Below are 47857 nucleotides of genomic sequence, written 5' to 3'. Positions count from 1 at the left end.
CTTGGGCCCGGGCGGCCCCGCCCCCCCCCGCCCTGTGTTTGCACCCCGGGTGGGGCCCCCGGCCGGGGGCCGGGGCGGGGGGGGGGGGGGGCGCGGGGGGGGGGGGGGGGGCCCCCCGGGGGGCCCCCCCCGCGGCGACCCAGAGCCGGAGACGCGTACGGTTCATCGTCATCTCCTTCTGGAGGATGTGTCAGCCGGCCTGGCAGACGGGGGTGGCGCTCGGGCCGGCGCCGTTGGCCTGGAAGCCGAACTCGGTGCTCGCGCCGGCCGCGACCTGGCCGTTGTAGTCGACGTTGCGGAAGGCGACGTTGCCGGTGGTCGCACTGTTGGTCGAGCTCCAGGCGCCGGTGACCACGTCGCCAGAGGGCAGCGGGACCGTCACGGTCCAGCCGTTGAGCGCGGTGGCACCCGCGGTGACGCGGACGGTGGCGACGTATCCGCCGGTCCAGGTGTTGAGCGACACGGTGGCCGTGCACCCGGCACCGGAGGGCGGCGGGGTGGTGACCGGCGGGGTGGTGACGGGCGGGGTCGTGACGGGCGGGGTCGTGACAGGCGGGGTGGTGGGGTTGGTGGTTCCACCGGCGTTGAGAGCGTTCAGGACGGACGTGTATGCGGCCTTCTTGTTGCCGGAGTTGTCGAACAGCAGCGGGTTCTCGCCGGTCCGCCAGGAGTCGCTGTCGCGGATGCCCCACACCGTGATGCCGGTGCAGCGGGAGACCGCGAGGCAGGCCCTGGTGACCGTGGCGTAGATGTTCGCCTGGTTGCCGCCCTGGGCGACGTCGAGCTCGGTGATCTGGACGTCGACGCCGAGGGCCGCGAAGCGCTGCAGGTTGGCCTGGTAGTCACCGGGGATGCCGGTGCCGAGGTGGGACTGGAAGCCGACGCAGTCGATCGGGACGCCGCGGGACTTGAAGTCACGCACCATGTTGTAGACGCCGGTGGACTTCGCGTTGACGCCGTCGGTGTTGTAGTCGTTGTAGCAGAGTTTCGCGGCCGGGTCGGCGGCGCGGGCGGCCCGGAACGCGGCCTCGATCCAGTCGTTGCCGGTGCGCTGCAGGTTGGAGTCGCGCCGGCCGCCGCTGGAACCGTCGGCGAAGGCCTCGTTCACCACGTCCCACGCGTAGATCTTGCCGCGGTAGTGCGTCGCGACCTGGGTGACATGGTTGATCGCCGCATTACGCAGGGCGGTGCCGGACATCGACTGCGCCCAGCCGGGTTCCTGGTTGTGCCAGAGCAGGGCGTGCCCGCGCACCTTCGATCCGTTGGAAAGACCTTGATTGAGGATGCGGTCGCCATTGGTGTAGGTGAAGCGTCCCTGGGACGGTTCGGTGGCGTCCCACTTCATCTCGTTCTCCGGGGTGACCGAGTTGAACTCGGTGTTCAGGATCCGGGTGTACGTGGAATCGCCGAGCCGGCCTGCCGCGATGGCGGCGCCGAAATAGCGCCCGGTCTGGGCGGCGGAAGCACCGAGGGTGGTGGCCGCGTTCGCGGTGCCGGTCACAGCGATGGTCGCCGTGACGACGGCGCCGGTGACCGCCGCCATCAGCAGCGTGCCGCGGCCACGTCGGGGAATGGGCATGGTGAGTCCTTTACCGTAGAGCGGATTTGGGAGCGCTTCCATCCATGAACGCAAATGTTGCCAGAACATTTCGGGGCCCTCAAGGGTGGTGGGATGCGACTCCTTGGGCCGGCGCGGTGCAACAGTTCCTGCGCTTTTATCGGCGCGACTCCGCAAGGGGTGCCGCGGTAACACTTTTTTGCGCATCGATGTGAGTTGACTCGCGGCATTCGATCGTCCAGAGTCGACGCCATTGTGGGAGCGCGAGAAGGAGAGATGCGAGCCCTCGTGACAGCCGCACAGGCCGGTGACCGCCGGGCGTTGGAGCAGCTGCTGCGAGCCGGTCTGCCGCTGGTCTACACCGTCGTGCGCCGGGGGATGGGGGCGCATCCGGACGTCGACGACGTGGTGCAGGAGACCATGGTGCGCGTCATCCGGCAACTGTCGTCCCTGCGGTCGCCGGAGCAGTTCCGGTCCTGGCTGGCCGCCATCGCGGTGCGGCAGGTCGGCACCCACCTGCGCCGGGTCGACGCCGGTGCGGCACGACGGGCGCGGCTGGACGACGCCGGTGCCGTCGTGGACGAGCAGGCCCCCTCCGAGGAGGCGACCGCGATCGGCGTCGACTTCTCCCGCCAGCGCCGTCAGGTCGAGCGGGCCGGGTGGTGGCTCGATGCCGACAACCGGGCGCTGCTGCCGCTGTGGTGGCTGACGATGGCCGGGGAGCTCTCCCGAGGTGACCTGGCGGCCGCCATCGGGACCGGTGCGGCCCATGCCGGCGTACGGATGCAGCGGCTGCGCACCCAGCTCGAGGTGAGCCGTCAGGTGGTCGCCGCCCTGGAGCGCCGTCCCCGCTGTGCCGGGCTCGCCGACGTCGTGACGCGGTGGGACGGCACCCCGCAACCGGTCTGGCGCAAGCGGGTGGCACGGCATGTCCGGACCTGTCCGGTGTGCTCCGGTGCGAGTGCCGGCATGGTCGCCGCCGAGCGGTTGCTGCCCGCGGTGACGCTGCTGCCGGTGCCGGCCGGCCTGGTGGCCTCGGCGGTGGGTGGTGGCGTGCCCGGTGCGGTGGCCGTCGGAGCCGGACTGGGTCTCAAGCTGGGGCTCGGTGCGGCGCTGGCCCATCCCGTCGCCGTCACGGTGGTGGCCGGTGTGCTGGCCGCCGGGGCGGTGGTCGCCACCACGCAGTGGCCGGGCCCGCGACCTGCCGTCCCGCCGGCCGCGGCCGGTCCGGTTCCCGTGGTGCCCACGCCGGGGCGCACGTCACCGACCACGGGACCGGTCGCCGCGCCGGGCACCTCGTCCCCGGCCGCCCGGCCGTCGGCCCCCGCCGCACCACCGTCACTGCGCGCCGGGCCGGTGTCGCTGGAGGCCCAGAGCTCCCCGGGCCGGTTCGTGGCCACGGCCGGCGACCTCGGGGTGCTGCTGCCCGCCACCCGGCAGAGCGGAACGGGCACCCGGAGCAGGGCCAGTTTCCGGGTGGTGCCGGGGCTCAACGACGCCGTCTGCTTCTCGTTCCGCGGTTCGGACGGCCGCTACCTGCGGCATTCCTCGTGGCGGCTGCGCCTGAGCCCGGACGACGGGACGGCACTGTTCCGCGGTGACGCCACGTTCTGTACCCGTACCGCGGTGGGTCTCGGCGCGGTGGTCCTGGAATCCTCGAACTATCCCGGATGGTTCCTGCGGCACCGCGGCGACCAGCTGTGGGTCGACCAGTCCGACGGCAGTTCGGCGTTCAGCGCCGACAGTTCCTTCCTCATCCGCGCCGCGCTGACCGGCTAACGGGCCTCGAACCGCGAGAAACGTACGCTGCCGGCGCCCTCGCCGAGCTGTGTCATGCCCAGCGCGACGGCGCCCTCGGTCAGCCCGGGGTCGTCGACGACCGCGGTGAGGACCTTCGTGTCGTCGATCCGGAACGTGGCGATCTCGGCGACGACGTCGATCCGGAGCTGGTGCCGCGCGGCGTGGTCCACTGTCATCGCGGCGCCGCTGAGCGTGGAGACCGCACCCGAGGGGGCGTAGACCGCCGCCGCGACATTGTCCGCGCAGACGATGAACTCGTAGCGGGCGTCCCGGATCCGGCGGAACGAGACGAGCGCGCACGCGTCCTCGCTCATGTCCTCGAGGGTCACCGCGACGGACTGGTCCCCGGCGAAGGTGGTGGCCGGGCCGGGGCAGGTGACGTCGTTGTCCGATCGCAGGCCGAGGAACACGCCCAGCGCCAGGGCCAGGGCCGTAGCGGCAGCGGCGGCGGCGACGCGTTTCCGGCGGCGCGGCGCGGGTGGCGCGGGGGTGGTGGCGGGCCCCTCGCCCAGGAGCATGTCGAGGAGTTCCTGAGCGGTCGGCCGGAGCATGGGCTCCTTGTTCAGCGCCCGGGCGACCAGGTCGCGCAGGTCGCCGGTGAGTCCGTCGAGGTCGGGCTCACCGGTGAGGATGCGCACGGCGGTCGCGGTGGGCGAACCCGCGTCGAACGGGGTACGGCCGGTGGCGGCATAGGCGACCAGCACGCCCCAGGCGAACACGTCCACCGCCGGGGTGACCGGCTTGCCGTCGAGCCGTTCCGGCGCCATGTAGGACAGTGTGCCGACCATCTGATCGGTACGGGTGTGCTCGCTGGTGGACTCGAACGCCCGGGCGATGCCGAAGTCGATGACCTTGGGGGAGCCGAGCGCGAACAGGACGTTGCGCGGTTTGAGGTCGCGGTGGATGACCCCGGCGCCGTGGATCGCGACCAGCGCGGTGGCGACGCCGACCGCGACCCCGTGCAGGGCGCCCCGGGTGAGCGACCCCTGTGCGGTGACGATCGTGGCGAGGTCGGGGCCGTCGACGTACTCCACGACCAGGTACGGCGTCTCATGGCCGGGGTCGGCGTCGAGCACCGCGGCGGTGCAGAACGGCGGCACCTGGCGGGCCCGGTTGACCTCGCTGCGGAACCGGCCGCGGAACTCGGCCTGGACGGCGTACTCCGGCCTGATGATCTTGACCGCGACCGGCTCGCCGGAGCGTCCCCGGGCGAGGTAGACGGCGCCCATGCCGCCCTCGCCGATGACCCCGAGGAGCTCGTACTCACCGAGGACCCGGGGGTCGTGGGGGCGCAGGGGCTTGGTCGGCACGCCGCAATCTAACAGGGACCGTCGATGCGGCGCGCCGTCACCAGAGGCGTACCCGGGAGGTCCCGGAGGTCAGTGCGGCGACCGGTCCGGGTGCCGACGGCTCCCCGGTGGTGCGCCGGGCGCCGGTCAGGTCCACGTCGATGAGGACCGGACTGCCGTCGGCCTCCTCGAAACCGGCGGCGGCGAAACGTACGGCCGGCAGGTCCCGCCCCGAGAGGGCACCGAGACCGGCGTCGTCGAAATCGGCCGGGAGCCGGGTCGCCAGGTAGACCGCGTCGCCCTCCTCGACCACCGACACCGCCGCGTCACCGAGCTCGCGCGGGCCGGTCTCCCCGGCGAACGGGCGGGCCCCCGAGACGTAGACGTTGTCGCGGGCGTAGACCGGCTGCAGCACGTCGTGGAAGCGCTTGTGGTCGCCGGGCGGCTGCTCGGTGAGCCGGGTCCGGTACTCCTCGAAGGACGCCGGGTGGCCGTCGTAGCCGGCCAGGCCGTACCCGGGGGTGGCCTCGCCGTCGCCGCCCGTCCCGTACGCCGCGTCGAGGTCCCCGCCGGCGAAGATGTTGCCGATGTAGCGGTCGTCGCCGCCGCGGATCACCGCGTAGCCGGCCACCTGGGTGCTGTGCGGCCGGTGGTACGGGGTGGCCCGGTCCATCACCGGTTCCAGCCGCAGGGTGCCGGCGAACAGGTTGCCGACGAACGCACCGCCCTGGCTGAACGACTCGAACGAGGCGCGGGAGCCGAACACGTTGTGGTCGACCACGTAGGGGCCGTGACTCACCTCGACGAACAGATCCCGGTTGTTGCGGTAGTACACGTTGCGCGAGACCCGGGTGCCCTGGGTCTGCCAGTCCAGCCAGGTGCCCATCGAGCAGTCGTGGATCCGGTTGTGCCGGATCACCACGTCGATGGCGGCGTGCAGCTTGATGCCGCCGATCTCGTATCCGTAGAACTCGCGCTTGAGCGCGATGTTGTAGATGTGGTTGTCCTCGATGGTGGAGAAGACGCAGCCGAGATGCCCGACGATGCCGTTCTGCCCGCAGTCGTAGATCGTGTTCCGGCGGACGACGTGCGAGCCGATGTGCTCGCGGTCCCAGCCGATCTGCGCCGCCGCGAACACCGACTCGAGCTGATACTGGTAGCCGGGCTTGTCGCCGCGCTCGGAGGCGTAGTTGTGCCCGGTGGACGACTCTTTGCCGAGCGAGATCCCCGAGCATTTCGCGTCGTGGATGACGTTGTCCTCGATGATCCAGCCCTTTGCCCAGTTCGGGCCGATCAGGCCGGGCTGGTCGGCGGTCGGCGGCGTCCACGGGCACGCGGCCTGGGCCAGTTCGAAGCCGCGCACGGTGATGTAGTCCAGATGCGGCACGAGGGGGTGGAACACCGACCGGCGTACGTTGATCTCGGCAAGCTCGGCGTTGGGGTCGGCGCCCTGGAAGTTCGCCCAGATCGTGGTCTCGCCGTCCCCGACCTGGGCGAACCACACCAGCCGGGTCTGCTCGGCGTCCCGGACCTGGTCGGGCAGGGCGGTCCAGTTGTCGAGCACCTCGGTGCGCAGCGGCGGATCGTCCACCGCAGCCCGGTCGGCGACCTCGTAGAAACTGCGCCCGTTGAGATAGACGTCCCCGAGATGCTTGTGCGGGGCGCCCTCGGGATAGACGATCCAGTCCCCGGTGACCTCCTCGGCGAACGGATTGAAATCCCCGAACACCGCGCCGGGTACGGACACCCGCCACACCGTGCCGCCGTCGGGCACCCACCCGGCGACCCGCTCGGACCCCTTGATCACCACATGCTCGCCGTCGGCGGCGGTGTAGGTGATGCGCCGGGTGTCGCTGAGCCCGCCCCGCCGGGGCACCACCCATTCCCGGTACTCCCCGCCGTGCACGACGACGGTGTCGCCCGCGCGGGCCTCGCCGGCCGCCCGGTTGATGGTGCGGAACGGCGCTTCGGCCGAACCGTCGGCGTCGTCGGAACCGGTGGTCGCCACATGCAGGACAGCGGTCATGATCGGCAGAGCCCTCCTGACGTCCGGCCGGAGGGACCCGGCCGCGGACGAAGATCCCGCCAAGGTAGGCGCCTGAAACATTCGGTGTCAACGCCGAAATATTTCCGATACTTTCGGTTGCCGAAAAAATGCACCTCGGAAAAAGTGTTGCCGCAGCGTCGTCCCCTGCGGGGCAAATAGCGACGTACTTGAATGCATGGGAGCGCTCCCGTAACGTCCTTGCCACCGTTTTGAAGCATTTCCGGTGCATTAACCGGATCGATCAAAGGTGGCCCGACAGTGCGAAGAAGAAGAATTTCGGTAATGGTGGCCGCGCTCGCCGGTGCGGCCGCGCTGCTCGTCGGAGCCGCCGTCACGGCGGCCACCGGAGGAGTCGCCGCCGCGGCCGGCCCCACCGTGCTCGCGGCGACCGCGGGCTGCGGCAGGACCCCGGCTCTGCGCAACGGCACCTACACCATCCAGAGCGGAGGGCAGTCGCGAAGCTACATCCTGCGGATCCCGGACAACTACCAGCCCACCCTGAAGTACCGCCTGTTCGTCGGCCTGCACTGGCTCAACGGCTCGGCCCAGAACGTCGCCTCCGGGGGCGGTGCGGCCGGGGCCGCCTGGGCGTTCTACGGACAGCAGCGGGCCTCGGGCAACGGCGCCATCTTCATCGCCCCGCAGGGGCTGGACGCCGGGTGGGCGAACACCAACGGCCGTGACGTGACCCTGGTCGACGACATCCTGCGCGTCGTCGAGAACGACCTCTGCGTCGACACCACCCAGCGTTTCGCCCTGGGCTGGAGCTACGGCGGCTCGATGAGCTACGCGCTCGCCTGCGCCCGGCCGGACGTCTTCCGCGCCGTCGTGGCGTACTCCGGCGCGCAGCTGAGCGGTTGCGCGGGTGGCTCGCGACCGGTCGCCTATTTCGGTATCCACGGTACCCACGACAGCGTCCTGGCGATCAACCTGGGCCGCCAGATCCGGGACACCTTCGTCCGGGCCAACGGGTGCACCGCGCAGAGCCCCCCGGAGCCGGCCACCGGCAGTCTGCGGCACATCACCACCGCCTACGCGGGCTGCCAGGCGGGCTACCCGGTCCAGTGGGCCGCCTTCGACGGCGACCACACGCCCGAACCCGCCGACGGCGGGGCCCCGAACACGGCCACCACGTGGACGACCGCCGAGGTGTGGCGTTTCCTGAGCCAGTTCGGGCCGGCCACCTCCCCGGTGGGGACGACGACTCCCGGCCCGACGACTCCCGGCCCGACTACCCCTGCCCCGACGACCCCCGCACCCAGCGACCCCGGGGCCTGCCGGGTGACCAGCGCCGTCAATGCCTGGAACTCCGGGCTGACGGCCGACCTCACCCTCACCAACACCGGTACGACCGCGGTGAACGGCTGGTCCCTCGGCTTCACCCTCGCGTCCGGGCAGGCCATCACCTCCGGATGGAACGCCACGTACGCTCCCACGTCCGGACAGGTGACCGCCCGCAACGTCGGATACAACGCCGGCATCGCCCCCGGTGCGTCGGTCAGCATCGGTTTCCAGGCCACGCACACCGGCAACAGTGCCGCCCCGACCGCTTTCACCCTCAACGGCGCCGCCTGCACCGCCGGCTGACGCTCCGGCGGTCGGCCGCGGGACGTTGTCGCAGCTCGATGCCCACCCCCGAGGTGTAATTCGATCGCGGTGACACTACGGTGGGGCACCATGACACAGCAGCCCCCGGCCCCGGTCCCGGCCGCACCCGGGCCCCGGCCCAGCCGGAAAAAGACGACCCTGACGTTGGTGGGGGTGGTCGCGGTGGTGGCCGTGCTCTGCGGCGCCGCCCAGCTGATCACGAAGATCACCGGGCGCGACCCCCTCGCCGGCAAGGGACAGCCGGTGGCCGCGGTGGGCACGACGCCGTCGGCGCCCGTGCCCACTTGGGCGCCGCCCAACATGCTGACCGATCCCCAGCCCACTCTCGAGATCCGGCACGAGCTGGAGGAGTGGCTGCTCAAGTCGGCCGGCGTGGCCGCCGATCTGAAGAGCGCATGCAAGGCCCCCGCGGGATTCTCCGGAGCGCAGGCGGTGACGTTCCCCTGCACGGTGAACTACGCGAAACTGGCCGTGACCTACGAGGTGACCACCAAGCCCGCCGGCAGTTTGACGTTCTCCTGGGACGCGACGGCGGCGAAGACCGTGGTCACCCGGGCCGGGATCCTCGCGGCCGTCGCCGGCCGCTTCAAAGCCCCCACGTTCAGCGACCTGCGGTGCGACGAGCTGCCCGAGGTCGCCCTCGTGGCCACCGGCACACCTCTCGAGCAGCACTGCTACGTCCGCATGACGGGCCGGGACAAGACCGCCTGGGTGGACGTCGTACCGACCCGCAGCGAACCGCGCCTCGACACCCGTCTGCAGTAGGTGGACCGCTCCGGCCGATGGGTGGCGTCGGCCGGAGCGGGCGTCCGGTGGCCGTGCGCGGCGTCTAGCGCTGGCGGGTGAGCAGTCCGGGGCGGTAGGGCAGCAGGCCGTACTCGACGCCGTTGCTGTTGGGGTTGCGGCCCTGGTAGAGCAGTTGCAGGTTGCACGGGTCGACGGTGAAGGTCTGGTCGGCGGTGGTGCGGATGAGTTCGCCGTGGCTGATGTCGTTGGTCCAGGTGGCCCCGCTGTTGGCTTTGCCGGCGAAGGGGTTGTTCTCCGAGGCTGCCTGCGGTGTCCAGGTTCCACCGAGGCTGGTGGCGGTGAAGGAGCGGAAGTAGCGGCCGTTGGCGCCGATGGCTTCGACGATCATGAGGTACTGGTTCTGGCCCTGGACCTTGTAGACCTGGGGTGCTTCGAAGAGGTTGTTGGTGGTGTCGCTCATGATGGTCGTGTAGCTGGTGCCGAAACTGCCGGGGAAGTTCCCGATGGGCATGCTGGCGCGGTAGATCTTGCCGTTGTCACCGGCGAAGAACAGGTACATGGTGGTGCTGTCGGCGATGAGAGTCTGATCGATCGGCCCGGTCCCGGAACCCGAGATGCTCCCGGTGAACAACGGTTGCGCCGCCGACCACCCGTTGGCGTTGGTCGGGTCGCTCGAGGTGCGGTAGGAGAACGCGGTCGGGCCCCACTGGTGCGCCAGGACCCAGATGTTCTTGGGGGCGAAATAGAACAGCGTCGGTGCCACGGTGCCGGAGTTCATGGTGTTCTGCGAGGCGGAGGCCATGTCCGACCAGTTCGTGAACGGGCTGAAGTTCATCGAACCCCAGCTGGTGCCGTTGTTGTGCGTGGTGGCGTACACGAGCTGTTTGCCGTTGTACGGCACGGTGGTGAAGTCCTTCAGCGACACCCAGCCTGATTTCGGGGTGGCGAGGGAGCCGGTGGACGTCCACCGGTAGGACGACGGCAGGGTGCACGAACCACTCGGCGGCGGCGTCGTTACCGGAGGTGTCGTGGGCGGTGTCGTGATGGGCGGTGTCGTGCCCGGTGGTGTCGTCGGGGCAGTGCCGCCGGTGCAGGTCACGCCGTTGAGGGCGAAGCTTGCCGGGGCCGGGTTGGTGGCGCCCGAGGAGCCGTTGAAGCCGAACGACGCGGTGCCGTTGGTCGGCACCGCACCGTTGTAGCTCGCGTTGGCCGCGGTCACGGTCGCGCCGCTCTGGGTCACCGTCGCGTTCCACGCCTGCGTCACCGCCTGCCCGGCAGTGAACGACCACGTCAGCGTCCAGCCGGTCAGTGGGTCGCCCAGGTTGGTGATCGCCACGGTGGCGCCGAACCCGCCCTGCCACTGCGACGACACGGTGTAGGCCACTGAGCAGCCGGCGGCGGCGGCACCGGCCGGCACCGCCACGGCGACCGCCGCCGATGCCAGCGCTGCGACGCCGGCCGAGACCAGGGTGACCCTGGTCGCTTTCCGTTTTCTATTCATGCGAGTCATTGTCATACATGTTTCGGGAGCGCTCCCACGAGGTGTTTTTCCGAACGCCGCAGAATGGCAGCTCACCGGCCTGCGGAAATATGTAACACTTTTCCGGCGGCCCATTCTTGCCGATCGCGCGAAAAAGGCGGACCCGCCGGGCGCGGGGGCGCCGGCGGGTCCGGATTGCGGTGGGGGAGTGCTACGAGCAGGTCACGCCGCCGAGCTTCACGGTGCCGGGCGCCGCGGCCGTGCCGTTGGCGGTGAATCCGATGGTGACCGAGGCGCCGGCCGCCAGCGCCGGGTTGCTGCCCGGGGCCGTCGCTGTCACGGTGGTGCCGGACTGGGTGACGGTGGCGTTCCAGCCGCTGCCCAGCGTGACGCCACTGGGCCAGGACCACGTCGCCGTCCACGGGTTCACCGCCGCCCCGCCGGTGTTCCTGATCGTCAGGGAGCCCTGGAAGCCGCCCTGCCATGCGCTGTCCTGCTGATAGGTCGTGGTGCAGGCGCCCGCGGCCGGTGGCGGGGTGGTCGTCCCGTCACCCGGGCCGGCCACCGGGGCGATCAGGTACGGCTGGATGATCGCCTGCTTGGCCGTGTTGACGGTGGTCCAGTCGTCGTTGGCGATGCCGCCGGTGTCGCCGGAGTTCGGGTTCCAGGACCAGTACGTGAACGACATCCCGGTCGTACCGGTGCCGGTGTAGGCCAGCAGGCGTTGCAGCCAGACCTTGTCGACGTCGTTCTGCAGCGTGGAGCCGAACTCCCCGATCATGATCGGCGCGATGTTCTGCTTGTAGAGGTAACCCCAGTAGTGGTCCCAGATCGCCGGCATGTTGGCCGGGTACGCGGGATCGTCGAACCAGGCCTGGTGGTAGACCGACGTGGCGTACTCGTGCGGTGAGTAGACCAGCCGGTTCGCCACGTTCAGCCGTACCGGGAACTGCCCGGCCTTGGAAAGATTGCCGCCCCACCAGCCGCAGTCCTCGTCGTTGCTGGTGTCGCCGTCCCAGACGTTGGAGAGACCGCCGCTGGGGCAGCTGACGCCCTCGACGAAGATCAGCCAGTTCGGTTGCACCGCCAGGATGGCGTTGCCGGCACGTTCGGCGGCCAGCCGCCAGTCGCGGGCGGTGTCGCCGCAGCCCCAGCAGGCACCGGTGGCGGCCGGGTTGGTGCCCTCGGCGTGCGGTTCGTTGTGCAGGTCGGCGCCGATCACCGTGGTGTTGCCGGCGTAGCGGCGGGCCAGCGCCTGCCAGTTGCTGATCCACGTGGTCTCGGGGACGCCCGAGGTGTACCAGAGCGCGGTCTGGCCGGCCGCTGTCGGGCGGTGCCGGTCGAGGATGATCCGCATCCCCTTGCCGCCGGCATAGGCGACGACCTTGTCCAGGATCTGCAGCGGGGAGAGCCCGACCAGATCGGGGTTGATGTAGTCGTTGATGCCGGTGGCGGTCGCGCCGCTCTTGAGCGCGTCGTCGGAGAACGGCACCCGCAGCGTGTTGTAGCCGAGCCGGGCCATGGTGTCGAGCTGGGAGCGCCACGGGTTGCTGGACCACAGGCCGTGGAACGTCTTGTTGTCGGTCTCCATGCCGAACCAGTTGATGCCGGTCAGCCGCACGGTCGCGCCGGTGCTGTCCAGGATCTGGTTGCCGCTGGTGTGCAGGTAGCCGGTGCCGGTGCCACTGGCGGCCGCGGCGGTCGCCGGCGTCGCGAGGAAAAGGCTCATGGCCCCGGCCGTCAGGGCGGCGGTGACCGCCGCTAGGAATTTGGACACGAGTGCGACTCCAAACGTGGGGGTCAGGCCCGGGTGCAGGTGGTCCCGTTGAGGGTGAAGGCCGAGGGGGTGGTGAAGCTGCCGCTGTGGTTGCCCTGGAAGCCGAACGACTGGCTGCCACCGGCCGGGATGGCGCCGTTGTAGGAGACGTTGCGGGCCGTGATCGCCGCGGATGAGCCGCTCAGCGTCGCGTTCCAGGAGCTGGTGATCGTCTGTCCGGAAGGGAGGGTGAAGCCGAGCGTCCAGCCGTTGACCGGTGTGGTCCCGGTGTTCCGGACGGTCACGTCGGCGCTGAAGCCGCCCTGCCACTGGTTGGTCTTGTACGCGACCTGGCACGAGGAGGTGGGCTCCGGAACCGGGGTGCTGCCGCCGCCACCGTTCACCGCCGCGGAGAACGAGTTCACGGCGAGGCCGGCGCCGCCGATCCAGGGCTCGAAGCCGGCCTGGATGCTGGTGAGATACCACGAGTTCGTGATCGCGCCGCGGTTGCGGACGTCGGTGATGAAGTCGAGGACGCTGAAGCTCCAGCTGGTAATGGGGCTCGGGGCCACGTACGAGATCACCGCGTTCGATCCGTTGCTGCCCTGCCAGACCTGCCAGGTGCGGCCGCCGATGGTGGCGGTGCCGACCACCGAGCCGATCGGCTGGATCGAGCCCTGGCGGTTGAACCAGATCATGATCTCCTGCTGGTTGACGCCGTCGGTGCGGGGTTGCGGGTCGAGCCAGATGTCGTACGCGGCGTCGTAGGTCGCGCCGCTGACGTACGTGTAGTCGATGCTGCTGGTGGCGCTGCTGATCGCGCTGACCTGCAGCGGCAGCACGGTGCCGGGCGAGCATTTCGTGTAGTGGCAGCCGTAGTAGACGGCCGGGTACGACACCGGGGCGCCGCTGGTGCTGCCGGTGCCCTGCTGGCTGGCGATGCTGAAGCCGGAGCCGGTGACGTTGATGCACTGTTCGGCGCTGGTGCCCCAACGGTTGTTCATCACCGTGTAGCGGCCGCCGATGGTGGTGGTGCCGTACTGGTCGCAGATCCGGGTGTCCGCCTGGGCCGGGCCGGCCACGGCCACCGCGCCGAGGGTGCTGACCGCCAGCAGGCAGAGGGCGAGGAAACGTCTCATGGAGACTCCAGAGGAGGAGGTGGGAGCGCTCCCAAGCACAGTAACGCCGAGGCATCGAAGAATGAAGATGTTTCGACCACATTTCCCAGTTAGGTTACTTTCCACTTTCGCGAGCAAAAGTCCATGATGGATCTACCAAAGTTGTGAGCCTCGTGACCGAATGACCCCATGCGGAAACTGATGGTCCTGGGCGCGGTCCTGCTCGCCGGTCTGTTCCCCGCGGTCCCCGCCGAGGCGGCGGCCGTCCCGCCCCAGGAGCCCGGTGTCACGCTGCGCACGTACGAACTCCAGGTGGCGCGCGACGCGATCTGCGTGCTCAAGCCCGCGCAGACCCCGAACGTCGACAAGCTCATGCCGGCGATCAACTGGAGCACCGCCGCGGACTTCGGGTTCGAGGACCGCTTCCAGTCGGAGGTCACCGGCAACGTCAGCATCGCCACCGCGGGGTCGTACACGTTCCGGCTCACCAGCGACGACGGGTCCCGTCTGGCCCTCGACGGCGCGACCGTCATCACCAACGACGGGCCGCACGGGGCGACCTCGGTGGAGGGCACCGTCAGCCTCACCACCGGCTACCACGCTCTGCGCATCGACTACTTCGAGCGCGACGGCGGCCAGCAGCTCACCCTGGAATGGCGGCCGCCGGGCGCGAGCGCGTTCGCGGTCGTCCCCACCGCGGTGCTGAGCACGGACGCCGGCGTGGTCCGGGTGACCGCGCCCGGCCGCAAGGAGTGCGAGGCGTCGGGTGACAGTCCGGGCGACGGGCTCCCGCTGGACGCCGTGCACCCCGGGTACACGCTCACCAACCTGCGCCCGTCCGGGTTCCAGCCGCAGGTGAGCGCGATGGACTGGTTCCCCGACGGGCGCCTGGCGATCGCGACCTGGGGCGGCAGCGACACCGTGGCCGGCGAGGTGTACGTCCTCAGTGGCGTAACGGGGTCCACCTCGCCGGGCCAGGTCACGTACCGGAAGATCGCGTCCGGGCTGCGCGAGCCGATGGGCCTGAAGATCGTCGACGGCATCATCTACGTTTCCCAGAAACACGAACTCACCGAGCTCACCGACACCACCGGCGACGGCATTATCGACCAGTACCGCCGCGTCGCGACGTGGCCGTTCGACGGCAACTTCCACGAGTTCGCGTTCGGCCTGCTCTACAAGGACGGCTACTTCTACCTCAACCTGTCGGTCTCGATCGACCTCGGCGGCGCGACGACCGTGCCGCAGGGCTCACCGAACCGCGGCACCAGCCTGAAGATCAATCGGGCGACCGGTGCGGTGGAATACGTCGCCGGCGGCCTGCGCACCCCCGACGGCCTCGGCTGGGGACCCGAGGGCGACATCTTCGTCACCGACAACCAGGGCGGATACCTGCCCGCGTCCAAGCTGGTCCAGATCAAACCGGACCGGTTCTTCAACCACTACACCAACCCGGACGGACCGTACGACACCAAGCCGGTCACGCAGCCCGTGCTGTGGCTGCCCCAGAACGAGATCGCGAACTCGCCCAGTACGCCGTTGTTGCTCAGCTCCGGGCCGTACGCGGGTCAGATGCTCTTCGGTGATGTCACCTACGGCGGCATCCAGCGCGGCTTCCTGGAGAAGGTCAACGGTCAGTACCAGGGTGCGGTGTTCCGCCTGACCCAGGGTCTGGAGTCGGGTGTGCTGCGCCTGAGCCAGGGTCCCGACGGGGCGCTGTACACCGGTGGGCTCGGCGCGGGCGGCAACTGGGGCCAGGAGGGCAAGCTCACCTACGGTCTGCAGAAGCTGACCCCCAACGGCACCAGCGTCTTCGACATCAAGGCGATGCGTACGGTCCCCGGCGGCTTCGAGTTCGAGTACACCCAGCCCGTCTCCGAGGCCACCGCCGCGAACCTCGCCGCCCGATACCGCGCCGAGCAGTGGCGTTACGTCCCGACCCCGGCCTACGGCGGCCCGAAGGTCGACGAGGAATCCCTGCCCGTGACGTCCGCGACGCTCTCCGCCGACCGGCTCAAGGTGACCGTGCGGTTCACCGGCCTGAAGCCGGGACGCGTCGTGCACGTCCGCTCACCACGCCCGTTCACCTCGACCACCGGCGCGTCGCTGTGGAGCACCGAGGCCTGGTACACGCTCAACAGCCTCGCCGACGGCACCATCCTGCGCACCGACCGGGCCGAGGCCGAGAACGCCGGGCTCAGCGGCAGCGCGGGAGTCGCCACCGACCACACCGGCTACACGGGCACCGGTTTCGTCGCGGGCTACGGCTCGGCGGGCGCGGCCACCACGTTCAGCGTGGACGTGCCGTCGGCCGGCTCGTACCCGGTGGCGCTGCGCTTCAGCAACGGCCCCAACCCGTCGGCCGGCGCGAAAACCGTCAGCCTGTACGTCAACGGGACCAAGCTGCGCCAGATCAGCCTCGCCGACACCGGCACCTGGGACACCTGGGCCACCAGGACCGACACCGTGACACTGCGGGCCGGCGGCAACACGATCGCCTACAAGGTGGACACCGGCGACGTGGGGAACGTGAACCTGGACAACATCACCGTCGGTGAGGGCGCGTCCACGACCCCGCGCACCGGCACCATCACCGGCATCGGCGGCAAGTGCCTCGACGTCGACAACGCCAGCGCCGCCGACAAGGCCAAAGTTCAGCTGTACACGTGCAACAGCTCCACAGCGCAGAGCTGGACCCGCGACGGCGACACGCTCCGGGCGCTCGGCAAGTGCCTGGACATCGACAACGCCGGCACCGCGGACGGTACGAAGGTGCAGCTCTACACGTGCAACGGCAGCACCGCCCAGGTGTGGCGGGCCCAGTCCAACGGATCGCTGCTCAACCCGCAGTCCGGCAAGGTCCTCGACGTCGCCGGTGGCGCGACCACGGACGGCGCCCAGGTGCAGATCTGGCAGTGGGCCGACGTCGCCCAGCAACGCTGGACCCACAACGGCACCAGCCGGGTCACCCTGTTCAACGGCGGTAACCTGCAAGCGTTCCAGAACGCCGACGGCAGCGCCCCGACGTGGCCGGTCTCCGGCGGCTCGGCCGAGGTGCTCGGCGGCGACCTGCGCACCAAGCAGACGTACGGCGACTTCCGCCTGCACGCCGAATTCTGGCTGCCGAACCTCCCGGCCGACGTGACCGGCCAGGCCCGCGCCAACAGCGGCATCTATCTGCAGGACAGATACGAGATCCAGATCCTGGACTCGTACGGGAGATCGGTGCCCGCCGACAACGACAGCGCCGCCGTGTACCTCAAACGGGCACCGACCGCCAATGCCGGAACCGCACCGGAAACCTGGCAGACGTACGACATCACGTTCCGGGCGGCCCGTTACGACGGCACCACCAAGACCGAGGACGCCCGCGTCACCGTCGTCTGGAACGGCGTGACGGTCCACAACAACGTGACCATCGACGGCCCCACCGGCAACGGCGCCGCCGAGGGCCCGGCCCCGCTGCCCATCCGCCTGCAGGACCACGGCGACCCGGGAGCCAACGTCCGCTACCGCAACCTCTGGATCGAACCGGCCTGACCGTCGTGTCGCGGGGCACGGAGACGTTGCCCGGCGCTGAAGTCGTGGTCGGGCAGGGGGAGCGGTGGTGGGGTGCCGAGCCGGTAGATGTCGTAGAGCCGGGTGCGGATCGCGTCCAGCGGGTAGGTGTCCTCGTAGACGGCGAGTTTGAACATGACACCTTCGAGCAGGCTGCGCAACAGCACCTCCTCGACGGCGGGGTCGGAGGCACCGCGGACGGCGAAGACATCGCGGAGCCGGTCCTCGAAGGTGGCCATGGCGTCGGCGCGCCGGTGCTCGACCCGGGCGTAGACCTCTCGGGTGCCGGGCTGGACCATGAGACAGAGGACGAGGCGCTGGGTGCCGAGCGTGGCGGCGGCGCCGGCCAGGGTGCGGTCGATCACGGCGGCGAGCAGGGTGTCCGCTGAGCTGTCGGCGCCGAGGTCGTCGAAGAGGTGGAGCAGCCCGTCGAGCCACTGCTCCAGGATGGCTTCGAGCAGGTCCTGCTTGGTGTGGAAGTAGTAGGAGATCAGGCCGCGGGACACCCCGGCCTGGGCGGTGACCTGCGAGATGGTGGCGTTCTCGTAGCCGTGCTCGGCGAAGACCTCGAGGGCGGCGGTGAGGATCCGCTCCCGGGACTGCTCGCGTAGCTGCTGGTTCATCCGCGGCGAACGGGGTGCCACAACCGGTCCTCCACACTGTCGACCTGCACGTATGGTGCCGCATGCCCCGCTGCCGCCGGCGAGCGGGAGCCGACGGGGCATTGACGGAAGGAAATCGCCCTCCTACGCTCTGTCCATGGTGTACTGGATGGACGTCCAGTCAACAGATCGTGGGCCGATGGGAGCGCGCATGCTGACGGTGGATTCGCGACGACACGAGCGGTGGAGAAGGGCCGCGGTGGCCGGCCTGCTGGTGGTGGGCATGGTGACCGGCACGGCCTCGGCGGCGTCCGCGACCCAACCCGACCCGGACGGGGGTGACACGCCGATCACCGAGGCGCCCACCGAGCCCCCGCGCTCGCTGGACGAACTCGCGCAACAGATCGAACCGGTCGCCTGCCCGCAGCCGGGCCCGGGCGGTCCGGCCCTGGGCACCGGCGTGGGCGCGCCGCCACCCGGCAAACGGGTCGTGCGGATCGTCATCACCGGTGACTCGTACATGTCGGGTGAGGGCGCCGGGGACTACTACAACGCGCGCGGCGTGCTCACCCCACCGGCGGTGGGCCCGGTCGGCGGCCTGCCGATCCCGGCACCCGGGTTCTCGCTCGCCGACTACCAGGCCGACTACCGGCACCGCTCCGCCAACGCGGCCGCGCTGCTGGCCATCGAGGAACTCCGCCGGGTCAACCCCGACGTGGTGTTCGACGTGACGTTCAACGCCTCGTCCGGTGCCGAGACCAAGCACTACTGGGCCGGGCAGAATGACAACGGCCGGGTCAACCCGCCGCAGAGCACCGGTATCACCGCGCAGACCGACCTGGTGATCGCCGGTTTCGGCGGTAACGACCTCGGCTTCGGTGGCCTCATCGAGAAAGCGGTCATCGATTCCGGTGAATACCCGCTGCGCCAGGCGCTCGCCGGCAAGGCCGGCCTGCTCGCCTACCGCAGCGCCGAGGCGGAATGGGCCGACGCGGTCACCTCGGCGACGCCGTCGACGCTGGTCGCCCGTTACATCAAGATGGTCCGGGACATGCACCTGCGCAGCGGGACCCAGACCCGGGTCCTGGCGGTCGGCTATCCGCAGGGGGTGGACATCGCGAAGGACGACCCGTACTTCGACCGTGAAGAACGCAAGGTCCTCGCCGAGATGGCCCCGAAACTGACGGCAGCGCTCGCACGTGCCCAGGAGATCCTGGTGAGCAACGGCATCCAGGTGGACCGCCTGGATACCCAGAGATCATTCCGCGGCCACGAGCTCGGCACCGCCGACCCGTTCGTCAACGGTGTCCGGTTCAGTGTGACGGGCGGCAGCGGCACCCTGTTCAACCACTTCCAGGAGACCGCGCACCCGAACCGCCGGGGCAACCAGTTCCTGGCCGCCCTGTACGTGCAGACGTTCGCGGCCGAGCTGCACGTCAAGGCGCCCGGCCAACGTGACGCCATCCGGGTGGGCCAGCCGGCCCGATCATGTCAGCCCGGACTGTTCACCTGGCCCGTCCCGGCCACCGGCACCGGAACCGGCGGTGGCGGCGGGACCGCCGGCGGTGGCAACACCGGTCCGGAGCCCGGTGCGGGCGGCTACACCCCACCGACCGGCGGTGACTTCCCCGAGCCGGGCGTCCCGGAGCCCGGTGACGGCGACACCGGCGGTGACGACGGCAGCGCGGGTTACCCCGACCTGGACCCGGTCACCCCGGTGCAACCCACCGAGCCGAGCATCCCGGACGGGCTGGAAGGCGCGACGCCGGTCATCCCGACCGTGCCGCCCGCGGGCGGCGGTGCCCCGGGCAGGAACAACCACAACAGCTCGACCATCGATCTCGGCACCGTGACCGGCTGACCCTTTTCCTAGGCAGAGCCGGGCTCGGCCATCCGGCGGTGTAGTTCCGCCTTGGCCGCGTCCGGCATCACCTTGCTCGCGGTGGCCTGCACCTTGGTCTTCAACGAACCGCCGACGACCTTCTCCTTGCCGTCGAACAGCGCCGCGATGCCCTGCTCGGCGACGACGGCGGGGTCGTCCTTGGTGCCCGCGCCGACGCGGGTGTCGTCCATTTCGGCGCGGTGGAAGAAGTTGGTGTCGGTCGGGCCGGGCATCAGGGCGGTGACCGTGACGCCGGTGTCCTTGAGCTCGGCCCGCAGCGCCTCGGCGAACGACTGGACGAACGACTTCGAGGCGTTGTAGACCGCCTGGTACGTGCCCGGCATCATCGAGGCGATCGACGACGTGAACAGCACCCGGCCCTCCGCCCGGGCGACCATGCCGGGCAGCACCCGCTTGGCCAGGTGGACCGTCGAGGTCACGTTGACCGCGACGACGTCGAGCTCGTCACCCAGCGGCGTCCCGCCGACGAACTCCCCACCGATACCGCGGCCGGCGTTGAGCGCGATGACGTCGACGGCCCGCCCGGTCGCCTCGATCGCTTTCCAGGCCGTCTCGACCCCGTCGTACCCGGCCAGATCGACGCGCAGAGCGTCCACCCGGTTCCGGCCGTCGTGCCGCAGGTTCACCGCGGCCTGCTCGATCTCCTCGTCCTGCGCGACGAGCAGCAGGTCATAGCCACGCTCGGCCAGCTGCCGGGCCAACTCGTAGCCGATGCCGCTGGAAGCTCCGGTGACCACGGCGAAAGGATTTCCTGTAGGAGGCGTCATGCCAGCCGGATGCCCTGATCAGGATGGCTTAATCCCACGTTCGGAACGCTACGCGCCGGTCATTCTCACAGTGCTCACCACCAGTAGTTGTCCTGCGGCTGGTAGGGCGCTTCCAGCTCGGCGATCTCCTCAGCGGTGAGGCCGAGTTCCAGGGCGGCGACGGCGTCGGTCAGGTGGTGTGGCTTGGTGGCCCCCACGATCGGGCAGGAGACGACCGGTTTGGACAGCACCCAGGCCAGCGCCACCTGGGCCATCGCGACGCCGCGGGCCTCGGCGACCCGCTGGATCGCGGCCACCACCGGCTCGTCGGCATCGCGGTCGAACGCCGTGGCCACGGAGTCCGCCGCCGAGCGGGCCGTCTGCCGGCCCCAGGGGCGGGTGGCCCGGCCCTTGGCCAGTGGCGAGTACGGCGTCAGCCCGACGCCCTGATCGAGGCACATCGGGATCATGTCCCGCTCTTCCTCGCGCTTGAGCACGTTGTACTGGTCCTGCATCGCCGAGAACGGCGTCCACCCGTTGATCGCCGCGGCGTGCTGCAGTTTCGCGAACTGCCATGCCCCCATCGACGACGCGCCGAGATAGCGCACCTTGCCGGCCCGGACCAGGTCGTCGAGGGCTTGCACGGTCTCCTCGACCGGCGTCTCCGGGTCGAACCGGTGGAGGTAGTAGACGTCGATGTAGTCGGTGCCCAGCCGCCGCAGGGAGGCATCCGCCTGCTCCAGGACGGCTTTGCGGGACAGACCGCTGCCACCGGGACCGTCGTGCATCTTCCCGCTGACCTTGGTGGCGAGCACGATGTCCTCCCGCCGGGAGAACCGGGTGATCGCCCGGCCGACGAACTCCTCCGAGGTGCCACCCTGGTAGACGTTCGCGGTGTCCCAGAACGTCACCCCCAGCTCGACCGCCTGCCGGAAGAAGGGCGCGGCGGCCTCCTCGTCCAGGGTCCACCGGTGCATGCCGGCCGTGGCCTCGCCGTAGCTCATGCACCCGAGCCCGATGCGGCTCACCCTCAGCCCGGTCCGGCCCAGCCGGATGACATTGTCCACCGGGTCAACCTAGCGCAGCCGCTTTGCGGAGCAGGACCGATCGTTCGCGTTCGTTGGCGCACAGGCGGGCGGCCAGCTCCAGTTCGGCTCGGGCTTCCGGGTGCCGGCCGAGGCGGGTGAGCAGCTCACCGCGTACCGTGGGCACCAGATGCGAACCGGGAAGCCGGTCCGTCGCGATCAGCTCGTCCACGATGGTCAGGGCTTGTTCCGGGCCGGAGGCCATGGCCACCGCTACGGCCCGGTTGAGCACGACCACCGGTGACGGCGCGACCCGGCCGAGCGCCTCGTAGAGCAGCACGATCCGGTCCCAGTCGGTCGCCGCCACCGACGGCGCGCTCGCGTGGGTGGCGGCGATCGCGGCCTGCAGACCGTAGGGGCCGAGGCCCCGGGCCGATGCTATGGCCAGCGCGGCCAGCCCGCGGCGGATCGCGGCGGTGTCCCAGCGGCGGCGGTCCTGGTCCTCGAGCAGGATCGGGGAACCGTCGGGCGCGGTGCGGGCTGGGAAACGCGCCGCGGTCAGCTCGCACAATGCCAGCAGGCCGTGCACCTCCGGCTCGTCCGGTTGCAGCGCGGCCAGCGTGCGGGCCAGCCGGATCGCCTCGTCCGCGACGTCGGCGCGCACCAGGCGGTCACCCGAGGTGGCGGTCGACCCCTCGGTGAAGATCACGTAGAGGACGCTGAGCACGCCGCCGAGCCGCTGCTTGCGCTCGCCGGCGGCCGGCAGCTCGAACGGTACGCCGGCCGCCGCGATCGTCTTTTTTCCCCGGGTGATGCGGGCCTGCACGGTCGGCACCGGCACCAGGAACGCGCGGGCGATCTCCTCGCTGGACAGGCCGGCGACCACCCGCAGGGTCAGCGCCACCTGGGCCTCGCGGGACAGCACCGGATGACAGCTGATGAACATCAGCGCCAGCACGTCGTCGTCGATGGTGTCCGGGTCGAACTCCGGCTCGGTTGTCGCCTCGCCCGGTGAGCCGGCCGCCAGCAGCGTGTACCGGTCCCGCAGGGTGGCCCGGCGGCGGATCATGTCGATCGCCCGCCGCCGGGCGGTGGCCATCAGCCAGCCGGCCGGGTCGGCCGGGGCATTGCGCTGCCAGGACACCAGCGCCTCGGCCACCGCTTCCTGGGCGGCATCCTCGGCCAACCCGAAATCGCCGGTGAACCGGGTCAGCGCGGCGACGATCCGCGCCGACTCGATCCGCCAGACCGCCTCGACGCCGGTCGTGGCCATCAGCGCTGACCGGTGCTCTCCCGCCAGGCCCGTTCCCGGGCGACCCACTCGTTGTCCTGCGGGAACTCCTCGATCCCGGGCACCCGGCGGACCTCGACCCGGGAGCCGGGGAACGCCGGGATCCGCTTGGCCCACTCGACCGCCTCCGGTTGCGAGGCGACGTCGATCAGGTAGAAGCCCCCGAACAGCTCCTTGGTATCGCCGTACGGCCCGTCGGTGACCACCGGGGTCTCGCCGCCGAGGTCGACCACCACGCCCTGCGCCGGGTCGTCCAGTCCTTCGGCCGCGACCAGCACGCCGGCCTTGATCAGCTCGTCGTTGAACCGGCCGGTCGTGGCCAGCATCTCCTCGAACGGCGTGGCCATCATGGCCGCCGTCGTCTCGTCGGTGCCCCGCATGATCAGCATGTACTTCGGCATCGTGTTATCCTCGTCCGGCGGGGCCGCGTCCCGGCCCTCGCCCCCACTGGTCGAACGAGTCGCCCGCGGATCGACACGGTCCCGGACAGGAAATCAGTTCGTCACGATCGTGGTCGTCGCGACGACCGTGCCGGCGATGAGGGCGGCGGTCAGGCCCGCCTCGATGTCCTTGACCGCCTGGCGCACCGCGCCGCCGGCCCAGTCACCGTCGCCCAGTTCCCTCAGACGGCCCTTGACCTCTTTGCCGGGCAGGTCCGGGAAGACCAGGCCCTCCCAGCCGAGCGTGCCGACCAATCCACACAACGCAGCCGTACGGGCGTCCGGCTCGGATTCCCCGGTGACCGCGTCGCGCATCCGCGTGCGGGCGTCGGTCTCCACCGCGGGCTCGCCGCCCCCGACGGACGGGAACCGGGTCCGCGGGAAGATGAGCAGCGCCTTGTCGGAGCGCCGTTCCAGGATCTCGGCGGCGACCAGCGCGTCCAGCACGGGCCCGCGGGCCTTCCACGCGAGCCGCTGCAACCAGTCGCGTGTGGTGCGCGGCTTGTCGTCCCGGATCCGGTTCGCGACCGCGACCACCAGCGCGTTGCCGCCGGCCGGGCGCCCGGTCACCACCAGCTTGTCGTCGTCCCGGCGTTCGACGACCCCGGCGAGAGCAAGCTCCACCAGGTACGCGCCGGCGATGCCGTAGTCGAGCGACGCGGCCGCCGCCGGGGCGGTCCCGTCCTCCCGGTAGGCGAGCAGCACCAGTTGTTCAGCCAGCGAGATCGTCATGCGCTCCACGGTAACCGTCCGGGTCACGCAGCCGGTCGAGGGCGGCCCGGCTCTCGCCATGCCGGTCAGGTGGTTTCGCCGTGCCGGTCAGGCGTGAAGAAGCGGACGATGTCCTGCGCCGCGGTGGGGGACAGCATCATCGCCTGGACCCGCGCGGACATCTCGGCGATCGGGCCGATCCTGGCGAACATCGCTTCCTCGTACGCCGGGACCGCCGTTTCCGGATCGGCGGCGAGCCGGGCCGCGAGTTCCGCGGCGTCGAGCATGGCCTGGTTGGCGCCCTCGCCGACCGGCGGCATGAGGTGCGCGGCGTCGCCGATGAGGGTGACGCCGGGCCGGCCGGCCCAGCGGGTGCCGGCCGGCATCGCCTCGGCCCGGTGGGTCGTCGCCGTGCCGGCGCCGGCGTCGATGAGGGCGGTGAGGCGGGGTGCCCAGCCGGCGAACAGGTCGGTGAGGCGGTGCGGGTCGACCCGGCGATCGTCGGCGGGCAGCGTGATCCCGACGCGGAGGTTCCCGTCACCGAGGCGTTGCGCCGACAGGATCCGATTGACGCCGACGCACCAGAGGTTCCCGGGGCCGACCAGCTCGGCGAGGTCCGGGTGGCGCCGGTCGACGTCGGCGACGGTCAGCTGCACGAGGGTGGTCACCGGGGACAGCTCGGCATCGGTCAGCAGCGCCCGGACGACCGAGTGGGCGCCGTCCGCGCCGACGAGCAGGTCACAGCCGGCCCGGTGGCCACCGTCGAACGTCAGCTCCCAGCCCCCGGCCGTTGCGGGGGCCGCGGCGACCAGCCGGTGCCCCCAGACCACCGTGTCGGCGGGCAGCGCGTCGAGCAGCAGGTCACGCAGCGCGCTCCGGTCGATCTCGGGACGTCCCTCGAAGGAGCCGGGTGACGGGGTGTGGTGCACGAGGGTCTGCCCGGCCGGGTCGAGGATGCGGTGCTCCTCGCCCTCCGGCCGCGCCCGGGACCGGAACACGTCGGTGAGACCCGCCGCGGCCAGCGCCCGCTGACCGGACTCCGGGTTCAGGTCGAGCATGCCGCCCTGCGACCGTGCGGTGCGGTGCTCCTCGCGCTCGTAGACCACCGACGTCATGCCGTGCCGGTGCAGGATCAGGGCCAGCGTGAGCCCGCCGAGACCCCCGCCGGCGATCGCGATTCTCATTCCCGCTCCCTTACCGTACGATGTACTGGTGGATACACCGTACGGTAGCGACCCGACGCCCGTTTGGGAACGGCCCGAGCCGCAACCACGCGCCGCGCCGGTGGTGCTGACCCGGGCGAAGATCGCCGCCGCCGCGATCGAGCTGGCCGACACCCACGGTCTCGACGGCCTGTCGGTGCGCAAGATCGCGAAAGAGCTCGGGGTGGGCCCGATGCGGCTCTACGACTACGTGCTCAACCGATCCGAGCTGCTCGACCTGATGGTCGACGACGTCTACGCCCACATCGCCGAGGCCGCCCGGCCGGCTGGCTGGCGTGACACGGTGCTGGCCATCGCCCACGCGACCCGGGCCGCCGCGCTGGACCACGAGTGGTTCGCCGATCTGCTGGGCGGGCGGCCACATCTGGGACCCCACGCGCTGGCGGTGGGCGAGGCGAACGCGGCCGCGCTGAGCCAGGCCCCCGGCGTGCGCGGCGTCGACGACCTGCAGCGGGTGCTGAGCGCTCTCAACGCGTTCCTCGTCGGGGCGGTCCGAAGAGAGGTCACCGAGCGCCGCACCGCCCGGTCCACCGGCACCGACGTGGCCGCGTTCCAGACCGGGCTCGGCCCTTACCTCACCCGGATGCTGGCGACCGGCCGATATCCCACCGTCGCCCGGCTCGTCATCGACGGCGCCCACCTCGACGCCGGGGAGACGTTCGGCCAGAACCTGGTCACCGTCCTGGACGGCATCACCAACCCGATCGCGCCGCCGCCAGCTCCGTGAGCAGCTCCAGCGCGACCTCGGCCATGCGCTGGTCCGGATCGTACGCGGGATCGTAGGAGGCCAGCGTCGCCGAGGCGAGCGGGATCCGGTCGGTGAGCACCCCGACGACCCGCAGCGCCTCAGCGGCCGACATTCCGTCGGGGGCGGCGTAACCGTTCGCCGGTGCGATGCCCGGGTCGTGGACATCGAGGTCGACGTGGAGGTGCACCACGTCGACGTGCGTGGCGAGGGCTTCCACGGCCTGCCGCACGACGGTGGCGTCGCGGGCGTGTGCCACGGTCAGCCGGGTGATGGACGACGACCGGAGTGCCTCCTGCTCGCCGTCGTCGAAGCTGCGTGCCCCGACGAGCATGACGCGGTGGTCCGGCACGGGCCGGAAACCGGGAACGCTCGCGGTGAGCGCCGTCCAGCACCGGCCGGTGACCATCGCGAGGCCGTGGCCGTCCAGGAACCCGGAAGCATCGGTGCCGGGGGTGTTGAAATCGCCGTGCGCGTCGAACCACACCACCCCCACCCGGGCTTGCGGCGCGGGCGCGGCGAGCATCCCGACGGTGGTGTTGCAGTTGCCGGACAGCAGGATCGGCAGTTGACCGGCGCCCCGCGCCCCGGCCGCCTCGCCGGCCACCAGTCGCTGCAGCTCGAAGGCGGTCCCGATCTCCGCCCGCCACGACGGCGACGCCTCGACCAGCCGCTCCTCGACGTCGTGCCCGCGCCTGCGCAACCGCGGAGCGGCACCCGCCCCGGCCAGCGCCAGGGGCCCGGCACCCATCCGGGCGGCGCGGTGCCCGGAGTCGTACGGGACCTGGATCAGCCGTACCGGTCGCGCAGCGGTGGTCATGGATGTCATTCTGCGCCCCGCTGCCACGCGCGGCAGGCGGGAACCCGCTCGGCCGATTGCGGGCGGGGCCGGACGGGTATGCCGGTGACATGTCGGGCGATGATGACTCCGGGGCCGGGCGCCCTGTCCTTGCCGTGCTGGTCGGCGCGCTGATCGGGCTGGTGCCCAGCGTGTTCATCTACTCAGGAGCGGGCCGGAGCAATGACCTCGGGGTCGGCTCCCTGTGGCTCGCCGTCCTGGTCTGGCTGGTCACCTCGGTGGGGGCCGGCTGGACGCTGTATCGCAAGGGATGGCGGGCCTGACCCCGCCGGTGACCGGGCACCGGGCCCGGCCACCAGCGGCGATGTGGCTCAGCCGGCCTGCGGCTTCACGGCGTTGAGCCGGTCGACGAAGACGGCGCCGCCGTCCTTGTCGATGCCCGCGATGTCGATCTCGCCGCCGGCGAAGATCGTGAGCGAGCCGAGGTTGAGGCCGGTCTTCCACTCCACGGCGGAGACGTCGGCGAGCGGGATGTCGACGAAGTCCTTGCGGGCCAGTCCCTCGTGCAGGAAGAAGAGGCGGGTGCCGGTCAGCGCGAGCAGCCCGTTGCCGGCTCCGTGCCGGCCGGCCACCAGAGCCAGGACGCGCTCGCCGTCGCGGAGCTCGGACTCCAGGTCTTTCAGCTCCTTGCCCGCCCCGATGGACGAGCCCATGAGTGCCGACGCCGCGGCGATGTCTTCCCTGTCCTGTTCGGACATGACTTCTCCTCCTCCATGACGCAACCGGGGTCGCGGGCCGGCGCGGCAGTCGCGGACTGCCGCGCCGGTGGGCGACGATATGCTGATGCCCCTATTCGGGGCTATCCATTCTTGTTGACCGCTTCCACGGCGACGGTGGACAGCGCCATGCAGCCGGCCTGGCCGATGACCATGGAGGCGCCGGCCGTCACCGGGGCCGCGAGACCCAGTACGAAGTTGCAGCTGACCTCGACGATGAGACCGACGAAGAGATCCTGTGCCAGCGCTTCGAGACCGGCGGTGTCACCGTTGGCGAACGCGGACGCCGCGGTGCCGAGGTCCTTGTACCACATGGCGTCGCCGATCCAGTCCACGATGCTGTTGCCCGTGGGGTCCGCGTGGTTGACCGGGTTGTCCGCGGTGTAGGCGTAGGGCATGTCCTTCCCGCTGGGATCGACCTGGGTGAAGCGTCCCAGGGAAGGGTTGTAGTAACGGGCACCGAACTTCGTGAGCCCGGTGGAGCCGTCGTAGTAGCCGGACGCGTAGCGCCAGGGGTTGGAGATCTGCTGGGTGGCCGACAGCTGTACCCCGTACGCGTCGTAGCTGTAGGAGTTGACCTTGGTGGCAGTGCTGTTCACCAGGCCGACCACGGAACCCAGGCCGTCGACCAGGTAGTAGTACCGCGCCCCGCCGGACCGCAGGCTGATCAGGCCGCCGGTGTTGTCGCGGGTGTAGTGGTCGGTGGCGCCGGGAGCCGGGTCCACCGTGTCCGGGCCCACGGCCGGAGCGGCACCGCTGCCCGCTTTCGCCCAGGCGACCCCGAGGGCCGAGGTGCCGAACGTGGTCGTCCCGGCCGTGCGCCGCTCGGTCTGCGCGACACCGCCGTAGGTCAGCGGGCTCAACGGCGTACCCCCCGGTTTGGTGATCGAGGTGTTCTGGTTGGCCGCGTTGTAGCCGAACGCCCAGCCGGAGGACGAACCGGTCGTGTTGCCGTTGCCGTCGTAGGTGTACGTCGTCGAGCCCGCCGAGGTCAGCTGGTGGGCGTCGTTGTACTCGTACGACGTGGTGGTGCCGTTCTCCGTCTTGGAGGTGCGGTGGTAGTTGCTGTCGTAGGCGTAGTCCCGGTCGAGCGAGCCCGGCCCGTCGGCGCCGGTGAGGCGGCTGAGCTTGTCGTAGGAGTAACTGGTGGTGCCGGACAGGTCGGTCGCCGACTGCTTCAGCGCGGTGTCGGCGTTGCCGTTGGTGTAGTTGTAGGTGAAGCTCGACAGCTTCGCCGACGTGGCGTCGTTGGTGGCCGTGATGGACGTCTGCCGCCCGGCCTTGTCGTACTTCATCTCGACGGTGATCTGCGGCGTGGTCGGCAGGTACATGAAGCGCCGCCGGTTGTTCTCGTCGTAGGTGAACGTCACCGCCTTGGGCGCGCCCGGTTCCTGCACCGACTTGAGCAGGTTCACCTGGTCGTACGCGTAGGTGACGGTGCCGCCGGCGTCGGTGAACCCGGTCAGGTTGCCGTTGCGGTCGTAGCCGTAGCTCGTGGTGCCGCCGCCGGGAGCGGTCTTGCCGGTGGGCCGGCCGAACCCGTCGTAGGTGAGCACGGTGACGCCGGTCGGGTCGGCGACGGTCGTCAGGTTGCCGTCCGCGTCGTAGGTGTACAGCACCGTGGTGTTGTCGTGGTTGGTGATCTTCTTGACCCGGTCCAGCGCGTCGTATTCGTAGCGGGTCCGTTGTCCCTTGCCGTCGGTGCGCTCGGCCATCCGGGACAGCGCGTCGGGCGCCACCACGATGTCACCCAGCGGGGACGGGTTGTCGATCCTGGTGAGGTTGCCCTTGGCGTCGTACGTGTAGTTCGTGCGGACGTCGTCGGCGTCCTCGCGCCAGTTGACCGTGCCGTTGTCGTTGTAGTCGGACTCGTTGATCTCCTGCCCGGGGTACTGCGAGCTCTCGGTCGCGGTCTTGTTGCCGGCCGAGTCGTAGGAGTACGCCAGCGTGTTGCCCTGCGCGTCGGTGGATCCGCTCGGTGCGTTCGGGTGCGACGTGCTGTTGTAGTCCATGGTGGACTTGGCGCCGGTCGCGATGCCGATCGACGTCATGTTGTTGGTGTTCGGGTCGTAGCCGAACGTCGTCGTGTTGGCCAGCGAGTCGGTCAGCGTCTCGACGTTGTCGTTGGCGTTGTACTTCTTGTCCCGCTTGTGCCCGAGGGCGTCGGTGACCTTCGTGACGCGGTCGCGGGTCTCGTACGTGTGGGTGGTGATCCCGTCGGTGGTGTCCGACGACGCTGTTCCGTTCGGGTCGGTGACCTTCGTCGAGCCGGCCGCGTAGGTGAACGTCCACCGCGACTCGGCGGGGCTGGCACCCGGGTTGAGCTGCTCGTAGTAGTCGATCATCCGCGACGTGTCGGGTTCGTAGCCGAGCGTCGTGGCCCGGCCGCCGGGCGTGGTGATCTTCGAGAGCCGGTCCCCGCTGTACTCGAAGCGGGAGACCCCGCCGGCCGCGTCGGTGACGGTCTCCAGGTCCTTCGCCGAGTTGTACGTGTACAGCACGCGCCGCCCCGAAGGATCGGTGATCGAGGTCAGCCGCCCGTCCGCGTACGCGAGCGTGGTGACCCGGTCCTGGGTGTCGGTGATCGTGGTGGCGTTGCCCGACGCGTCGTACCCGAAGGTGATCTTGTTGTCGTTCTTGTCCTTGGTGCGCAGCAGCCGGCCGGTCGAGTCGGCGAAGTAGTAGCTGCCCTCGCTCTTGTCGAACTTCAGCCGGAACTCGCCGGTCGAGGTGTCACGGGTCAGCTTCGCGTCCAGGCTCGGCGGGGTGCGCCAGGCGCCGGAGGCGGAGTTAATGAACTTCGCCGTGAAACCGGTGGCGGCGTGGTAGGTGACGTCCGCGGTGGCGTGGTCGGACTTGGAGTACACCAGCTTGACATCCTGGGCGGTGCCCAGCTCCCAGCCCTTGCCCAGAGTGGACACGTCCGTCGACCGCGAGTTGTAGTACCGGTCCACCTGCAGGTCGGTGCCGGTGCCGCGGATCTGCAGGTCGGTCGCCTTGAGCAGCAGGTTGCCGTTGGCGACGTTGGCCCGCAGCTGCAGCCGGTCGCTCAACGTCTGGTCCTGGAACGAGAACCGGCCCTGCTCACCGGTCGGCGAGCCGTCCGAGGTGGTCATGAAACGCCATCCCGACCAGGGACCGGCCAGGCTGCCGTCGAAACCGCGGGCCCGCCATTTGTACGTGGTGTTCGCGTCGAGCTTCCCCGACGGCACCTCCCAGGTGGACTCGCTGCCCTGGTTGACGGTCGCCCCGGAACCGGACGCCTTCAGGGTCGCCCCGGTGCGGTCGTAGACCTCGTAGTCCACCCGGCCGGTGCCGCCGTCGGGGTCGCTGAACACGGCCCGCATCGTCGGCGTCCGGGTCTCGGTCTCGGCGGCGTCACCGGGCTGCAGCTTCAGCGGGTCCAGCGCGTTCGGGTAGCTGTTGTAGGTGACCACCGCGTACGGCTGCTGACCCTGCTGCTCCGGCTCGGCGGGCTGGCTCGACCGGAACTGCTTGAAGCCGATGCTGTTGATCGACGTCTCGTCGGTGGCCCGCAGGCCCATCGGGGCAACCGACTTGTTCGCGGCCACCGCCCGCTGCACGAACGACGTGCCACTGACCGAGACCCAGCCGTCCTTGCAGGACGAGTTGTTGCCCTTGGTCGCGGTGCTGGTCACTTCCTTGGTACGCCAGGCGGGCTGGTTGGCCCACCGGCTGGCGGAACTGGCCGCGTCGGTCGTCCAGACCTCCCACTGCGCCGCCGTGCACGACTGCGAGTACCAGTTGTAGAAGTTGAACGTCGCGGCCGTGACCTGCTTGCCCACCAGCGGGCCGGTGTTCCAGTGGATGAACGACCGGGTCCGGTTGCCGCTGGTCAACCCGAGCTCCAGGTCGTTGGCGCCGGACCGGTCGATGTTCTCGGTCTCCTTGACGTAGGTGTCGAAGCTGACGCCGAGCGGGTTGATCTGCGGGTCCACGGTCACCGGGTACACCGTCGCCGGGTCGGTGAAGAAGCCACGGTCCGGCCGCAGCGCCAGGTCGGTGACCCCGCCCGAGCGTGCGGTCTGCTTCGTGGCGACCTTGACCTGCCGTTTCGGCCCACCGGTGGCCGGGTCGACCGAGGAGTCCCACATCTCCGGCGTGGGCAGCGTGCCCACGGTCCGGCCGGACGCGTCGGCGAACACCAGCCCGCCACCGCCGTCGGCCTTCGTGGTGAGCCCGGCCGCCCGGACCGGCAGCTGCAACGACGCGACCGAGGCGGCCGCGTCGGCGTTCTTCACGACGAAGAACTGCTCCACCGCGGTCCGGGTCGCCTCGACGACCAGGTCGACGCCGGGGCGCACCTCGGCGTACGTGGCCTTGTTGCCCCGCAGCACCGGAGCGGGCAGTGCCCCGTCCCAGCCGATACTGACCCGCTTGTCGCCCACGGCCGCGCTGAGCAGCTCGTGGTCACCGGCGCCGGTCGCGCCGGACAGCTTCACATCCGCCGGGTGGGCCACCGGAGCGACCGATCCATCCGCCTCCGCACGCATGGTCAGGTCGATCGGCACCCATTCGCCGGCGTCGTCACGCATCCGCACCGGACCCGAGTAGATCTTGGCGGTCCAGGTGCCGTCCGGATTGGCGAACACCTCGGTGGTCTCGGTACGGCCCGCCAGGTTCTCCACGGCTTTGCCGCAGGCCCGGGCACCGGCCATCGCGGTGACTTCGTCGCTCTGCTGGTCGCCGCAGGCCGGGGCGGTGCCCGGTGCGGCCGGCGGGACGGCCGGTGCCGCGACGGCCCGGCCGCCCGTTCCGGGAACGGCGGCGGCGACGAGTACCAGCGCGGTGAGCGCCCCTATTCGCCGGATTGCCGGTTTCGTTGATCGGAAAAGGGCATGATCCATCGACGGACCTCCTCAGTCCTCAGTGGTGATGGAAATCGCACGGTAATGACGTCCATGCAGGACCGTCAATTGGTTACCGGCGAAATGCATGTCCCCACAAATGCGGACTTAGGAATCGCGTCTTTACTCTGAGCTATGTAGATGACCTTATTGAAGTGCAGCTCAAGAGAATTTTGCATCGATGAATATAGATTATATGACCCACGTCACTAATTGCGTGATCGCGAAAGCGGCAGGCCGGCCACCCCGTGCGGGGAGGCCGGCCTGCGACAAGAAGTGGTCGTGTCAGCGGCGATTGTCGAACTTGTTGCGGACACCCCGGCCGGTCGTGAAAGCCTTGCGGGCCAGCCACAGACCGCCGACAACCATGATCACAATGAGCAGGATGAGCAGGATGCGCATGGAGGCCTCCACGATCCGGTCCGCCGAACGGGATGCGGCGGTGTCACCCCACCATGCCCGCCCGCGGTCCGTCCTAAGCCCACCACGGGTGTCAAAGGTGGTTCGTCCAGATTCCGCGTTCGCGGTCCTGGTCTTCCGCATCTCGCCGGGCTGTCACCGGGCCCAGCCGGGCACCTCCGACGGCTCGCGGTCGGTGGGGCCGAGGTAGTCGGCGGACGGGCGGATGATCTTTGCCAGGCGCTTCTGCTCGAGGATGTGCGCGCTCCAGCCCGCCGTCCGCGCACACGTGAACAGCGGCGTGAACAGCTCGGCGGGCACCCCGGCGAAATCGAGGACGATCGCCGCCCAGAACTCCACGTTGGTCTCGAGGATCCGGTCGGGTTTGCGGTCGCGCAGCTCGGCCAGCGCCGCGTTCTCCAGAGCCAGCGCCACCTCGTACCGTGGGGCACCCAGCTCTTTCGCCGCCGCGCGCAGGATGCGGGCCCGGGGGTCCTCCGCGCGGTAGACCGGGTGCCCGAAGCCCATCAGCCGGCGGCCGCTGTCCAGCACCTCCCGCACGTATCCGCGGGGGTCGCCGTCGCGTTCCACCGCCTCGACCATGCCCAGCGCCCGCGACGGCGCGCCGCCGTGCAGCGGGCCCGACATGGAGGCGACCGCGCCGGACAGGGCAGCGGCGACGTCGGTGCCGGTGCTGGCGACGACCCGGGCGGTGAACGTGGACGCGTTCATGCCGTGCTCGGCGGCGCAGACCCAGTAACGGTCGATCGCCTCGACGTGGCGGGGATCCGGCTCGCCCTGCCACCTGATCATGAAGCGTTCGCTCACCGAGCCGCCCTCGTCGACCCGCCGCTGCGGCACCGCGGGCAGGTCACCGCCGCGGGCGGCCTGGGCCACGAACGACAGCATCATGACCGAGGTACGGGCCAGATCCGCGCGTGCCTGTGTCTCGTCGATGTCGATCAGCGGCCGCAGACCCCAGTGCGGGGCCAGCAACGCGGTCGCGGCCTGGACGTCGGCCCGGATGTCGCCGGAACGCACCGGCAGCGCGAACGCTTCGGCGGGCGCGAGCGGCCGGTGGAAGTCACCGTCGACCAGCAGGCCCCACACGTCGGCGAACGTCGCCCGGCCGACCAGCTTCCGCACGTCGATGCCCCGGTAGCGCAGGGAGCCACCGTCGCGGTCCGGTTCGGCGATCTCGGTCTCGAAGGCCACCACGTCGGCGAGGCCAGGTCTACCCGTCAGCATCCTTCGACTGTCGGCCCCGCCCAGCGCTCTGTCAACATTGATCGAATCAACATGAGACCATATCCACATGAGCGAGGACCGGCTGCTGACCACCGACGACGTGGCCCGCCACCTGGGGGTCAAGAAGGCCACCGTGTACGCGTACGTCAGCCGTGGCCTGCTGGTCAGCCGGCGCAACGCCCGTGGCAAGGAGAGCGTGTTCCGTGAGGCCGACGTCAAGGCGTTCAAGGCCCGGCGACGGCACGGGAGCACCGCACCGGAGCAGGCCATCGACACCGGCATCACGCTCATCACGGAGAACGCCCTGCACTACCGCGGTTTCGACGCCACCCTGCTGGCCCGGCGCGCGTCCTTCGAGGCCGTGTCCACGCTGCTGTGGACCGGCACCCTGCAGCACGTCGCCTGCACCCCGGATCCCGGCCTGCTGGCACTGGCCGAGGCGGTGACCGCGCCCCTGCCCACCACCGCCCGCTTGACCGACCGGCTGCGGGTCGTCGTGGCCGCCGCCGGCGCCGCCGACCCCCTGCGCTTCGACACGACCCCGGCCGCCGTCGTCACCACCGGCCGCACGATCATCGCCACCATGGTCGCCGCCCTCCCGCCCCGCTCGCCCGAGGCGGACGGCACCCTCGCTGCCAGGTTGTGGAGCCGGCTCACCGACGCCGCGCCGGCCCCCGACCGGATCGAAGCGCTGAACGCCGCCCTCGTCCTGCTGGCCGACCACGATCTCGCGGCGTCCACCTACGCGGCCCGGGTGGCGGCCTCCACCCGCGCGCATCCCTACGCCGTGGTCGGCGCCGGGCTGGCCGCCCTGGACGGACCCCTGCACGGCGCCGCCAGCGGCGTCGTCGCCGACCTGCTCAGCACCGCGATCCGGTCCGGCGACGCGGTGGGCACGGTTTCCGACCGTCTCCGTACGGGCGGCGGTGTGCCCGGCTTCGGCCACCCGCTCTATCCCGGCGGCGACCCACGGGCCGCGGCGCTGCTCGGGTACGTCGCGTCACTGCGGGACCCGGGTGTCCCGGACGCGATCGACGAGGTGCGGGCCGCGGTGCGGTCCCGGCCGAACATCGACTTCGCCCTGGCCGCCCTCACGCTGCGCACCGGCATGCCCCCGGACGCCGGCGAGGCCATCTTCGCGATCGCCCGCACGGCCGGCTGGATCGCGCACGCCATCGAGGAGTACGCCGACCGCCCCAGCCGCTTCCGCCCCAACGGCCGTTACGCCGGCGTTCGAACCGGGCCGAAGGGGGCACTGTGATAACCCCTGCCGGCAATGACTCCCTCGGACCGTTCCGCCGAGGTTTGCTGGCACCGACCGTGACCACCGTCCTGAACGTGACCCCGGAGGCGTGATCCATGCGTACCGCGAAGCTCGGAGATCTTGAAGTGGGCCGTATCGGCCTGGGTGCGATGGGTATGTCGCACGGTTACACCGGCTCCGGCAGTGACGACGCCGAGTCGATCCGCACCATCCACCGGGCCGTCGACCTGGGCGTCACCCTCATCGACACCGCCGAGGTCTACGGCCCGTACGTCAACGAGGAGCTGGTCGGCAAGGCGCTGCGGGGCCGTCGTGACCAGGTGGTGCTGGCGACCAAGTTCGGCCTGATCTCGCACACCGGGCGCGCGGCCGGTTCGGCCGACAGCAGCCCGCAGAGCATCCGCACCGCCGTCGAGGGGTCGCTCAAGCGCCTCGGCACCGACCACATCGACCTGTACTACCAGCACCGCGTCGACCCGGACACCCCGATCGAGGACACCGTGGGTGCACTGGCGGCGCTGGTCGGGGAGGGCAAGATCCGGCACATCGGCCTGTCCGAGGCCTGGATCGGCACCATCCGCCGGGCCCACGCCGTGCACCCGATCGCCGCGCTGCAGTCGGAGTATTCGCTGTGGACCCGTGATCAGGACGAGGTGCTGCCGGTGCTGCGGGAGCTGGGCATCGGCCTGGTGGCGTACTCCCCGCTGGGTCGTGGTTTCCTCACCGGCGCGCTGCGGACGCCGGCCGATGTGGAGAAGCTGGACGACAGCGACTTCCGCAAGACCCACCCGCGTTTCACCGGCGAGAACTTCCAGCGCAACCTGGCCATCGCCGACGAGGTGCAGAACGTCGCCGACCAGGTGGGCGCCACCGCGGGTCAGGTGGCCCTGGCCTGGCTGCTCGCCAAGGGCAACGACGTCGTCCCGATCCCGGGCACCAAGCGGGTGACCCGGGTGGAGGAGAACACGGCGGCGGACGCGGTCGAGCTCACCCCCGCCCAGCTGGCCACCCTCGACGCGCTGCCGGTGGCCGAGGGCGGCCATCACACCGAGGAACAGATGAAGATGATCGAACGCTGAGCGGTCAGCCGCAGGTTCAGGCGATGGCACGGTTCTGCTCGCCCGAACCGGTCACGGTCGCGAGGTACCTGCTGCCGGTCACGGTCCGGCCGTCGTCACTGCCGTCGCCGCCCACCAGCAGCGGGTTGCCGAACTGGGCCGGCAACCTCTCGTACCGAGCGGTCGCGACGCGGTAGCGGAAGCCGACGACCTGGCCGCCACCGTCGAAGCCGTCCGCGCCGATGACCCAGCCGTTCGTGATGCCGGCCAGCCGGGACGAGAAGTACGTCCCGCCGGTCCCGGTCAGCAGGCGGGTGCTGCCGTCGGGCAGTCAGAGCACGCCCCGCGATCCGCAGACGCCGATCTCCGCGGTGCCGGCCACCGTGCCGTCCCGGTCGATGCCCACGGCACCGGCGGAGGTGGCGCCGGGTGGGAGCGGCAGCACGGTGGGCCGGGCGAGGTTGCCGGCCCAGACCACCGCGCTGCCGGAATCTCTGCCCGACCGGTAACGGCATACTTTCAAGATCGGCTTGCGGGACTCCGTAGACCCGCGCAGGGAGGTCGTCGTCAACGGCCTCCACCAGCAGCTCGGCCTCAACGAAGCGCTCGAAATCGGTGATCATGCCCCGCGGTGCGCCGCTCGACTCGGCGCCTTTCTTCAAGTCTTCCAGCAGCTGAGTGATCGCAGCGGAGACCAGATCAGCATGAACACCAAACGCTGCGCGCTTACCCCCTGCGGCGGATCGAACGCGAGAACATCAGCGGTCGCCACGTTCAAGCCGTGAACCGCGTCCGCCAGGTCCATGACCACAGGACGAAGCCGACGGCCCACCGGACGCGGGCCACCCTTGACCGCGGCGTCGATACCGGTGAGCGCGTCACGTACCAGCTCAAGAAATCCCAGTACGTCGCTGTCTTGCAGCACCGTCTGCCATTGGACACCGGTAACTGGAATGGGAGGCTCCGTCGCGGCCACCGGTTGGGACACCTCCCAAAACTCGCCCAAAGACCCAAGAGATGCCCTCACCGCTTGCATCGTCGACATCAGTAGATGTCGGCCGACCTCAGCGGTCGCCACGTCGGATGGATGCCGCAGTTCGGAACGGCTAAGGGATTGTGTGACCTCCGGAAACATCCGGCTGAGGGCTATGGTGTCCGGTGATGCCCGGTTCAGAGAGCCGGGATCACTGTTCATTGGAACCGTTAGGGGTGGCCGATGCCACGGCGGATTGTTGTTGCCCATCCCGACTTCGGCCGCAGGCTCAAGGAACTGCGTGAGCAGCATGGATTGTCGCTGCGCCGGCTCGGCGGGATGATCCACTGTTCGCACGGCCACCTGTGGGATCTCGAATCGGGGATCAAACGGCCGAGTCTGTCCGTCGTGGTTCTGCTGGATCAGGCACTCGAAGCGGGCGGGCAGTTGTCCGCCATGGTGTCCGAGGTGTCAGCCGACACCGATGCCCGGCCCGTCGCGGTCGAACAAGCGGTGATGGCCATGCCGTCCGGGCTAGAGTTCGCGCCGGACTGGCGGCACGGCATAGATGTCGCTGTTGATCTTTGGCGAGGCGATATGCAGCGGCGGAACCTTCTTCGACAGGTGGGCTTCAGCGCAACGGCCTTCCTGCCAGCGGCGATGCGATGGCTGATGTCGTCGCTCGACGAGCGCCCAGCCGGCAACGGTGAGCGGCTGATCGGTGCCGCCGACGTTGAGACCGTGCGCCGGATGACCGTGACGTACCGGACGCTGGACAACCAGTTCGGCGGCGGCCATATCCGCGACAGCCTGGTGCGCTTTCTCAACGCCGATGTCACCGAGCTGATCAACGGCCGCTACGACGCGGAGACCGGCCGCCAGTTGCTGTCCGCGGTCGCGGAGACGACCCAGCTCGCGGGTTGGGCTTCGTACGACGCCGGGATGCACGGGCTGGCCCAGCGATACCTGATCCAGGCGCTGCGCCTCGCGGCGGGAGCCGGGGACCGGGCGCTCGGAGCTGAAATCTTGGCGGCGATGAGCCATCAGGCCGCGTTCCTGCGCGCCTCAGGCGAGGCGGTGGATCTGGCCAAGGCCGCCAGCCGCGCAGCGGCCGAGGCGGGCATCGCCGCGATCCAGGCGGAGTCGGCAGTTCTCGAAGCCCAAGGCTATGCCGTCGGCGGCGACGAGAAAGCCTGCGCAGCAGCGCTGAACAGGGCCGAAGCAATCTTCGACAAGGCTGACCGGACCAGTGAGCCGCAGTGGATCGGCTACTTCGACGAGTCCTACCTGGCTGCCAAGTTCGGCCACTGCTTCACCGCACTCGGACGGGGCGATATCGCTGCACGGTTTGCCACCCGGTCGCTGGACATGGACGGTCGGCAGTATGCGCGGGGGCGGCAGTTCAACCTGGTCCTGCTCGCTGTGGCGCACGCGCAGAACGGCGAACCGGAAGAAGCCGCACGGGTCGGTGTCGACGCAGTCGAAGCCGCGGAAGGGCTGTACTCGTCACGAGCCCGCGACTACCTGACCGATCTCGCCGACCGTCTCTCCAAGCATGTCGGGCTACCTGCGGTGCGGGACTTCGCGGAGCGGGCCCGGCCGGTCCTGGCCAGCGCCTAGAGTCTGCCGGTCGCCTTGCGCAGCAGCAGGGCGAGCAGCCCGGAGACGGAGCCGGCGCCGACGATGATGCCGTTGTCGATGTGCTGCTGGATCTCTCCGAGTGGAATCCAGCCGAGGCGTTCGGCTTCGTTGATGTCCGGGGCCGCGCCGGTGAAGTCGGCGCCGCGGGCGAGGTAGACGATGTTCTCCTGGTCGATGGTGCCGACCATCGGCTGGAAGCTGATCAGCTTCTCGATGCTGCGCGGCCGCCAGCCGGTCTCTTCCTCGACCTCGCGGGCTGCGCAGGTCAGGGAGTCTTCGGCCGGGTCGAGGTAGCCGCCGGGCAGTTCCCAGACCCAGCGGTCGACGATGAAGCGGTGCCGCCACATCATCAGCACTCGTTCGTCGTCGTCGAGCACGATGACCATCGCCGCGGCCGGGATGCGCAGAACGTACTGCTCGAAGCGAACGCCGTCAGGTAGCTCCACGTCCGCGATGCTCAGCACCGCCCGGCGGGTGTCGTCGACGACGCGCTCTCCGTGGATGGTCCATTCACTGGCTCGCTTCGGCTCAACACTCATCAGCGCACAGTAGCCGTACGCCTTCCGGGTTGTACTCCGACACCTGCCGCGTCGGCTGACAGCGGCTGACGCCTGTCGCCTTCATTTCCGGGTCGCCGGACCGCCATGCTGTGACCGAAACACCTGGTGAACAGCAGCGAAGCCCACGGCGACCGCCGCACCACGCCGGCCGCCACCCCTGAAATCGAGACCGGGCACGCGGTCCCCGCCGCACCACAACGAACCAGCGGACCGGTGGGACCACCGTGACAGTACGTCGTAGGTCGGCGTGCCCACGCCTATCACGGAAGGCAGGACATGGCGACGACGACGAACCACCTCACTGGCGGAGGTGAGTCCCAGTGGTGGCGATAGCGGCGACGAGCGCACTCCTGGTGGGGTTCCTCGCTGGCCTGATCAGTTTCAAGGTCAAGAGCCGGTGGTGCCCGCAGTGCGGCGCGATGACCACCGCCGACCTGCCCGCAGCGACTGCCACGCCGGCCACGCTGAGCGTTCCGAGGTGGTCGGCGTTGCCGACGCAGTCCTACAACCAAGTCGGGCGAGCCGGAGCACTCACCCCGGCCCAACGGCGCCGCGCGAACGGACGGGCGGCCTGACGATGATCATGAGGCACTACCCGCCCGCAGTACTCGTCCACGTGCCCGAGTGCATGGAGGGGTCCGCGCTCCCGGCGGTCATGGCGCCCGTCCTGGAAACCGGCTTCTACAGCCACCGCTTCCATTTCTGCTTCGCCGAGGCTGGCTACGACCTCGCCACGGTCGCGGCCGCGCATGTCATCCGTGACGGCATCGTCGCGATGGTCACCGTCGAACGACTCGACTACCGGCCACATCGCTACGTCCCCAGCGACGACCAGCCGGCCGACGCCCTGCATCCCCGTTGTCGCGTCTGCTACGGCACCCACGGCGAGGGCCAGCCGACTCATCCCGTAGTCGGAAGCGAGAGCACCTCTCCATGAACGCCGAGCGATCGACTTCTCCGCCCTTCAGACGGCCCGGTCCGGTCGCCTTCCCTGCGAAAGACGACGACCAGACCGGGGCGAATGCACCACCCGCGAGGACGGACCTCGTGGCGCACACGCAAAGGAGAGCATGCCATGGACACCGACGACCTGTACTCGGTCGAGGTCCCGGAAACGGCGTTCCGCACGCCGTGCGGCGGCAACATCGGCGGCAGCCTCGAGTCTTGCGTCTCGTTCGCGGACATCCCCGGCGAGCCCGGCGCCTACGCCATCCGCGACACCAAGCTCGGCGGGGCCAGCCCGACCCTGCGCTTCAGTGCGGCGGAGATGACCGACTTCGTCACCGCCATCACCGGCCCGGGCGACAACGCCTGATCCGCAAGCCCAGTTCACACCCGGTGGGCCGCCGTCCGGCGGCCCACCGCACCGGACAACAGATTGAGGAAGCGGGATGGCCCTCGGGCACTGGCACGGCTATCTCTGGACCGGACCAGGCAAGGATTTAAAGGACGAATCGCTGCGCCGGCCCAGTGCACCCGGCACACCCGCGACCCAGGAATTCCTCCGGTCGTCACTGCCGCCGATGCGGCTCGGCCACTACCTGTTACGCCGCAGCGCCGCCTCCGCAGATCTCACTTGGACCGACGTGGACGAAGCCATCGACTGGATGGCCGCCACCTACAAAAGCCACCCGCCCATGGAAGGCGACGTCGGATTCCCCGCCGTAAACGGCGCCCCACCACCGCTGGCCGGCGATGTCGGACTGGACGCGCGCAGAGCAACCTCCCGTGACGGGCTGATCAACGGTGTGGACGCCTACTGGCAGTACTACACCAACCCGAACGGCGGCATTGTCGCCTACGCGGCTATCTGCTGCCCGCACACCCACCTGCCCGACATCCCATGCCCGCTCCCGCCCCGACCCTGACCACTCCCAGCCCGCGGAGGACGCCGTGTCCCTCAGGATGCTGTTCGATCAAGCGACGTACCAGGACATGATGACGAGCTGGCCGACCGAACCAGCAGTCCACGACCTGCCCGACGGCAGCCACTTGCCGGCCATCGTCAACGCGAAACTGCTCAACACTTACCTCGACACCGGCTGCGCGCCCGCCGACGAGATCAACGTCGTCAAGGATGGCGCCGCCCGCCATCCTCGCGCGTACGCGACCGCCGGCAAGCTCGACCCCGCACGGATCGCTATGTGGCGCGACCGCGGCTACAGCTTCCAGATCCGTAACCTGGACCGCTGGTACCCGCCACTGCACGCCATGTGCCGAGCCATCCAGCACGAGACCGGCTACGGCTGCTACGTCACCGCATTCGTCACCCCCGCCGGAGCCCAGGGCCTCGACTACCACTGGGACCAGAACATCGGCATCATCTACCAGGCCGCCGGTGTCAAGACCTGGCAGATCTGGCGGCCGGTCGTCGACGAACCCCACCGCGGCTACAAGGCATCCAACACCCAACCGCTCGCCGAACTGGTCGAGCAACTCAAGGCAAACGGCCCGGACCTGGAGATCGAGCTCAAACCGGGACAGGTCCTCGTGCTTCCGCGCGGCTGGGTCCACAACCCGCACGCCCTCGACCAGACCGAGGACAGCGTCCACCTGACCTTCGTCATCCGCGAACGCACCGGCTACTGGATCGGCGAGAAGCTGGCCAAGGCCGCCATCGAATCGACCCCGCTGCGACGCGTGATCGCCCCGGTCGACATCGTCAACGAAGACGCGCTCGCCGCGCAGATCGACCAGGCACGAAGCGCATTCGTCGATTGGCTTGGCAAGGTCGACACCCAAGCGTTCGCCGCCGAACTGCTCGACGCTACCCGAAGCGAACTCGAACCCGACTACATCTGACGGCCTAACATGCCGGCCGGCTCGGCGGGGAATTCCCTGTGGCTCCCGCCGAGCCGGGTTGCACCATCCCGCCACCGGATCTCATCCGGCAGATTGCTCCAGCCCGGCGACGAGGTACGGGTGAACTGGTCGTCAGGTTCTTGCGTTGTCTCATATGAGAGGTATGGCGACCGCGAGAATCTGGAGTGTAAATGACACCTGAGCAGAGAGCCGTAGAGCTGATAAACGTGTTCAGCAAGCCTGAGACCAGTGATAAGCGGAAGATGGACGAGATCTACATCGCGCTCCGGGTCACTCTCGACGAAGATATCCCTCAGCTGGCCCAAGAAGTTACCGATCTCAATAGAGAAATCGCCGTGCAGGTGCTGACCAGCATATCTGCTCTGATGAAGGAGCAGCGCCTTCAGGCCAGCTATATCGAGAAGGCGCTCGAGGGCTTACCCGCGCCGGGTGCCGCGCCGGGGGTCGCACCTTTCGCTGTCGATGCGGCAAGGGTCATCCGGCAATTCAGCCCGGAGGATGCTCGCTCGATCGCGGAGGAGATGCACCGCAGAGGCCGAGCCGCTAAAAGTATTCCGATGATCGAAGGTCGTTTGAAGGATCAATTTGAAGAGGTGCTTGACGGGTGGAAGAACGTATATTCCTCGGTGGACCACCGTGGTGATGAATTGATCCTGCGGATGGCGGAGGTGCATCAAGTCGTGGCTCGTGGTGGAAGTCTCGCCGGCAATTTCAGGAATACTTTGGAGGGGTTCCGTGTCAGAGTGTCCGCAGCCTCTGTCGTGTCGAACCGGGCGCCGGCGGCACTCGTGGACGCCGGCGGTCAGGGTGCGGGCCGCGCATATCGGCCGAGTCCTGCCCAGGGGACCTCGCGCGCTGTGAGCCGGTGACACCGGACCACAGCGTTCGCCGGCCGGAGGTTCTGTCAGAGGGAGCGGTCGAGGAAGTCGCGGATCAGGGGGGCGGCGACGTCGAGCTGGTCCTCGAGGAGGAAGTGGCCGGTGTCGAGCAGGTGCAGCTCGGCCTTGGGCAGGTCGTTGAGGTAGGGGTGCGCGCCTTCCGGGGGGAAGATGTAGTCGTTCTTGCCCCAGAGGATCAGGGTCGGCGGCTGGTGGGTGCGGAAGAACTCCTGGAACTGCGGGTACACCGTGACGTTGGTGCCGTAGTCCTTGAACAGGTCGAGCTGGATGTCGTCGTTGCCGGGCCGGGCCAGCTGGGTGATGTCGTGCAGCCAGGTGTCCGGGTCGAGGCGGGTCTGGTCGGCGACGCCCAGGGTGTACTGGCCCTTGGTGGTCTCCTCGGACAGGATCGGCCGGATGGCGTCGCGCTTCTCGAGCGTGTCCTCGGCCCAGTAGGCCTTGACCGGGTCCCAGAACTCGAGCAGACCCTCTTCGTACGCGTTGCCGTTCTGCACGATCATCGCGGTGACCTGCTCCGGGGCGGTCAGTGCCAGCCGGTAGCCGGTGGGGGCGCCGTAGTCGAACGCGTAGAACGCGTACCGGTCGATGCCGAGCTGGTCGAGCAGGCCCCGCATCAGCGTCGCGTAGTTGGCGAACGTGTAGTCGAACTCCGCGCGGTCCGGGCTGGCCGAGTGGCCGAAGCCGGGGTAGTCGGGTGCGATGACCCGGTACTTGTCGGCGAGGGTCGGGATCAGGTTGCGGTACTGCGACGACGACGTCGGGAAACCGTGCAGCAGCAGCACGACCGGCCCGTCCGCCGGACCGTCCTCCCGGTAGAAGATGTCGATCCCGTTGACCTGGGTGGTGTGAAAGTGCATGGGTCCACTCCTCATTCGGTTGCCGGTCCAGCTGACGCTATGAGTCACCAATGGACAGACACTGAATGAGGAGTGGACCTGCCTGGTTACGGCTTCCTGGCCCCGGAGCGCACGAAGACCGGCATCGTGTCCAGCGTCGTGGTGACCGACGCGGTGGTGCCGCCCGCGTACTTCTTGCCGGTGAAGTAGTCCGTCCAGGTGTTGCCCGGCGGGAACCACACCGTGGTGGACGCGGTCGTGCCCGGTGTGGTCACCGGGGCCACGAGCAGGTCCGGTCCGTACAGGTACTGGCTGCCCGCGGTCGCGTAGGCGTTCTGCTCGCCCGGGTAGGCGAGGTACATCGCCCGGACGATCGGGGTGCCGGTACGAGTCGCCTCAGCCGCTGCCGCGTACGTGTAGGGCTGCAGTTTCTTGCGCAGGTTGAGGAACTTCTTGGCCGACGCGTTCGCCGCGGCGCCGTACTGCCAGGGCAGGCGGTCGCTGTGGTTGGAGTGCAGCCGGTCGATCGGCTGGAACGTGCCCATCTGGACCCAGCGCGCGTACAGGTCGTCGGGCAGTTTGGTGCTGCCCGGTTCGCTGCCCGGCTCCTGCAGCCCGCCGGTGTGCCCGCCGATGTCGTGGCTCACCGCGGCCAGGCCGGTCGCCGCCGACTCGCCCGGGGTGTAGCCGACCTCGAACCGCAGCGTCTCCCAGTTGGACAGCGTGTCGCCGGTGAAGTGCAGCGTGGTCCGCTTGTCGGCCCACGGTCCGGTCGGCACCGGGCCCGGGTTCGCGTACCCTCCGGCCTGCAGTGCGCCGTAAGCCCGGGAGAACGCGAAGCCGGTCTTGTCGGCGTATTTCTGGTTGATGACCGCGTCGGAGCCGGTGGAGGCGTCGCAGCACCAGTCCAGCCACCAGAAGTCGAGATCGCCGGCGTCCATCTGGTCGTGCAGCCAGAAGTATGCCTTCAGCTGGTCGGGGTCGGCGAAGTCGAACACGTAGCAGTCGGGGCCGCCGTTGCAGCCCTTCTTCACCAGCTTGCCCTTGGCGATCTGCTGCGCTCTCGGGAACGCCGGGTCGGTGCCGAGGATGCTGGGGTGGATGTTCAGGCCGGTGTGGATGCCCTGCTTGCGCAGCTGGGCGGCGAACGTCTTCCAGTCGGGGAACCGGCTCTCGTCGATCGCCCAGCCGTTCCAGCGGTCCGGCGACTTGAAGTCGGTGTCCACCACGAGTGCGTCCAGCGGCACGCCCTCGCTCTTGAAGCGCGCCACGATGCTCTGGAACTCCGCGGCGGTGCGGTCGTAGTACTCCGAGTACCAGACGCCGTACGCCCACTTGGGCAGCAGTTTGGTCGGCCCGGTCAGGGTCGACAGCTCCCGCAGCGCGCGGCGGTAGTCCTGGCCGTAGGCGAACACGTACCCGTCCTGTACGAGGGGACGGTGCGGTGCCGACGCGGAGTCGTCGACCAGCGACCACCCGTCCTGGTACAGCAGCCCGCCGTAGGTGCGCGCGCCACCGCTGACGTTGTCCAGGCCACGGCGGTAGCCGCCGAGCGGTGCGTGCGGGGCGAGCAGCGGGGCGTTCTTCGCGGTGACCGCGACGGTGTCCACGTTGACGTGGCAGCTCTGCTCGGTGGGACAACTGAGCGTCACGGTGTTGGTGCCGGCCTTCAAGGACACCAGGACCGATTCGGTACGCCAGTAGTCCCACCCGCTCGTCGGCGGCAGCGTGGCCGTGACCGGGGTGCCGCCGTTCGCGGTCACCGCCATGGTCCGGGTCTGCAGCGGCTGGCTGCCGGCCTCGGCGTTCGCGTAGCGCACCTGCACCCGGTAGGTGCCCTTGGCGGGCACGCCGGTCACGGTCAGGGCGACATTCGCATCGGTACGTTCCAGCCCGGCCAGGAAGCCCGCACCGGAATAGCCGTTGTGGTCGTCGGCGAGCCGCGCCCCACCGGCCTGCGCGCCCTGGTCGGCCTCGCACACCGTGCCGAACGCGCACGGCTGCGGGCTGGGCGGTGTGGGGGCGGGGAACGCGGCGCCCGGTGCGAGCACGGCCAGGCTGTCGACGTTCACGCTGCCCGAGTCGGTCGCGGTCCGCACGATGCGGACCTCGTGCCGGCCCGCGGTCAGATTCAGCGGTACGGACGCGAGCGCCCACGTGTCCCAGCTGCCGGTCGGCGGAAGGGTCAGCGTGCCGGCCGCGACCCCGTCCACCGTGACGGTGAGGGTACGCGCGACGTTCTGCCCGTCGCCACCGGTGCTGTTCGCGTACCGGACGGTCAGATCCTGGGTGCCGGCGGCCGCGGGGGTGACGGCGAAGGCGACCGAGGCGCCGGTGCCCTCGAAGCCGGCCGCGAAGCCCCGCCCGGTGAAGTCCCGGTGATCGGTGGCCACGCTCGGACCGTCGAGCGCCAGCTCCTCGGCCTCGCACAGGGCGCCGGGCGCGCAGGCGGGCACACCCTGACCGGCCCACGGCGCGGCGGTCACGCTCTGCTTGCCGGCCTTCGTCCGTACGGTGAGATTGTCCGCGGTGAACGGCCCGGAACCGACCCGGTAACGCAGCGTCGCCGCGCCGGTGTCGATGGTCAGCCAGCCCCTGGCGACCTGCTTCGTGAACCGGGTCGGCGCGAAACCGTCCCGGCCCACCACGTTGAACGTGTCCCCGTCGGTGAACCGGCCGCCGGCGGCGTACTCGGTCCTGATCAGGGTGGGGGAGAGGACCTGGAAGCGGGCGTCGCCGGAGATGACGGACTGCCGCTTCGCGGTGGTGGCCTGGGCTGCGGAGGAGGACGAGGTCAGCGCCACCCCGCCCGCCACCAGGACCAGGGAGGCCGCGGCGGCGGTCCTCCGTCTGACAAGATCGCGCACCGGACGCTCCACATCGGTAACGGGGAAATACCTTCGTGACAACGCTGTCACTCCGCAGCAACAAATGTCAATGGATCTTGGTTTGACCGAGGAGGACCGGGCAACGACGACGTCACTGAGGGTACGCGCGGCCTACCATGCCCGGCTGGGCGAGCCGGACGCCGAGACCGAGTTCGAGCAGAACGGTCTGCGGGTCTCGGTCCTGCGGTACGCGCCGTCCCGGCCACCGGCGAGGTCACGCCGTACCTGACGGCAGGGGTCAGTGACCTCATATAATTCGGCTACCGGGACGAATACCGGCTCGAGTTCTCCGTCGGTCTGCTGCCCGCCGCTTCGGCTTCACCGGCTTCCTCGTGCCGGAGAGCGGAGAACCGATCATGCCGCCGATCCTGGTCGATGAGCTGCGCGTCAATGTGCTGATGGCGGCGCCGCTGTTCACCGACGAGCTCGACTACTTCCGCGACCACGGCACCGACGCGCTGTGGGACCGCATGCAGGAGGCCGACATGCCGATGTGGGACCCGCGCCGGGAATCCACGTGCCACCGCGCCCGCTGAGTCACGCACCGGCAGAGCATGGTGGCAGAGCGCGGGGGAGCCCGGCGCGAGACCCCGGCTCGCGGCGCCGCTGTTCGGCTACGACAGCGTCCACACCAGCCTTTACCGTGGCCGGCACTGCCACCGGCTCACGCGTCCGGGGTGAACGGTGAGATGCTGACGGGCAGGCCGATACCGGGCCGTGGCGTCGCATCCTGCCGCATGCACAGCCCGTCGGGCCAGGCGATCGAACCGACCTGCGCGATCTCGATCTGATCGGGTTGCCACATGTCTGTCGCATCCGGCTCCAGAAGAACCCGGACAGTTGAACTCGCGGACCGCCCGGGGGCGAGAACCACCTCGGCGGCGGCTCCGGCCGACGGCACCACGAATGTCTGCCGCCACGCCGCTGTCGCAGGCCCGGTGAGCACCGCTTCCGGAGGGCCCTCGATCACGCAGTCAGTCACCGAAAAATTCGTGAAAACAATGCGCACATTCTCGAAATAGTCGCTTGTCTCCCGGTACATATCGGCTTCCCGCACCGAGGCGGAAACCCTCTCCTCGCCGCACCGAGGGGCGGCGCTGTCGTGTCCGTCGCCCGCCTGGCAGGCTGATGCCAAGAACAACAACCCGGCGGAAAATCCGGTGAGCCAGGGCATCCAT

General features: G+C 69.8%; 41 protein-coding genes. 18 read left to right on the top strand and 23 right to left on the bottom strand.

All coding sequences use genetic code 11. From position 1 onward, the window contains the following. Positions 1–190: 190 nt before the first annotated feature. Positions 191–1579 carry an endo-1,4-beta-xylanase gene (locus tag ACIA6A_RS18475; protein WP_396098889.1) on the bottom strand — a complete coding sequence of 463 codons (1389 nt, stop codon included), beginning with the start codon at positions 1577–1579 and terminating at the stop codon, positions 191–193. A 267-nt stretch (positions 1580–1846) separates the two neighbouring features. Here ACIA6A_RS18475 and ACIA6A_RS18470 point away from each other — a divergent pair, with 267 nt between their 5' ends. Beyond that, entirely contained in the window at positions 1847–3337 is a 1491-nt protein-coding gene (locus tag ACIA6A_RS18470) for a sigma-70 family RNA polymerase sigma factor (RefSeq protein WP_396098888.1), read from the top strand. Here ACIA6A_RS18470 and ACIA6A_RS18465 read toward each other — a convergent pair. Together ACIA6A_RS18465 and ACIA6A_RS18460 are read right to left on the bottom strand one after the other, a co-directional pair. Beyond that, a complete protein-coding gene (locus tag ACIA6A_RS18465) occupies positions 3334–4668 on the bottom strand; it encodes a serine/threonine-protein kinase (protein WP_396098887.1) in 1335 nt (444 codons plus the stop codon). The two genes, ACIA6A_RS18470 and ACIA6A_RS18465, sit on opposite strands and share 4 nt — an antisense overlap. A gap of 37 nt (positions 4669–4705) precedes the next feature. Beyond that, on the bottom strand, positions 4706–6673 hold the full coding sequence (locus ACIA6A_RS18460) for a right-handed parallel beta-helix repeat-containing protein (protein ID WP_396098886.1): 1968 nt from the start codon (positions 6671–6673) through the stop codon (positions 4706–4708). A 303-nt stretch (positions 6674–6976) separates the two neighbouring features. Between ACIA6A_RS18460 and ACIA6A_RS18455 the strand changes: the two genes are divergently transcribed. Further along, complete coding sequence (locus tag ACIA6A_RS18455; protein ID WP_396098885.1) at positions 6977–8281, top strand: cellulose binding domain-containing protein; 1305 nt, start codon at positions 6977–6979, stop codon at positions 8279–8281. 90 nt (positions 8282–8371) lie between these two features. Beyond that, the gene (locus ACIA6A_RS18450) at positions 8372–9067 is read left to right on the top strand and encodes a hypothetical protein (protein WP_396098884.1); all 696 of its coding nucleotides are present in this window, start codon (positions 8372–8374) and stop codon (positions 9065–9067) included. A 64-nt stretch (positions 9068–9131) separates the two neighbouring features. Here the strand turns inward: ACIA6A_RS18450 and ACIA6A_RS18445 are convergent, their stop codons facing one another. The 3 genes from ACIA6A_RS18445 to ACIA6A_RS18435 all read right to left on the bottom strand — a co-directional run bounded on the left by ACIA6A_RS18445 (position 9132) and on the right by ACIA6A_RS18435 (position 13424). Further along, the gene (locus ACIA6A_RS18445) at positions 9132–10550 is read right to left on the bottom strand and encodes a non-reducing end alpha-L-arabinofuranosidase family hydrolase (protein WP_396098883.1); all 1419 of its coding nucleotides are present in this window, start codon (positions 10548–10550) and stop codon (positions 9132–9134) included. Between the two features lie 190 nt (positions 10551–10740). Continuing rightward, the gene (locus tag ACIA6A_RS18440) at positions 10741–12258 is read right to left on the bottom strand and encodes a cellulase family glycosylhydrolase (protein WP_396099005.1); all 1518 of its coding nucleotides are present in this window, start codon (positions 12256–12258) and stop codon (positions 10741–10743) included. A 71-nt stretch (positions 12259–12329) separates the two neighbouring features. Further along, positions 12330–13424, bottom strand: a complete 1095-nt coding sequence (locus tag ACIA6A_RS18435) for a cellulose binding domain-containing protein (protein ID WP_396098882.1) — start codon at positions 13422–13424, stop codon at positions 12330–12332. A 168-nt stretch (positions 13425–13592) separates the two neighbouring features. Between ACIA6A_RS18435 and ACIA6A_RS18430 the strand changes: the two genes are divergently transcribed. Then, complete coding sequence (locus ACIA6A_RS18430; RefSeq protein ID WP_396098881.1) at positions 13593–16943, top strand: family 16 glycoside hydrolase; 3351 nt, start codon at positions 13593–13595, stop codon at positions 16941–16943. Here the strand turns inward: ACIA6A_RS18430 and ACIA6A_RS18425 are convergent. Continuing rightward, entirely contained in the window at positions 16913–17605 is a 693-nt protein-coding gene (locus ACIA6A_RS18425; RefSeq protein ID WP_396098880.1) for a TetR/AcrR family transcriptional regulator, read from the bottom strand. The genes ACIA6A_RS18430 and ACIA6A_RS18425 overlap by 31 nt on opposite strands. Before the next feature lie 157 nt (positions 17606–17762). On the opposite strand from ACIA6A_RS18425, the gene ACIA6A_RS18420 reads away from it, so the two are divergent. Beyond that, a complete protein-coding gene (locus ACIA6A_RS18420; protein ID WP_396098879.1) occupies positions 17763–19424 on the top strand; it encodes a hypothetical protein in 1662 nt (553 codons plus the stop codon). Positions 19425–19432: 8 nt separating this feature from the next. Here ACIA6A_RS18420 and ACIA6A_RS18415 read toward each other — a convergent pair whose 3' ends face one another. From ACIA6A_RS18415 to ACIA6A_RS18390, 6 genes are all read right to left on the bottom strand, one after another. Continuing rightward, positions 19433–20203: an SDR family NAD(P)-dependent oxidoreductase gene (locus tag ACIA6A_RS18415; RefSeq protein ID WP_396098878.1), complete on the bottom strand. Its 771-nt coding sequence runs from the start codon at positions 20201–20203 to the stop codon at positions 19433–19435. 104 nt (positions 20204–20307) lie between these two features. Beyond that, positions 20308–21216, bottom strand: coding sequence for an aldo/keto reductase (locus tag ACIA6A_RS18410; RefSeq protein ID WP_396099004.1), 909 nt, complete (start codon positions 21214–21216; stop codon positions 20308–20310). A 67-nt stretch (positions 21217–21283) separates the two neighbouring features. After that, positions 21284–22510 carry an RNA polymerase sigma factor gene (locus ACIA6A_RS18405; RefSeq protein WP_396098877.1) on the bottom strand — a complete coding sequence of 409 codons (1227 nt, stop codon included), beginning with the start codon at positions 22508–22510 and terminating at the stop codon, positions 21284–21286. Then, entirely contained in the window at positions 22510–22929 is a 420-nt protein-coding gene (locus ACIA6A_RS18400; protein ID WP_396098876.1) for a YciI family protein, read from the bottom strand. The genes ACIA6A_RS18405 and ACIA6A_RS18400 overlap by 1 nt, the downstream gene beginning before the upstream one ends. Before the next feature lie 93 nt (positions 22930–23022). After that, a complete protein-coding gene (locus ACIA6A_RS18395) occupies positions 23023–23700 on the bottom strand; it encodes a GPP34 family phosphoprotein (RefSeq protein WP_396098875.1) in 678 nt (225 codons plus the stop codon). 65 nt (positions 23701–23765) lie between these two features. After that, a complete protein-coding gene (locus tag ACIA6A_RS18390) occupies positions 23766–24863 on the bottom strand; it encodes an FAD-dependent oxidoreductase (protein ID WP_396098874.1) in 1098 nt (365 codons plus the stop codon). Positions 24864–24891: 28 nt separating this feature from the next. On the opposite strand from ACIA6A_RS18390, the gene ACIA6A_RS18385 reads away from it, so the two are divergent. Then, a complete protein-coding gene (locus ACIA6A_RS18385) occupies positions 24892–25629 on the top strand; it encodes a TetR/AcrR family transcriptional regulator (protein WP_396098873.1) in 738 nt (245 codons plus the stop codon). Here the strand turns inward: ACIA6A_RS18385 and ACIA6A_RS18380 are convergent. Then, positions 25595–26467, bottom strand: coding sequence for an arginase family protein (locus ACIA6A_RS18380; protein WP_396098872.1), 873 nt, complete (start codon positions 26465–26467; stop codon positions 25595–25597). The genes ACIA6A_RS18385 and ACIA6A_RS18380 overlap by 35 nt on opposite strands. Positions 26468–26556: 89 nt before the next feature. Between ACIA6A_RS18380 and ACIA6A_RS18375 the strand changes: the two genes are divergently transcribed. Then, on the top strand, positions 26557–26769 hold the full coding sequence (locus ACIA6A_RS18375; RefSeq protein ID WP_396098871.1) for a hypothetical protein: 213 nt from the start codon (positions 26557–26559) through the stop codon (positions 26767–26769). 48 nt (positions 26770–26817) lie between these two features. Here the strand turns inward: ACIA6A_RS18375 and ACIA6A_RS18370 are convergent, their stop codons facing one another. The 3 genes from ACIA6A_RS18370 to ACIA6A_RS18360 all read right to left on the bottom strand — a co-directional run bounded on the left by ACIA6A_RS18370 (position 26818) and on the right by ACIA6A_RS18360 (position 33737). Further along, complete coding sequence (locus ACIA6A_RS18370; protein ID WP_396098870.1) at positions 26818–27204, bottom strand: PH domain-containing protein; 387 nt, start codon at positions 27202–27204, stop codon at positions 26818–26820. A 101-nt stretch (positions 27205–27305) separates the two neighbouring features. Continuing rightward, the gene (locus ACIA6A_RS18365; protein WP_396098869.1) at positions 27306–32090 is read right to left on the bottom strand and encodes an RHS repeat-associated core domain-containing protein; all 4785 of its coding nucleotides are present in this window, start codon (positions 32088–32090) and stop codon (positions 27306–27308) included. 555 nt (positions 32091–32645) lie between these two features. Continuing rightward, positions 32646–33737, bottom strand: coding sequence for a citrate synthase 2 (locus ACIA6A_RS18360; RefSeq protein ID WP_396098868.1), 1092 nt, complete (start codon positions 33735–33737; stop codon positions 32646–32648). 67 nt (positions 33738–33804) lie between these two features. On the opposite strand from ACIA6A_RS18360, the gene ACIA6A_RS18355 reads away from it, so the two are divergent. Beyond that, positions 33805–34998 (top strand): citrate synthase family protein, encoded by a 1194-nt coding sequence (locus tag ACIA6A_RS18355; RefSeq protein ID WP_396098867.1) that lies wholly within the window; start codon positions 33805–33807, stop codon positions 34996–34998. A 98-nt stretch (positions 34999–35096) separates the two neighbouring features. Further along, positions 35097–36080, top strand: coding sequence for an aldo/keto reductase (locus ACIA6A_RS18350; protein ID WP_396098866.1), 984 nt, complete (start codon positions 35097–35099; stop codon positions 36078–36080). A 16-nt stretch (positions 36081–36096) separates the two neighbouring features. Here ACIA6A_RS18350 and ACIA6A_RS18345 read toward each other — a convergent pair whose 3' ends face one another. Further along, a complete protein-coding gene (locus tag ACIA6A_RS18345) occupies positions 36097–36225 on the bottom strand; it encodes a hypothetical protein (protein WP_396098865.1) in 129 nt (42 codons plus the stop codon). Positions 36226–36301: 76 nt separating this feature from the next. Here ACIA6A_RS18345 and ACIA6A_RS18340 point away from each other — a divergent pair, with 76 nt between their 5' ends. After that, entirely contained in the window at positions 36302–36568 is a 267-nt protein-coding gene (locus tag ACIA6A_RS18340) for a hypothetical protein (RefSeq protein ID WP_396098864.1), read from the top strand. Positions 36569–36717: 149 nt separating this feature from the next. Here the strand turns inward: ACIA6A_RS18340 and ACIA6A_RS18335 are convergent, their stop codons facing one another. After that, the gene (locus ACIA6A_RS18335) at positions 36718–37035 is read right to left on the bottom strand and encodes a hypothetical protein (RefSeq protein ID WP_396098863.1); all 318 of its coding nucleotides are present in this window, start codon (positions 37033–37035) and stop codon (positions 36718–36720) included. Positions 37036–37275: 240 nt separating this feature from the next. Here ACIA6A_RS18335 and ACIA6A_RS18330 point away from each other — a divergent pair, with 240 nt between their 5' ends. Beyond that, a complete protein-coding gene (locus ACIA6A_RS18330) occupies positions 37276–38652 on the top strand; it encodes a helix-turn-helix domain-containing protein (RefSeq protein ID WP_396098862.1) in 1377 nt (458 codons plus the stop codon). On the opposite strand, the gene ACIA6A_RS18325 is transcribed toward ACIA6A_RS18330, so the two are convergent. Beyond that, a complete protein-coding gene (locus ACIA6A_RS18325) occupies positions 38649–39215 on the bottom strand; it encodes an NUDIX hydrolase (RefSeq protein WP_396099003.1) in 567 nt (188 codons plus the stop codon). The genes ACIA6A_RS18330 and ACIA6A_RS18325 overlap by 4 nt on opposite strands. Positions 39216–39816: 601 nt before the next feature. Between ACIA6A_RS18325 and ACIA6A_RS18320 the strand changes: the two genes are divergently transcribed. The 5 genes from ACIA6A_RS18320 (at position 39817) to ACIA6A_RS18300 (ending at position 42925) form a co-directional block, all read left to right on the top strand. Further along, positions 39817–40170, top strand: a complete 354-nt coding sequence (locus ACIA6A_RS18320; RefSeq protein WP_396098861.1) for a hypothetical protein — start codon at positions 39817–39819, stop codon at positions 40168–40170. Positions 40171–40308: 138 nt separating this feature from the next. Next, positions 40309–40548 carry a DUF397 domain-containing protein gene (locus tag ACIA6A_RS18315; protein WP_396098860.1) on the top strand — a complete coding sequence of 80 codons (240 nt, stop codon included), beginning with the start codon at positions 40309–40311 and terminating at the stop codon, positions 40546–40548. Positions 40549–40624: 76 nt separating this feature from the next. Further along, on the top strand, positions 40625–41101 hold the full coding sequence (locus ACIA6A_RS18310) for a hypothetical protein (protein ID WP_396098859.1): 477 nt from the start codon (positions 40625–40627) through the stop codon (positions 41099–41101). A 37-nt stretch (positions 41102–41138) separates the two neighbouring features. Continuing rightward, positions 41139–42035 (top strand): JmjC domain-containing protein, encoded by an 897-nt coding sequence (locus tag ACIA6A_RS18305; protein WP_396098858.1) that lies wholly within the window; start codon positions 41139–41141, stop codon positions 42033–42035. Positions 42036–42298: 263 nt separating this feature from the next. Beyond that, a complete protein-coding gene (locus ACIA6A_RS18300; protein WP_396098857.1) occupies positions 42299–42925 on the top strand; it encodes a hypothetical protein in 627 nt (208 codons plus the stop codon). Positions 42926–42960: 35 nt separating this feature from the next. Here the strand turns inward: ACIA6A_RS18300 and ACIA6A_RS18295 are convergent, their stop codons facing one another. Together ACIA6A_RS18295 and ACIA6A_RS18290 are read right to left on the bottom strand one after the other, a co-directional pair. Beyond that, positions 42961–43812 (bottom strand): alpha/beta fold hydrolase, encoded by an 852-nt coding sequence (locus ACIA6A_RS18295; RefSeq protein ID WP_396098856.1) that lies wholly within the window; start codon positions 43810–43812, stop codon positions 42961–42963. Between the two features lie 86 nt (positions 43813–43898). Beyond that, a complete protein-coding gene (locus ACIA6A_RS18290) occupies positions 43899–46658 on the bottom strand; it encodes a TIM-barrel domain-containing protein (RefSeq protein ID WP_396098855.1) in 2760 nt (919 codons plus the stop codon). A 70-nt stretch (positions 46659–46728) separates the two neighbouring features. Between ACIA6A_RS18290 and ACIA6A_RS18285 the strand changes: the two genes are divergently transcribed. Both ACIA6A_RS18285 and ACIA6A_RS18280 read left to right on the top strand, forming a co-directional pair. After that, positions 46729–46908, top strand: coding sequence for a hypothetical protein (locus ACIA6A_RS18285; RefSeq protein WP_396098854.1), 180 nt, complete (start codon positions 46729–46731; stop codon positions 46906–46908). Between the two features lie 22 nt (positions 46909–46930). Beyond that, positions 46931–47215, top strand: a complete 285-nt coding sequence (locus ACIA6A_RS18280; RefSeq protein WP_396099002.1) for a suppressor of fused domain protein — start codon at positions 46931–46933, stop codon at positions 47213–47215. 128 nt (positions 47216–47343) lie between these two features. Here ACIA6A_RS18280 and ACIA6A_RS18275 read toward each other — a convergent pair whose 3' ends face one another. Then, positions 47344–47853 (bottom strand): DUF4232 domain-containing protein, encoded by a 510-nt coding sequence (locus tag ACIA6A_RS18275; protein ID WP_396098853.1) that lies wholly within the window; start codon positions 47851–47853, stop codon positions 47344–47346. Between the last annotated feature and the right edge of the window lie 4 nt (positions 47854–47857).

The sequence above is a fragment of the Actinoplanes sp. NPDC051494 genome (genome assembly GCF_044454705.1).
GTDB lineage: Bacteria > Actinomycetota > Actinomycetes > Mycobacteriales > Micromonosporaceae > Actinoplanes.
Note: the sequence above shows the minus strand (reverse complement) of the source record. Positions and strands in the feature narration are given on the sequence as shown.

Excerpts from the sequence above, each read along its gene's own strand:
- ACIA6A_RS18475 (WP_396098889.1), bottom strand. The coding sequence starts at position 1,579 with ATGCCCATTCCCCGACGTGGCCGCGGCACGCTGCTGATGGCGGCGGTC.
- ACIA6A_RS18460 (WP_396098886.1), bottom strand. The coding sequence starts at position 6,673 with ATGACCGCTGTCCTGCATGTGGCGACCACCGGTTCCGACGACGCCGAC.
- ACIA6A_RS18455 (WP_396098885.1), top strand. The coding sequence starts at position 6,977 with ATGGTGGCCGCGCTCGCCGGTGCGGCCGCGCTGCTCGTCGGAGCCGCC.
- ACIA6A_RS18450 (WP_396098884.1), top strand. The coding sequence starts at position 8,372 with ATGACACAGCAGCCCCCGGCCCCGGTCCCGGCCGCACCCGGGCCCCGG.
- ACIA6A_RS18445 (WP_396098883.1), bottom strand. The coding sequence starts at position 10,550 with ATGAATAGAAAACGGAAAGCGACCAGGGTCACCCTGGTCTCGGCCGGC.
- ACIA6A_RS18440 (WP_396099005.1), bottom strand. The coding sequence starts at position 12,258 with ATGAGCCTTTTCCTCGCGACGCCGGCGACCGCCGCGGCCGCCAGTGGC.
- ACIA6A_RS18435 (WP_396098882.1), bottom strand. The coding sequence starts at position 13,424 with ATGAGACGTTTCCTCGCCCTCTGCCTGCTGGCGGTCAGCACCCTCGGC.
- ACIA6A_RS18430 (WP_396098881.1), top strand. The coding sequence starts at position 13,593 with ATGCGGAAACTGATGGTCCTGGGCGCGGTCCTGCTCGCCGGTCTGTTC.
- ACIA6A_RS18420 (WP_396098879.1), top strand. The coding sequence starts at position 17,763 with ATGGGAGCGCGCATGCTGACGGTGGATTCGCGACGACACGAGCGGTGG.
- ACIA6A_RS18410 (WP_396099004.1), bottom strand. The coding sequence starts at position 21,216 with ATGAGCTACGGCGAGGCCACGGCCGGCATGCACCGGTGGACCCTGGAC.
- ACIA6A_RS18405 (WP_396098877.1), bottom strand. The coding sequence starts at position 22,510 with ATGGCCACGACCGGCGTCGAGGCGGTCTGGCGGATCGAGTCGGCGCGG.
- ACIA6A_RS18400 (WP_396098876.1), bottom strand. The coding sequence starts at position 22,929 with ATGCCGAAGTACATGCTGATCATGCGGGGCACCGACGAGACGACGGCG.
- ACIA6A_RS18395 (WP_396098875.1), bottom strand. The coding sequence starts at position 23,700 with ATGACGATCTCGCTGGCTGAACAACTGGTGCTGCTCGCCTACCGGGAG.
- ACIA6A_RS18390 (WP_396098874.1), bottom strand. The coding sequence starts at position 24,863 with ATGAGAATCGCGATCGCCGGCGGGGGTCTCGGCGGGCTCACGCTGGCC.
- ACIA6A_RS18380 (WP_396098872.1), bottom strand. The coding sequence starts at position 26,467 with ATGACCACCGCTGCGCGACCGGTACGGCTGATCCAGGTCCCGTACGAC.
- ACIA6A_RS18375 (WP_396098871.1), top strand. The coding sequence starts at position 26,557 with ATGTCGGGCGATGATGACTCCGGGGCCGGGCGCCCTGTCCTTGCCGTG.
- ACIA6A_RS18370 (WP_396098870.1), bottom strand. The coding sequence starts at position 27,204 with ATGTCCGAACAGGACAGGGAAGACATCGCCGCGGCGTCGGCACTCATG.
- ACIA6A_RS18365 (WP_396098869.1), bottom strand. The coding sequence starts at position 32,090 with ATGGATCATGCCCTTTTCCGATCAACGAAACCGGCAATCCGGCGAATA.
- ACIA6A_RS18360 (WP_396098868.1), bottom strand. The coding sequence starts at position 33,737 with ATGCTGACGGGTAGACCTGGCCTCGCCGACGTGGTGGCCTTCGAGACC.
- ACIA6A_RS18355 (WP_396098867.1), top strand. The coding sequence starts at position 33,805 with ATGAGCGAGGACCGGCTGCTGACCACCGACGACGTGGCCCGCCACCTG.
- ACIA6A_RS18350 (WP_396098866.1), top strand. The coding sequence starts at position 35,097 with ATGCGTACCGCGAAGCTCGGAGATCTTGAAGTGGGCCGTATCGGCCTG.
- ACIA6A_RS18340 (WP_396098864.1), top strand. The coding sequence starts at position 36,302 with ATGACCCAGCCGTTCGTGATGCCGGCCAGCCGGGACGAGAAGTACGTC.
- ACIA6A_RS18330 (WP_396098862.1), top strand. The coding sequence starts at position 37,276 with ATGCCACGGCGGATTGTTGTTGCCCATCCCGACTTCGGCCGCAGGCTC.
- ACIA6A_RS18320 (WP_396098861.1), top strand. The coding sequence starts at position 39,817 with ATGAGGCACTACCCGCCCGCAGTACTCGTCCACGTGCCCGAGTGCATG.
- ACIA6A_RS18315 (WP_396098860.1), top strand. The coding sequence starts at position 40,309 with ATGGACACCGACGACCTGTACTCGGTCGAGGTCCCGGAAACGGCGTTC.
- ACIA6A_RS18310 (WP_396098859.1), top strand. The coding sequence starts at position 40,625 with ATGGCCCTCGGGCACTGGCACGGCTATCTCTGGACCGGACCAGGCAAG.
- ACIA6A_RS18305 (WP_396098858.1), top strand. The coding sequence starts at position 41,139 with ATGCTGTTCGATCAAGCGACGTACCAGGACATGATGACGAGCTGGCCG.
- ACIA6A_RS18300 (WP_396098857.1), top strand. The coding sequence starts at position 42,299 with ATGGACGAGATCTACATCGCGCTCCGGGTCACTCTCGACGAAGATATC.
- ACIA6A_RS18295 (WP_396098856.1), bottom strand. The coding sequence starts at position 43,812 with ATGCACTTTCACACCACCCAGGTCAACGGGATCGACATCTTCTACCGG.
- ACIA6A_RS18285 (WP_396098854.1), top strand. The coding sequence starts at position 46,729 with ATGGATCTTGGTTTGACCGAGGAGGACCGGGCAACGACGACGTCACTG.
- ACIA6A_RS18275 (WP_396098853.1), bottom strand. The coding sequence starts at position 47,853 with ATGCCCTGGCTCACCGGATTTTCCGCCGGGTTGTTGTTCTTGGCATCA.